Annotated in this window: 53 protein-coding genes (1 of these 53 only partly in view); 31 read left to right on the plus strand and 22 right to left on the minus strand. The window is 59.0% G+C overall.

Annotated features, from left to right (window positions below; translation table 11 throughout):
• Both KEHDKFFH_RS14610 and KEHDKFFH_RS14615 read right to left on the minus strand, forming a co-directional pair.
• A protein-coding gene (locus KEHDKFFH_RS14610) for a peptidylprolyl isomerase (protein WP_104322580.1) crosses the window boundary here: on the minus strand, positions 1–942 show its 5' portion. Its footprint begins 399 nt before the window's first position; 942 of the gene's 1341 nt are visible here — the first part of the coding sequence; its start codon is at positions 940–942; its stop codon lies beyond the left edge, outside the window.
• A gap of 63 nt (positions 943–1005) precedes the next feature.
• Positions 1006–3300: an LPS-assembly protein LptD gene (locus KEHDKFFH_RS14615; RefSeq protein WP_104322629.1), complete on the minus strand. Its 2295-nt coding sequence runs from the start codon at positions 3298–3300 to the stop codon at positions 1006–1008.
• A 271-nt stretch (positions 3301–3571) separates the two neighbouring features.
• On the opposite strand from KEHDKFFH_RS14615, the gene KEHDKFFH_RS14620 reads away from it, so the two are divergent.
• The 3 genes from KEHDKFFH_RS14620 to KEHDKFFH_RS14630 are packed head-to-tail and all read left to right on the plus strand — an operon-like array spanning position 3572 to position 6070.
• A complete protein-coding gene (locus KEHDKFFH_RS14620; RefSeq protein ID WP_104322581.1) occupies positions 3572–4630 on the plus strand; it encodes an aminoglycoside phosphotransferase family protein in 1059 nt (352 codons plus the stop codon).
• Positions 4627–5325 carry an N-acetylmuramate alpha-1-phosphate uridylyltransferase MurU gene (gene murU, locus KEHDKFFH_RS14625; RefSeq protein ID WP_104322582.1) on the plus strand — a complete coding sequence of 233 codons (699 nt, stop codon included), beginning with the start codon at positions 4627–4629 and terminating at the stop codon, positions 5323–5325. The genes KEHDKFFH_RS14620 and murU overlap by 4 nt, the downstream gene beginning before the upstream one ends.
• Positions 5312–6070 carry a DnaJ domain-containing protein gene (locus KEHDKFFH_RS14630; RefSeq protein WP_104322583.1) on the plus strand — a complete coding sequence of 253 codons (759 nt, stop codon included), beginning with the start codon at positions 5312–5314 and terminating at the stop codon, positions 6068–6070. The genes murU and KEHDKFFH_RS14630 overlap by 14 nt, the downstream gene beginning before the upstream one ends.
• Here the strand turns inward: KEHDKFFH_RS14630 and KEHDKFFH_RS14635 are convergent.
• On the minus strand, positions 6067–7026 hold the full coding sequence (locus KEHDKFFH_RS14635; RefSeq protein WP_104322584.1) for a DUF3530 family protein: 960 nt from the start codon (positions 7024–7026) through the stop codon (positions 6067–6069). The genes KEHDKFFH_RS14630 and KEHDKFFH_RS14635 overlap by 4 nt on opposite strands.
• Positions 7027–7143: 117 nt before the next feature.
• Here KEHDKFFH_RS14635 and rpe point away from each other — a divergent pair, with 117 nt between their 5' ends.
• From rpe to trpC, 6 genes are all read left to right on the plus strand, one after another.
• A complete protein-coding gene (gene rpe / locus KEHDKFFH_RS14640) occupies positions 7144–7830 on the plus strand; it encodes a ribulose-phosphate 3-epimerase (protein ID WP_104322585.1) in 687 nt (228 codons plus the stop codon).
• Positions 7827–8516 (plus strand): phosphoglycolate phosphatase, encoded by a 690-nt coding sequence (locus KEHDKFFH_RS14645; RefSeq protein WP_104322586.1) that lies wholly within the window; start codon positions 7827–7829, stop codon positions 8514–8516. Before rpe ends, KEHDKFFH_RS14645 begins: the two co-directional genes overlap by 4 nt.
• Positions 8517–8547: 31 nt before the next feature.
• Complete coding sequence (trpE, locus tag KEHDKFFH_RS14650) at positions 8548–10035, plus strand: anthranilate synthase component I (protein WP_104322587.1); 1488 nt, start codon at positions 8548–8550, stop codon at positions 10033–10035.
• Positions 10036–10051: 16 nt separating this feature from the next.
• The gene (locus tag KEHDKFFH_RS14655; protein ID WP_064229825.1) at positions 10052–10633 is read left to right on the plus strand and encodes an aminodeoxychorismate/anthranilate synthase component II; all 582 of its coding nucleotides are present in this window, start codon (positions 10052–10054) and stop codon (positions 10631–10633) included.
• 11 nt (positions 10634–10644) lie between these two features.
• Positions 10645–11673, plus strand: coding sequence for an anthranilate phosphoribosyltransferase (gene trpD / locus KEHDKFFH_RS14660; protein WP_104322588.1), 1029 nt, complete (start codon positions 10645–10647; stop codon positions 11671–11673).
• A gap of 167 nt (positions 11674–11840) precedes the next feature.
• Positions 11841–12662, plus strand: a complete 822-nt coding sequence (gene trpC / locus KEHDKFFH_RS14665; RefSeq protein WP_104322589.1) for an indole-3-glycerol phosphate synthase TrpC — start codon at positions 11841–11843, stop codon at positions 12660–12662.
• 153 nt (positions 12663–12815) lie between these two features.
• Here the strand turns inward: trpC and KEHDKFFH_RS14670 are convergent, their stop codons facing one another.
• The 4 genes from KEHDKFFH_RS14670 to KEHDKFFH_RS14685 form a co-directional block, all read right to left on the minus strand.
• The gene (locus tag KEHDKFFH_RS14670; protein WP_104322590.1) at positions 12816–13427 is read right to left on the minus strand and encodes a DUF4202 domain-containing protein; all 612 of its coding nucleotides are present in this window, start codon (positions 13425–13427) and stop codon (positions 12816–12818) included.
• Positions 13428–13463: 36 nt separating this feature from the next.
• Entirely contained in the window at positions 13464–14081 is a 618-nt protein-coding gene (locus tag KEHDKFFH_RS14675) for a glutathione S-transferase family protein (RefSeq protein WP_104322591.1), read from the minus strand.
• 91 nt (positions 14082–14172) lie between these two features.
• Positions 14173–14907, minus strand: coding sequence for an alpha/beta fold hydrolase (locus KEHDKFFH_RS14680; protein WP_104322592.1), 735 nt, complete (start codon positions 14905–14907; stop codon positions 14173–14175).
• A gap of 40 nt (positions 14908–14947) precedes the next feature.
• Complete coding sequence (locus KEHDKFFH_RS14685) at positions 14948–16048, minus strand: M14 family zinc carboxypeptidase (protein ID WP_104322593.1); 1101 nt, start codon at positions 16046–16048, stop codon at positions 14948–14950.
• Between the two features lie 300 nt (positions 16049–16348).
• Between KEHDKFFH_RS14685 and KEHDKFFH_RS14690 the strand changes: the two genes are divergently transcribed.
• The 4 genes from KEHDKFFH_RS14690 to KEHDKFFH_RS14705 all read left to right on the plus strand — a co-directional run bounded on the left by KEHDKFFH_RS14690 (position 16349) and on the right by KEHDKFFH_RS14705 (position 20441).
• The gene (locus KEHDKFFH_RS14690) at positions 16349–17314 is read left to right on the plus strand and encodes an ABC transporter substrate-binding protein (protein WP_104322594.1); all 966 of its coding nucleotides are present in this window, start codon (positions 16349–16351) and stop codon (positions 17312–17314) included.
• Positions 17315–17411: 97 nt separating this feature from the next.
• The gene (locus KEHDKFFH_RS14695; protein WP_104322595.1) at positions 17412–18446 is read left to right on the plus strand and encodes an ABC transporter permease; all 1035 of its coding nucleotides are present in this window, start codon (positions 17412–17414) and stop codon (positions 18444–18446) included.
• A 10-nt stretch (positions 18447–18456) separates the two neighbouring features.
• A complete protein-coding gene (locus KEHDKFFH_RS14700) occupies positions 18457–19515 on the plus strand; it encodes a quaternary amine ABC transporter ATP-binding protein (protein WP_064229805.1) in 1059 nt (352 codons plus the stop codon).
• Between the two features lie 296 nt (positions 19516–19811).
• Positions 19812–20441, plus strand: a complete 630-nt coding sequence (locus KEHDKFFH_RS14705; protein ID WP_241956524.1) for a substrate-binding periplasmic protein — start codon at positions 19812–19814, stop codon at positions 20439–20441.
• On the opposite strand, the gene KEHDKFFH_RS14710 is transcribed toward KEHDKFFH_RS14705, so the two are convergent.
• On the minus strand, positions 20417–21391 hold the full coding sequence (locus KEHDKFFH_RS14710; RefSeq protein ID WP_241956525.1) for an META domain-containing protein: 975 nt from the start codon (positions 21389–21391) through the stop codon (positions 20417–20419). The two genes, KEHDKFFH_RS14705 and KEHDKFFH_RS14710, sit on opposite strands and share 25 nt — an antisense overlap.
• Before the next feature lie 139 nt (positions 21392–21530).
• On the opposite strand from KEHDKFFH_RS14710, the gene KEHDKFFH_RS14715 reads away from it, so the two are divergent.
• The 6 genes from KEHDKFFH_RS14715 to modC all read left to right on the plus strand — a co-directional run bounded on the left by KEHDKFFH_RS14715 (position 21531) and on the right by modC (position 26865).
• Positions 21531–22277 carry a glutathione S-transferase family protein gene (locus tag KEHDKFFH_RS14715; RefSeq protein ID WP_104322598.1) on the plus strand — a complete coding sequence of 249 codons (747 nt, stop codon included), beginning with the start codon at positions 21531–21533 and terminating at the stop codon, positions 22275–22277.
• Between the two features lie 108 nt (positions 22278–22385).
• Positions 22386–23372, plus strand: coding sequence for a sterol desaturase family protein (locus KEHDKFFH_RS14720; RefSeq protein ID WP_104322599.1), 987 nt, complete (start codon positions 22386–22388; stop codon positions 23370–23372).
• Positions 23338–24300, plus strand: a complete 963-nt coding sequence (locus KEHDKFFH_RS14725) for an alpha/beta hydrolase (RefSeq protein ID WP_104322600.1) — start codon at positions 23338–23340, stop codon at positions 24298–24300. The genes KEHDKFFH_RS14720 and KEHDKFFH_RS14725 overlap by 35 nt, the downstream gene beginning before the upstream one ends.
• Before the next feature lie 17 nt (positions 24301–24317).
• Positions 24318–25106 carry a molybdate ABC transporter substrate-binding protein gene (gene modA / locus KEHDKFFH_RS14730; RefSeq protein ID WP_104322601.1) on the plus strand — a complete coding sequence of 263 codons (789 nt, stop codon included), beginning with the start codon at positions 24318–24320 and terminating at the stop codon, positions 25104–25106.
• Complete coding sequence (gene modB / locus KEHDKFFH_RS14735) at positions 25106–25786, plus strand: molybdate ABC transporter permease subunit (protein WP_104322602.1); 681 nt, start codon at positions 25106–25108, stop codon at positions 25784–25786. Before modA ends, modB begins: the two co-directional genes overlap by 1 nt.
• Positions 25783–26865, plus strand: coding sequence for a molybdenum ABC transporter ATP-binding protein (gene modC, locus KEHDKFFH_RS14740; protein WP_104322603.1), 1083 nt, complete (start codon positions 25783–25785; stop codon positions 26863–26865). The genes modB and modC overlap by 4 nt, the downstream gene beginning before the upstream one ends.
• Positions 26866–26954: 89 nt before the next feature.
• Here the strand turns inward: modC and crp are convergent, their stop codons facing one another.
• Complete coding sequence (crp, locus tag KEHDKFFH_RS14745; protein WP_007153756.1) at positions 26955–27596, minus strand: cAMP-activated global transcriptional regulator CRP; 642 nt, start codon at positions 27594–27596, stop codon at positions 26955–26957.
• A gap of 265 nt (positions 27597–27861) precedes the next feature.
• Between crp and KEHDKFFH_RS14750 the strand changes: the two genes are divergently transcribed.
• The 3 genes from KEHDKFFH_RS14750 to KEHDKFFH_RS14760 all read left to right on the plus strand — a co-directional run bounded on the left by KEHDKFFH_RS14750 (position 27862) and on the right by KEHDKFFH_RS14760 (position 30311).
• Positions 27862–28284 (plus strand): OsmC family protein, encoded by a 423-nt coding sequence (locus KEHDKFFH_RS14750; RefSeq protein WP_104322604.1) that lies wholly within the window; start codon positions 27862–27864, stop codon positions 28282–28284.
• Positions 28285–28532: 248 nt separating this feature from the next.
• A complete protein-coding gene (gene speD, locus KEHDKFFH_RS14755; RefSeq protein ID WP_104322605.1) occupies positions 28533–29327 on the plus strand; it encodes an adenosylmethionine decarboxylase in 795 nt (264 codons plus the stop codon).
• 135 nt (positions 29328–29462) lie between these two features.
• Positions 29463–30311, plus strand: coding sequence for a pirin family protein (locus KEHDKFFH_RS14760; protein ID WP_104322606.1), 849 nt, complete (start codon positions 29463–29465; stop codon positions 30309–30311).
• A 4-nt stretch (positions 30312–30315) separates the two neighbouring features.
• On the opposite strand, the gene KEHDKFFH_RS14765 is transcribed toward KEHDKFFH_RS14760, so the two are convergent.
• Positions 30316–31182 carry a phosphoribulokinase gene (locus KEHDKFFH_RS14765; protein ID WP_104322607.1) on the minus strand — a complete coding sequence of 289 codons (867 nt, stop codon included), beginning with the start codon at positions 31180–31182 and terminating at the stop codon, positions 30316–30318.
• Between the two features lie 18 nt (positions 31183–31200).
• Positions 31201–34968 carry a DUF1631 family protein gene (locus KEHDKFFH_RS14770; protein ID WP_104322608.1) on the minus strand — a complete coding sequence of 1256 codons (3768 nt, stop codon included), beginning with the start codon at positions 34966–34968 and terminating at the stop codon, positions 31201–31203.
• Positions 34969–35139: 171 nt separating this feature from the next.
• Here KEHDKFFH_RS14770 and KEHDKFFH_RS14775 point away from each other — a divergent pair, with 171 nt between their 5' ends.
• Complete coding sequence (locus KEHDKFFH_RS14775) at positions 35140–36210, plus strand: aminopeptidase (protein WP_104322609.1); 1071 nt, start codon at positions 35140–35142, stop codon at positions 36208–36210.
• Here the strand turns inward: KEHDKFFH_RS14775 and argA are convergent.
• The 7 genes from argA to coaBC all read right to left on the minus strand — a co-directional run bounded on the left by argA (position 36184) and on the right by coaBC (position 45549).
• Positions 36184–37491: an amino-acid N-acetyltransferase gene (gene argA, locus KEHDKFFH_RS14780; protein WP_104322610.1), complete on the minus strand. Its 1308-nt coding sequence runs from the start codon at positions 37489–37491 to the stop codon at positions 36184–36186. The genes KEHDKFFH_RS14775 and argA overlap by 27 nt on opposite strands.
• Before the next feature lie 188 nt (positions 37492–37679).
• Positions 37680–38849 carry an acetylornithine deacetylase gene (argE, locus tag KEHDKFFH_RS14785; protein WP_104322611.1) on the minus strand — a complete coding sequence of 390 codons (1170 nt, stop codon included), beginning with the start codon at positions 38847–38849 and terminating at the stop codon, positions 37680–37682.
• A gap of 26 nt (positions 38850–38875) precedes the next feature.
• On the minus strand, positions 38876–40126 hold the full coding sequence (locus KEHDKFFH_RS14790; protein ID WP_104322612.1) for an acetylornithine deacetylase: 1251 nt from the start codon (positions 40124–40126) through the stop codon (positions 38876–38878).
• Between the two features lie 24 nt (positions 40127–40150).
• Complete coding sequence (argB, locus tag KEHDKFFH_RS14795; protein WP_064229789.1) at positions 40151–41047, minus strand: acetylglutamate kinase; 897 nt, start codon at positions 41045–41047, stop codon at positions 40151–40153.
• Between the two features lie 60 nt (positions 41048–41107).
• A complete protein-coding gene (locus KEHDKFFH_RS20500; protein WP_104322613.1) occupies positions 41108–43750 on the minus strand; it encodes a phosphomannomutase/phosphoglucomutase in 2643 nt (880 codons plus the stop codon).
• Positions 43751–43845: 95 nt separating this feature from the next.
• On the minus strand, positions 43846–44307 hold the full coding sequence (dut, locus tag KEHDKFFH_RS14805) for a dUTP diphosphatase (RefSeq protein WP_064229788.1): 462 nt from the start codon (positions 44305–44307) through the stop codon (positions 43846–43848).
• Positions 44308–44349: 42 nt separating this feature from the next.
• Positions 44350–45549 carry a bifunctional phosphopantothenoylcysteine decarboxylase/phosphopantothenate--cysteine ligase CoaBC gene (gene coaBC / locus KEHDKFFH_RS14810; protein WP_104322614.1) on the minus strand — a complete coding sequence of 400 codons (1200 nt, stop codon included), beginning with the start codon at positions 45547–45549 and terminating at the stop codon, positions 44350–44352.
• A 185-nt stretch (positions 45550–45734) separates the two neighbouring features.
• On the opposite strand from coaBC, the gene radC reads away from it, so the two are divergent.
• From radC to rpmG, 3 genes are all read left to right on the plus strand, one after another.
• Positions 45735–46409, plus strand: a complete 675-nt coding sequence (radC, locus tag KEHDKFFH_RS14815; protein WP_104322615.1) for a RadC family protein — start codon at positions 45735–45737, stop codon at positions 46407–46409.
• A 228-nt stretch (positions 46410–46637) separates the two neighbouring features.
• Positions 46638–46874, plus strand: a complete 237-nt coding sequence (rpmB, locus tag KEHDKFFH_RS14820; protein WP_008173462.1) for a 50S ribosomal protein L28 — start codon at positions 46638–46640, stop codon at positions 46872–46874.
• An 11-nt stretch (positions 46875–46885) separates the two neighbouring features.
• Positions 46886–47041: a 50S ribosomal protein L33 gene (rpmG, locus tag KEHDKFFH_RS14825; protein ID WP_008173465.1), complete on the plus strand. Its 156-nt coding sequence runs from the start codon at positions 46886–46888 to the stop codon at positions 47039–47041.
• A gap of 66 nt (positions 47042–47107) precedes the next feature.
• Here rpmG and KEHDKFFH_RS14830 read toward each other — a convergent pair whose 3' ends face one another.
• From KEHDKFFH_RS14830 to KEHDKFFH_RS14840, 3 genes are all read right to left on the minus strand, one after another.
• On the minus strand, positions 47108–47968 hold the full coding sequence (locus KEHDKFFH_RS14830; protein ID WP_104322616.1) for an endonuclease/exonuclease/phosphatase family protein: 861 nt from the start codon (positions 47966–47968) through the stop codon (positions 47108–47110).
• 60 nt (positions 47969–48028) lie between these two features.
• Positions 48029–48664, minus strand: a complete 636-nt coding sequence (locus KEHDKFFH_RS14835) for a thiol:disulfide interchange protein DsbA/DsbL (RefSeq protein ID WP_104322617.1) — start codon at positions 48662–48664, stop codon at positions 48029–48031.
• 146 nt (positions 48665–48810) lie between these two features.
• The gene (locus tag KEHDKFFH_RS14840; protein WP_104322618.1) at positions 48811–49419 is read right to left on the minus strand and encodes a c-type cytochrome; all 609 of its coding nucleotides are present in this window, start codon (positions 49417–49419) and stop codon (positions 48811–48813) included.
• A gap of 176 nt (positions 49420–49595) precedes the next feature.
• On the opposite strand from KEHDKFFH_RS14840, the gene yihA reads away from it, so the two are divergent.
• The gene (gene yihA / locus KEHDKFFH_RS14845; RefSeq protein WP_104322619.1) at positions 49596–50243 is read left to right on the plus strand and encodes a ribosome biogenesis GTP-binding protein YihA/YsxC; all 648 of its coding nucleotides are present in this window, start codon (positions 49596–49598) and stop codon (positions 50241–50243) included.
• 184 nt (positions 50244–50427) lie between these two features.
• Here the strand turns inward: yihA and KEHDKFFH_RS14850 are convergent, their stop codons facing one another.
• Positions 50428–51108, minus strand: coding sequence for a TetR/AcrR family transcriptional regulator (locus KEHDKFFH_RS14850; protein WP_104322620.1), 681 nt, complete (start codon positions 51106–51108; stop codon positions 50428–50430).
• Positions 51109–51301: 193 nt separating this feature from the next.
• Between KEHDKFFH_RS14850 and KEHDKFFH_RS14855 the strand changes: the two genes are divergently transcribed.
• The 4 genes from KEHDKFFH_RS14855 to coaD all read left to right on the plus strand — a co-directional run bounded on the left by KEHDKFFH_RS14855 (position 51302) and on the right by coaD (position 55993).
• Positions 51302–52747 carry a coniferyl aldehyde dehydrogenase gene (locus KEHDKFFH_RS14855; protein WP_104322621.1) on the plus strand — a complete coding sequence of 482 codons (1446 nt, stop codon included), beginning with the start codon at positions 51302–51304 and terminating at the stop codon, positions 52745–52747.
• 176 nt (positions 52748–52923) lie between these two features.
• Complete coding sequence (locus tag KEHDKFFH_RS14860; RefSeq protein ID WP_104322622.1) at positions 52924–53562, plus strand: hypothetical protein; 639 nt, start codon at positions 52924–52926, stop codon at positions 53560–53562.
• Between the two features lie 27 nt (positions 53563–53589).
• Positions 53590–55179 carry a GMC family oxidoreductase gene (locus KEHDKFFH_RS14865; RefSeq protein ID WP_104322623.1) on the plus strand — a complete coding sequence of 530 codons (1590 nt, stop codon included), beginning with the start codon at positions 53590–53592 and terminating at the stop codon, positions 55177–55179.
• 337 nt (positions 55180–55516) lie between these two features.
• The gene (coaD, locus tag KEHDKFFH_RS14870) at positions 55517–55993 is read left to right on the plus strand and encodes a pantetheine-phosphate adenylyltransferase (protein ID WP_008173494.1); all 477 of its coding nucleotides are present in this window, start codon (positions 55517–55519) and stop codon (positions 55991–55993) included.
• Positions 55994–56159: the final 166 nt, after the last annotated feature.

Here is a 56159-nt window from a genome sequence, read left to right on the forward strand (position 1 = left end):
GCGGATCATGGTTTCGGCCTGATTGTCGGTCCTTGCCTCGGAAGGCCGAACCAGGATGTGACGGACACGATGCTGCTGGATCATCTGCTGTTGCTCGCCACCGCGTTTATCCATCACCATCACCAGGTGGAAGCCGCTGTTGTTTTCCAGAACTTCCGATGGTTCTCCCACTGGCAGCTCCGGCACAACCGGGGCTACCAGAGACGGCAGCTGGCCTTCGGCACGCCAGCCCATATCGCCACCTTCCAGAGCGTTACTGGCATCGGACTCGGCAACGGCCACCTCGCGAAAATCACGGCCACTGGCAATCTGATTGCGCAGACGCTGAGCTTTTTCCCGGGCCGCATCCACCTCTGCCTCGTTCGACGGATCGTCAACGCTGACAAAAATATACGCAAGCCGGTATTGGGCGTTATTGCCACCGCGGGCTTCCAGGCTTTCCAGGTAGTTTTCCACTTCCCGATCGGTTACCCGAACCCGGTTGCCTACCTGGCGCTGTTGAACGCGGCTGGTCAGCATCTCCCGGCGGATCTGCTCGCGAGCCTGGTTGTAGGCCACGCCTTCGGCAGCCAACTGGTTTTCAAACTGCGCCAGGGTCATGCCATTGCGCTCAGCGATGTTGGCCATGGTTTCGTTCAGCTCGTTATCGCTGATGCGCATGCCGGCACGATCTGCCATCTGCATCTGGATCGACTCGGTGATAAGCTGGTCAAGCACCCGCTCTTCCAGAACCTGGCGCGGCGGCAACGCCGTTCCCTGGGCATTGAGCCGGCTGGCGATGGTGCTGATTCGCGCCTCCAGCTCGGTCTGCAGGATGACATCCTCGTCGACAATGGCTACCACCTGATCCAGCAGCTTACGCTCGGCCTGAACAGACAGCGGAGCCAGAACGGCAAGAAGAATCAGTAACGCTTGTACACCATGGCGAAGGGTCGCCTTCATAATCACCTCTGCAAATAGAATTTGAGCTTTCTGGCGTTTTGGGGGCCTTAGTCAGGGATCCACTCAGGGAGTTCCAAAACGACGACGCTCCCTTTCATCGAAACCGTAAATGGCCTCGGAAATACTCGACGATGCACCACCGCTGCCACCAAGCCCCTTCAGCTGGACCTGAAACAGTATGCGGCTCTCAAGCTCCCGGTCGTCGGTCAGGTAGTTCTGGTGAACCATCTGAACACTCCAGCAGCAGTTATTGTATTCCAGCCCGGCGAGGGATCCGACCGTTCGGTCAAGGTCGGAATCATAGACCCAGCGGCCGATAAGACTAACACGGTCCGATACCGGGAAAACCGACGCAATATCGGACTGTTCCAGCTCGTCTCGGCTGTATGTATGCCCAACACTGGCCAGGTAACGGTAATCACTGGAGTGGAAGGTCAACTGGCTTCGTCCTTCCTCGGTATCCCCGGTATCAGGATCCCACAGCCCGGAAGAGCGGATTTCGAGGGTATCGAGTGGGTTAAGCACGACCTCGCCGGCCAGCGGTGAACGGCTCCGGGTACCGGCACCTTCACCAAACAGCGTCACCTCGCGATCCTCAAAATACTGGACCTGGCCAATACTGAACCGGGCACGCTCGGCCCCGGTGAGCAGGTCATTGAAACGGCTGGTCAGGGCAACGGTCAACTGGTTGGCATCGCCTACCCGGTCACCGCCGGTGAAGCGGTCCGGTCGAAACAGCTGTTCAAAACGAAAGGTCTGGAGGTCAGTGTCGAAATCCGGGATATCGTTCTGGTCCGGGTCGGCATCGGCCCAGGCGTAATAGAGCCGGGGCTCCAGAGTCTGGTTGTAAGGCACATCAAACAGGCTGCTCTGTCGGTCGAAATACAAGCCGTTATCCCATTCGGCAACCGGCACAGTGCGATCAAAGGTGCCATCGCCCAGTACGTAGTCATCCAGGTCATAGCGGGTGTAATCAAGGCTGACCGAAGGCCGGCTGAACCCCCACAATGCCCGCATCGGCAATGCCAACTCCGGCCGCGCCCGGAAACGCTGGCCGTTAGCCCGGTCGAGACCGCTCAGTGCTTCGTTATCCCGGTAAAACACCGTGTACTGGCTTTCCAGATTGGCCTCCACAATCCCCGCACCGGTCTCCCCTGCGTAGATAACTTCCGGCAACTGGGCATAGGGCTTATCCACATCAGCGATGCGTTCACTGATGGTCTGGTAATCGTTGAGGTAAGCATCGAAATACCGCTGATCGCTTCGGTAGGTCACCCCGCCCTTTCTCTGCAGGTGGGTCGCCTGGTTGATCTCCAGGCTCCGGTTCAGGTCGCTGAGATAGTCCTCGTCGCTTACCACGGAAAAATCCCCATAACCTCGCCAGCCACGGCCCAGGGCAGCGCGAGTGGTGGCATCGAGGGCCCAGCGCTCACCGGACTCACCGGGATTTTCCTCCCGGAACGCCGAATCATTGCCGATGTACCCAAGCTGCAAGGTGGTTTCCCCGAGGGAACTGAGGTACCGACCTTCGACTTCGTTGAACAGACCTCGGCCGTGAATGTACTGGGGCGTCAGTGTCGCGTCGTAATGCGGCGCCAGGTTGAAATAGTAGGGTACGGCGATAAAACCACCACTGCCGGCACTGGAGGAGCCGAACTGAGGGTACAGGAAACCGGACTTGCGGCGATCATCAATGGGAAAGCTGGCCCAGGGCCAGTAGAACACCGGCACATCGAGGACCTCCAGCCGCACATGTTTGGCGGTGCCAAAACCCTCGGCCCGATCCAGCCGGATATCCGAGGCAACGATGGCCCAGTCGTTCTGTCTGGGGCCGCAGGTAGTCAGAAATCCATCTTCAATGACAACCTGTTCCTCACTGATTCGTGACAGACTGCCGGCGCGACCGCGCATTTCGGGCCCGTGCAACAGAAATGTCGCGGTATTGATGTCAAGGCGACCGGTATCCACGTCATAGTTCGCGTTCTCACCGGTCAGGAGGAAGCCCTCACCTCGACTGACCAGTGGCCCCTGGACTGATACTGCGCCCTGCTGCTGACTGTAGCGAGCTTCTGAACCGGTTACCTGGAATCCTCCCTGTCGAATCCGGACATCGCCCTGGAGAAACAGCTCGCGGTCAATTTCATACCGGGCATTCAGGCCGCTGGCCTCCAGCGGTTGTTCGGCATTAGCGCCATTGGCAAACGCACTGCCGACGCCATTGCTTCTACCGGACGGCAAATAACCACCGTCACAGAACAGGGGCAACGAAGACCGCTCCTCGGCTGGCAATTCCGCCCTGGGCCTCCAGTCAATTTCCGCTGCGGATGGCGCTGTCTGAGCGTGACCTGCCGTCCCCATCAAACCCAAAAGCGTGGCCAGCAACCCGCGGCCATACCGGCTCTGCCACCGGCTTTCCGGCAATTGCAGTGGGCGTTCGGGACATGGCACGGTGGCTGGATCCTGTTCCGGGTGAATTGGAGGACGGGCAGTAATAACCGCCGCCTAGTTTACACGTGCCCTCCGGGGTTGTTAACGGAAACTCCGCTGCAAAACCGATTTACCCTCTTTATACTCGTCTGCTAACTTTCGCTGTCAGCGACAACTTATTTTCAGGATCGCAACCCGAGCTATGGATACCCGCCTGCAGTTGCTGACCAACTGGGTCAGACAGTTTCCCGGCTTTGAACAGAGCGAAGCCGAACCGGTTTCCGGCGATGCCAGTTTTCGCCGCTATTTCCGGGTCTGGCAGCACGCCGATAAGGCGCCAGCTCCCGGCGACGGCGCGCCGTTTATTGTTATGGATGCACCCCCGGAACACGAAGACTGCGAGCCCTTCGTGACCATCGCACGGCACTGGCACCACCAGGGCATTGCCGTGCCGGAAATCGTCCAGGCCGATCTGACGCAGGGCTTTCTGCTGCTGGAGGATTTTGGCGACCAGTTGATGCTTGGCCAGCTGAACGCCGATTCCGCAGACCAGCTTTACCGGAACGCCCTGGAGGAATTGACCCTCATTGCCCGCCAGCCCTCCCCAGAGGATTACCCGCTACCGCCCTACGACGCCACCCTGCTCGAGCGGGAAATGGCGCTGTTTCCGGACTGGCTGCTGGAGCAACACCTGGGCATGAGCCTGGAAAACAGTGAGCGGGCTCTGCTGGAGACCACCTTTTCCATGCTGCGGGAGAGCGCCCTGGCACAACCGGAAGTAACGGTTCACCGGGACTACCACTCCCGCAACCTGCTGGTCCGCCCCAATGAACCGCGCCCCGGTGTCATCGATTTCCAGGATGCAGTCACCGGGCCGGTCACCTACGACGTCGTATCCCTGCTTAAAGATTGCTACATCCAGTGGCCGGAGGAGCGCATCTGCGACTGGCTGGAGGTGTTTCGCCAGAGCAGCCGGGACGCAGGCCTGCATCGGGCTGATCCGGAAACCTTCCGCCAGTGGTTTGAACTGATGGGCATGCAGCGTCACCTGAAGGCCGCCGGGATTTTCGCCCGGCTGTCGATCCGCGATGGCAAGCACGGCTATCTCGATGACATTCCCCGAACCGTGCAGTACCTGATCGTTGCCAGCAGTCGGCAGCCGGCCCTGCGACACTTCCACGAATGGCTCAGCGACACGGTCATGCCGCAAATCGAGGCGAACATTGGCCCGGCCCCCGGTCAGGAGCGCCCGCAGCCGTGAAAGCCATGATTCTCGCCGCCGGCAAGGGTGAACGCATGCGGCCACTGACTCTGGCCACACCAAAGCCCCTGCTCCGGGCCGCCGGCAAGCCTCTGATCAGCTACCATCTGGACCACCTTCGCCAGGCGGGAATCCGGGAAGTGGTGATCAATCATGCCTGGCTGGGTGATCAGATTGAAGAGACCCTGGGCAATGGCGAGCAGTTCGGTCTGTCCATTCAATATTCCCGGGAAGGCGAACCCCTGGAAACCGCCGGCGGAATAGTGCGCGCCCTGCCCCTGCTTGCCGACGATAAGTCTGACTGGATTCTGGTGATCAATGGCGATATCTGGAGCGATTTCGACCTGTCCCGACTGACACCGCCGGCTGACTCGGATGCCTTGCTGGTTGTCACCGACAACCCGCCACACCATCCTGAAGGCGACTTTCACCTGACCGATCGGGGATGGCTCATTGGCGACGGACCGGACAAGTTGACGTTCTCCGGCATCAGCCTGTTGCACCGGCGGCTGTTCGAAGGCCTGACCGACCAGGCGGGAAAGCTGGGCCCGGTACTGCGCAAAGCCATGGCCGAAGGCCGCGTGAAAGGCCTCTATCATCCAGGACAATGGGTAGACGTGGGCACTCCGGAACGGCTGCAGGCACTGGACAGGAAACTGGGCAACAGGGAATCCGAAAGCCATGGCGGGCAGTAACAGACAACCGGTGCTGCCGGCCCGGATGGAAGCCGAGTTCTCCAGCCTGATGCGGGAACTTTCTGCCTGCGGCCATCAGGCCCCGGCTCTGATTGAGCGCGCCCATCTGCCGCGCTGGTGCAGGCGCCCGTTGTTCTTTTTCCTGGGTTACATCGCCAAGGCCGAGGGGCGGGTGACAGAGGCCGATATTGGCTATGCTGAATCCCTGATCAAGGCCATGAAACTGTCCAAACGTCAGCGACGGCGGGCCATTGGCTGGTTCCAGCAGGGCAAGTCGGCCAGGCAACTGCCCTTCATCCGCGGGCTGGCCATGCGCCTGTCCCGTCGCCTTTGGCCGGCTCCGGCCCTGAAAACGGCCATCTGCCTGTGCCACGCCAGCCAGCTTAACGGCCGGCCCGGCAAGCCCAGACGCTACCGCTGCGAAGATGCCATTGACCAGATTGGACTGCCGGTAAGTATCAGCGAGGACATCTTCGACAGCTATGCCAGCAAGGTCTGGACCCGGCATAGCGAAAATCTCTCCCGTCCCACCAGTTATCAGCAGGCCTGCGAGCTTTTAGGAGTTACCCGGAGGGATTCTCTGGAAGTGATCAAGCGGGCCTACCGCAAGAAGGTCTCCGAGTGCCACCCGGACAAGCTGGCCCAACAGCAGGTCAGCCCCCGCGATCAGAGCCTGGCCAAGGAACGATTGCTTCACTATCAGCAGGCCTGGGAACTGATCAAGCGCCACAACACCTCCCGCTAGTCCTGGCGGGACTCCAGCCAGGCGGCAACGCGACTGGCGATCCCATCGCCCAGGGTTCCGGGCGCGGGAGTGAGCCAGGGAACCGGTTGTCGCTCAAAGCCACTCATGCCGGCCCGACGTAACCTCATCCCAATACTCCATTTCGTTTGATCATCAGCGGCTCCGGAAGGATACAGCTCCAGCAATTCAGTACTCAGCGACTCCAGACGTTCGGGCAGATCTGGCCGGTCAACGGGGTAAAACTGTGGAGCCACCCAGACAAGCGCAGCGGCATCAGCCCCCTCCAGCACCTGGTTGGTCACGTGTATGCTGGCTCGCCCGATTCCCAGAACAGCCGGTGTTTCATAGCCGCGCTCAACCAGCAGGGCCAGCCCTGCTTGAAGCGTCTCGCCGATCCGGCTTCGGTAGCGGGCCTCGAGATCATCGGCACTCTCTGAAGCCATGACATCGATCATTACCGATTCCGGTGCTTCCTGCTCACCCGTATCCGTTTCCGCCGATGGTTCTTCTACCACGGGGCGCATCAGGACTTCTGTCAGAACCGTTGACGGCGACTCCAAACCAAGGGTGAGCACGGCCCAGCCCCTGGAAGCCAGCCCCGCAGCCAGAGCCCCGGTCACTCCGGAAGCGGCGGTTTCGCCCTCGTCCGACAGAACCAGCACCGCGCCGCGGGCCGGCAATCTGGCCTCCGGATAGAGCAGCCCCAGCGCCCGGTCGCCCTCCTCAAGCTCCAGCCATACCGCTGCCTCGGGAAAGGTCTGGTTCAGGGAGCGCTCGCCGGTGCCTGTCCAGATCAGGGACCGACTTGCAGACTCGGTAGCCGGCGCCACCGAATCTTCAGCCTCGCCGGCCTGCGTACCCTCTTCCTGGCCGAAGCTGGTGGACGGCATGGCTAACATCAGCACCAGGATAAAAAACCAGGACACGACCGGCCGGTAAATCTCGAATCTCTGCACAGATACTGATCCTTTGACTGCGAAAAAACGCGACTGAGCTGTTAGACTAGCAGCCATCCTGAATGTGCGGCAGGGACCGCTGACCACGCCATTATCCATTGTTGTGAGAGAGCCGTCATGAATCCTTACCTGATTGCCCCATCCATCCTGTCCGCCGATTTCGCCCGCCTTGGCGAGGAAGTCGACAACGTACTGGCCGCTGGCGCGGACGTCGTGCACTTCGATGTAATGGACAATCACTATGTACCCAATCTCACCATTGGTCCCATGGTCTGCGAGGCGCTGCGCAAGCATGGCGTGACCGCCCCGATTGACGTACACCTGATGGTATCGCCGGTGGACGACCTCATCCGTATGTTTATCGACGCCGGGGCCAGTTACATTACCTTCCACCCGGAAGCAACCAACCATATTGATCGCTCACTGCAGCTGATCCGCGACGGTGGCTGCCAGGCCGGCCTGGTGTTCAACCCGGCCACGCCGCTGCATTACATGGACCATGTGATGGACAAGCTGGACATGGTGTTGCTGATGTCGGTAAACCCCGGCTTCGGAGGCCAGAAGTTCATTCCTGGCACCCTCGACAAACTGCGGGAAGCCCGCAAACGCATTGATGCCAGCAACTACAACATCCGGCTTGAAATCGATGGTGGTGTGAAAACCGAGAACATCCGGGAAATCGCCGAGGCCGGTGCCGACACCTTCGTGGCGGGGTCTGCCATCTTCAACACCGATGACTACAAAACCACCATTGATGCCATGCGCGAAGAACTGGAGCAGGCCCGCAGGGTGATCAGCCAATGAGCCTGGCCGGTTTGTTCAATCCCCGCTGGCCGGGCGTTGCCCTGTTCGATCTCGACGGCACCCTGGTGGACAGTGCGCCGGATCTCGCGGCCGCGGTTGATCAGATGCTCGAACACCTTGGCCGCTCTCCGGCCGGCATTGACCGGATAAGAAACTGGGTAGGCAACGGCGCCAGCGTTCTGGTTCGCCGGGCGCTGGCCGGCCAGGTAGATTGGGAACCGGCCCGGCCAAAAGACGATGCCCTGTTCAAGGATGCCCTGGCGATTTTCTATCACGCCTACGGCACCATCAACGGGCAGCATTCAGTGGTCTATGCCGGTGTCGAGGCCTGCCTCACGCATCTGAAGAACCAGGGCTGCCGACTGGGCATCGTCACCAACAAACCGGAACAGTTTGTGGCACCGTTGCTTGAGCAGATGGGACTGGACCACTGGTTTGATCTGACCGTGGGTGGCGACACCCTCCCGGTCAAGAAACCCGATCCCGCGCCCCTGCTCCATGCCATGGAGGCTTTAGGAGGAACCCGGGGAACCACGGTGATGGTGGGCGACTCCGGGGCCGATATTAATGCCGCACTGGCAGCAGGCATTCCCTGCGTGGCGGTCCGTTACGGCTACAATTATGGGCCCGCCGTGGATACCCTCGGTGCCGATGCGGTTGTTGATTCGCTGGCCGAGCTTTTGTAAAGATGCAACTCCGATTTCAGGAAACCGCACCATGACACCCGAGCAATTCGCCGAGCTCGCCGACGCCGGCTTTAACCGCATCCCTGTATACCGCGAGGTTCTGGCCGACCTCGACACACCGCTGAGCACCTATCTGAAACTCGCCAGCGGGCCCTACTCCTATCTGTTCGAATCCGTCCAGGGCGGCGAGAAATGGGGCCGTTATTCGATCATTGGTTTGCCCAGCCACGAGGTGCTGAAGGTCTTTGACCACAAGGTCGAAATCAGTCGCGGCGGCGAGATTGTCGAGACGGAAGACGTGGACGACCCTCTGGCCTTCGTCGAGGCTTACCAGAAACGCTTCCATGCGCCGGACCTGGACGAGCTGCCCCGTTTCAACGGGGGCCTCGTGGGCTACTTCGGCTACGACACCGTGCGCTATATCGAAAAGCGGCTGCGCAAGAGCTGCCCGCCGGACAAGATCGGCACGCCGGATATCTTGCTGATGGTGTCCAACGAGATCGTGGTGTTCGACAACCTGCGTGGCAAGCTGCACCTGATCGTGCATGCCGATCCTGCCGTGGAAGGCGCCTTTGACAAGGCACAGAGCCGAATTGATGAACTGGAGAACCGTCTGCACCGGCAAACCGCCGACGCGCCACGCACCCCCGAACACCTTCGTGGCAAGACCGTGGACGAAAGCGACTTCATCTCCGGCTTTACCCAGGACAAATTCGAAGCCGCGGTGGACAAGATCAAGGGCTACGTGCTCGACGGCGATGTCATGCAGACGGTGATCTCCCAGCGCATGTCGATTCCCTTCGAGGCACCACCGCTGAACCTGTACCGGTCGCTGCGTGTACTGAACCCGTCCCCGTACATGTATTTCCTGGATCTGGAGGACTTCCAGATCGTGGGCTCCTCTCCGGAAATCCTGGCCAGGGTGGAAGACGAGGAAGTCACCGTGCGACCCATCGCCGGTACCCGCAAGCGCGGCGCCACCGATGCCGAGGACAAGGCGCTGGAGGCGGAACTGCTGGCCGATCCGAAAGAGATCGCCGAGCACCTGATGCTGATCGACCTGGGTCGCAACGATGCCGGCCGGGTGTCGGAAACCGGCACGGTTCGGCTCACCGACAAGATGATTGTCGAGCGCTACTCCCACGTGATGCACATTGTCTCCAACGTCACCGGCCGGCTGAAAGACAACACCAGCTGCCTGGACGTGCTGCGCGCCACCCTGCCCGCCGGCACCCTCAGTGGTGCGCCCAAGATCCGGGCCATGGAAATCATCGACGAGCTGGAGCCGGTCAAGCGCGGCGTCTATGGTGGCGCCGTGGGCTACCTGTCGTTCAACGGCAACATGGATACCGCCATCGCCATCCGTACCGCCGTGATCAAGGACAACACCCTGCACATCCAGGCCGGCGCCGGTGTGGTGGCTGATTCGGTGCCCCGCCTCGAGTGGAAGGAAACCATGAACAAGGGCCGCGCCATTTTCCGCGCGGTGGCCATGACCTACAACGATTTCGACCACTGAGGCGGAGGAACGGATTATGTTGCTGATGATCGATAACTACGATTCCTTCACCTACAACGTGGTGCAGTACCTGGCAGAACTGGGCGCCGATGTGCAGGTGTATCGCAACGATGAAATCACCATCGAACAGATTGAAGCGATGAACCCGGAACGGCTGGTGATATCCCCTGGCCCCTGCACCCCGAACGAGGCCGGTATCTCCATGGAGGCCATCCGGCATTTTGCCGGCAAGCTGCCAATCCTGGGCATCTGCCTGGGCCATCAGGCCATTGGCCAGGTCTACGGCGGTGACGTTATTCGCGCCGGCCGGGTCATGCACGGCAAGGTGTCCCCGGTATTCCACAAGGACACCGGCGTATTCCGTGGCCTGAGCAACCCGCTGCAGGCGACCCGTTATCACAGTCTGGTGATTGACAAGACCACCCTGCCCGACTGCCTGGAAGTGACCGCCTGGACCCGCAACGACGACGGCTCCATTGAGGAGATCATGGGGGTTCGCCACAAGACGCTGCCCATTGAGGGCGTGCAGTTCCATCCGGAGTCTATTATGACGGAACAGGGCCACGAACTGCTGCGCAACTTTCTGAGAACACAATAAGAGGCCGACACATGGACATGAAAGAAGCTCTCAACCGCATTGCCTCCAACCTGGACCTGTCCCGGGCGGAAATGAAGGACGTGATGCGCATCGTCATGAACGGCGAGGCCACGGACGCCCAGATCGGCGCGTTTCTCATGGGGTTGCGCCTGAAAAGCGAAACCATCGATGAAATCACCGGCGCCACCGAGGTCATGCGCGAGCTGGCCACCAAGGTAACGGTCAAGGCCGAGCCTCTGGTGGACATCGTCGGTACCGGCGGCGATGGCGCCAACCTGTTCAACGTGTCTTCCGCTGCCTCGTTCGTGGTGGCAGCGGCCGGCGGCTTCGTGGCCAAGCACGGCAACCGGGCCGTCTCGTCCAAGAGCGGCAGTGCCGACCTTCTGGAAAAGCTGGGTATCAACCTGAGCATGAAACCGGAGGAAGTGGCCCGCTGCGTCGAGGAAATCGGTGTCGGCTTCATGTTCGCCCCGGCCCATCACGGCGCCATGAAGCACGCCATTGGCCCCCGCAAGGAGCTGGGCTGCCGGACCATTTTCAACATCCTGGGCCCGATGACCAATCCCGCTGGCGTTAAGCGCCAACTGGTGGGCGTGTTCACCCGGGAACTGTGTCGCCCGATGGCGGAAGTGCTGCATCGCCTGGGGGCGGAGCACATCATGGTAGTCTGCTCGAAAGATGGCCTGGACGAGATCAGCCTGGCCAGCGCCACCCATGTGGCGGAGCTGAAGAACGGCGAAGTCACCGAATACGACATCACCCCGGAGGATCTGGGCATCAAGAGCCAGTCGCTGGTTGGCCTGACCGTCGATACCGCCGAAGATTCCCTGAGGCTGATCCGCGCCGCGTTTGGTCGAGGCCACGATGAAATGGCCGAGAAAGCCCGGGACCTGATTGCCCTGAACGCCGGCGCGGCAATCTACGTTGCGGGACTGGCAAGCAACGCCAAAGAAGGCGTCGATATGGCCCTGGACGCCATGGGCTCTGGCCTCGCCGCCGGCAAGATGTCGGAACTGGCTGATTTTTCTCAGTGCTTTTGATCGACTAAGACTGCCGGCTTTTCGGCAGGACGATCCGGTGGGGCAGGGCTTTCCAAAACACGCCCGTGAATACATCCCTGTAGGGCTTGGCTGCAGCCATCCATGGCTGCAGACAGTTTTGGAAAGCCCTGCCCCACCGGCTCTCGCTAACTATTTGCAGGCATGTAATGACTGACAGACATTTGGATAAGACACCTACGATTCTTCGGAAAATTGTTGATCGTAAGTGGGAAGAAATCGACGACCGGAAACTGAAGGTTTCGGTCGCTGACCTGAAGGCAATGGCGGGCGACCAAGAACCCGCACGTGGTTTTGCCAACGCACTTCGGCAGCGAATCGAGCAACAGAAACCCGCTGTTATCGCCGAAATCAAGAAAGCCTCACCGAGCAAGGGCATCCTGCGCGATCCGTTCGAGCCGGCCGTTATTGCCGAAAGCTACGAAAACGGCGGAGCGGCCTGCCTTTCCGTGCTTACCGACCGCGACTTCTTTCAGGGCCATGAGGACTACCTGGTCGCCGCCCGCAATGCCTGCGGCCTGCCGGTGATCCGTAAGGACTTCATGGTCGCGCCCTACCAGGTCTATGAAAGCCGGGCCATCGGCGCCGACTGCATCCTCCTGATTGCTGCATGCCTGACCAAAGACCAGATGCAGGAGCTGGAGGGCATTGCCCATGAGATCGGTCTGGATGTGCTGGTGGAAGTCCACGATGGCGAGGAACTGGACGATGCGTTGACGCTGACGACTCCTCTGGTCGGCATCAACAATCGCAATCTTCACACTTTCGATGTATCGCTGGACACCACCTTCGATCTGCACGAGCGGATCTCAAGGGATCGGCTGACCATTACCGAGAGTGGCATCATGACGCGCAGCGACGTGGAAGCGATGACTGCTCGCGGGATTTACGGCTTTCTTGTAGGCGAATCTTTTATGCGGGCGGACCAGCCTGGCCAGAAACTCCAGGAGCTGTTCTTTCCAGAAGGCTAACTCACAGGCTTATACAGACTAGCGGGTACGACCTGCCAAAATCGTGCGGAGCCATGGATGGCGGAGCCGAGCGTACAGGGACGTATTCACAGCGTATTTTGGCAGGTCGTACCCGCTGGTCTGTGCACAAAAGTACGCAACAGGCAATTAAGACTAAGCCTCGGCCAAAGCCTCCTGTAGCAAGTCCAATAAATGCGCCGGCATGCCCTCCGCCAGCCTGAGTGCCGCCTCGTGCCCACGGGGAGACATCTTGCCCCAGGTCCGGCGCACGATGCGTAACCACTTCTCCCGATCGTAGTCCGCTTTTGCCTCGTAGAAATCAGCGAAATATCGTTCCAGAAAGACCATGCAGGCAACGTCTTCCAGGAGCTGCGTGTCGGCATCCTGCCTCAGTTCCCGCTTGGTCAGGATGGTCTCTACCCGCTCACACTCGGCCGGCGGATAACCACATTCTGCCATGATTTCCGCTGCCCGCCGGCCGTGCATCCGGCCACAGGCCTGACGCCACTGGTAATAGGCTTTGCGACCTTCCGGATAGTCCTTCCGAGGCATGGTCCAACGCTCTATGTGCTGGGCGCGGCAGGCGATCTGCATGCGTTCGGACGGTTCGGATGCAAGCTCGAACAGCCAGCGGGTCATGTGCAGGCTGTAGGCATACTCCTTTGGCAGGAGTTCATCGCCAACCCGCTCCTGGTTCGGGTCGGCCTTATTCGCCAGGTCAATCGCAGCCAACGCGCATAGGAGGCTCGAATCCGTTGTGGTCATTAACGTTTCTCTTCCAGTTCCAGGGTAGCCCGGGCCTCAGGCCTGGGCCGAAGGACGGGCCTTGATGCGGTCGTACCAGGCCTGCAGATTGGTCTGCTCCGGCTTGATACGGATACCTACCACACGGGCAAACGCCACCGTGGTGAAGGCATTGATGTCGGCGGCCGTGAACCGGTCGCAGCAGATATATTCCTTGCCCTCCAGCTGCTTGTCGAGGAAGTGCATGAACTTCTCCACATTCTTGCCGCACTCCTCGCCCCACTCCTTGATCGGGTTCATCCGGTCCTTGAAGTAACCCGTGGTGTGCTGGAAACACATGCCGGTGGGCATGAAAAAGTAATACTCGATCCAGCGCAGCCACTGTTCGAGTTGTGCTTTTTCCAGAGGGGTGTCGCCCAGCAGGCTCGGCGTATCCGGGTAGCTCTCTTCAAAGTAACGGCAGATCGCCATGGTCTCAGCAATGCAGGTGCCGTCATCCAGCTCCATGACCGGCACCTTTTTCATCGGATTCCGGGCGGTATATTCCGGGGTCAGGTTTTCACCCTTCTGCAGATCAATCTCGATGAACTCAGCCTTGTCCAGAAGACCTTTCTCGGCCATGAACATGCGCACGCGGCGGGGGTTGGGGGCGGTTTTGGTTTCGAAGATTTTCATTATTATCGGCTCCGTTCCTTTTCAATGACGGCTTTGGCGGTTCAAAACGAGAAGACTGACCGGAAAGAAGAGTTGCGTCAAGCAACCGGCGCTAGCGCGGCAACCAGTTGCGGAGCTGCTGGATAATCCACTCCGGGTCGTCGAGGGGGAGGTCATGCCCTGCATCCGGGTGCAGTTTCATGGTCCATTGCCAGCGTTCTTCCAGCGCCGCACTGCAGCGCCAATGAACAATACGGTCACCCCGGCTGGCCAGCACCAGGGCGTCTGGCAGCGGGCGCTTCTCGCCTGGCTTATAGCGGGCCGCTGCAGTCAGCTGGTTGAGGGCGTTTCGGGGGCTGACAGGGCGCTGCCGCTGGATACTGTACCACTGTTTTGCCAGTGATAAGGGGATCTCTCGATTGGAGGTAAGCCTCAGGATGTCCCGCTCGCGATCAAACAGCTCCCGGCGCCCCAACAGGCGCAGCACCCTTGGCCAGGCTCCCGGCCGCATGCGCTGCCAGGGTGGGCTGAAGCCGGAACTGGTGTTGATCAGAACCAGATTTTGAATCTGGCCCTCGGGGGCGTGCTGGGCCCAGTCCAGTGCCACCATACCACCCATCGAGAGCGCCAGAATGCTGAAGGGTCCGGGAATATGGCTGACTTGCCTGGAAACCTTCTCCCGGATAGCCGTCACGGTTGACGGGCTGTTTTCCCGATAGTGCACACCCGTGCCAGGCAGATCAACCGTATGGAACTGGTAGTCGGGAAACGCTTCCCGCAGGCAAGACGGAAAATCTCCCCAGTGCGCGTGTTCCCTAGTGAGCCCCCGCAACAGAATCCAGTGCATACAGAAGTTCCGATAAATGGTGCCCAGACCCACTGAATCGCTAGTGAGAATCGCGATACCAGTGCATGATCGCGGCTTCCCTCAGCATGGACTCCTCCTCCCGAACCGGCAACCAGTTTTCGTGGCTGGCGGCGGCGTTAACCAGAAAGTCCATCCAGGCCAGGTGGCTGCGCAAAACCCGCTTGTGGCGATGGGGAACCAGGGGATTGAAAAAGCCATCCAGTCTCAGCAGCTGACGCGGGCGCTTGCGGATCCACCGCCAGGAACCCATTTCCAGTGTCAGAGGCAGGAAAACACCGGCGTTTTCACGATTTACCTGCTTATAGAAGTAGTCCCACAAGTCACCGTGAGTCAGGTAATGTCGGGACTGGGGTTCAAAACGGTAATCGTGGTTGGGATAGGCCTGCTCCCAGATCAGTTTCAGCGCCATAACCGAAGCGATCCGGCGCATGGGCCGCCGCCGGTAGGCATACGGAAACCAGATTTGATCCTGCATACCGAAGCCGGAATGGCAGTCCAGCGCAACACTGAACGGTCGCCCTGGCAGCAATCCCTCGATCACCGCCTCCAGCGCCTGGTTTTCAGGCTCCATGCCCTGTTCGGGGTCTCCGGTGTACCAGGGTAAACGGGGGGAGATCCGCTGCCCGCCGAGCAGGAACGCGCTGCGATCCTGGGCGGTGATCGGCGCATTGCGCATCAGATCCACGCCATTGGGATTACTGCGCTGATTCAGGTACATGCCGCCCGGGTTGAGAATGGGCAAAAGGGTAATCCGCACCTTCTGCAACAAGCCCGCCAGATGTTCATCCCAGGTCACTCTGGCGAGCAGCGACTTCACCCAGGCCATCACCACCTGGCTGCCAATACGCTCCAGCCCATGCACACCACCAACAATCAATACCGCCGGCACATCCGGTCGGGATGAACCGATATCGACCCGGTAGATGGGCAGCAGCAGATCCTTCATGGCGATGCGCTCAACCACCTGTGTGGTTGCAAGTTCCGGCGCTTCTGCCAGCAGTCGCTCGAGCCCGACCAGTTCCGGGAGAAAGGTTCTCAACAACCGGCGCTGGCGACCATCACGGCTGGCCTGCTCCTGGGAAATCGACGTGTGGGGTGTCAGGTCGCGCAGCTCTGTCATGGCGTTCTCCGGTATCAGGTCCGCGGAGTGTAACCGTTGATTGCTACAACTTATTGACAGCTCTCCGAGAGCATAATGTGTCCCCTTTATAGATACATTTGGAATACGCCCTTGTAACTGAGCTGAGGTTCGTTATCCTTGTTGATAGGTATTAACCGAGATGTTTTGATTTGTTCGACCATAACAGCGACCATAAACCAGCTGTTTTCCCGATCCTTCCGGATCGCGGCCTCCTTGTATCGGCAATAACACCGACAACACCCTCCAAAAATCACAAACCCTGAAGAAGGAGAAGTGACTATGCGAAAGCTCAAGTCTACTGCACTGCTTTGCGCGCTATCCGTACCCGTCGCGGCCCAGGCCGATTGCGGCGAGGTATCCATCACGGAAATGAACTGGGCGTCCAACACGGTCGTCACCAACGTGGCCACCTTTATCATGGAGCAGGGCTACGGCTGTGACGTCACCATCGTTCCTTCCGATACTGTTCCGGCGGTCACCTCGGTTGCCGAGAACGGTGAGCCTGACATTGTGACCGAACTGTGGCTCAACTCCGCGGGCGAGGCCTACCTGCGCCTGGAAGAACAGGGCAAAGTCGAGCGACTGGGCAAAGTCCTTGATCCGGGTGGCGTTGAAGGCTGGTGGATTCCCACTTATCTCGCGGAAAAGCACCCTGAACTGAAAACCATCGAAGGTGTGATGGCCAATCCAGAGCTCGTCGGCGGTCGGTTCAATAACTGCCCGGACGGCTGGGGCTGCCGTGTTGTCAGTGACAACCTGATTCGCGCCCTGGATCTCGAAGAGTCCGGCATCAAGGTCTTTAACCACGGCTCTGGCGAAACCCTGGCGTCCTCCATGGCCTCCGCTGTCCAGAAAGAAGAGCCCTGGTTTGGCTACTACTGGGGCCCAACCGTCCCGCTCGGCAAGTACGACATGACCCGGGTTGACCTCGGTGAGATCAAGCCGGACGTGCACCAGAAGAACCAGACACCGGATGTTGATAACCCGGGTGTTTCCGACTTCCCCGCGGCCACTATCCTGACGTCGGTAACCACCGACTTCAAAGATCGCGAGCCGGAAGTGGCAGAGATGCTCAGCAAGCTGACATTCAAGACCGAGACCATGAGTAACATCCTGGCCTGGATGGACTCTAACAACGCGTCTGGCGAGGAAGCTGCGGTTTACTACCTCACCAATAACAGCGACGAGTGGTCAACCTGGCTGAACGACTCCGCAAGAGAGCGGCTGGCCAACGTTCTTAACTGATCGACCTGCCCCGCCCGGGACACTCCCTAGTGGTGTCCCGGGCCGTTTCCCGAAAACCGTTCTGATTTCAGACGCGCGCAGGAGAGACTGACCGCCCATGGCAACCTACGACTCGCTTTTTTCATCACTGGGCCTTGAGCAGTGGTGCTCGGAAGGCAAAAGCAGCGGCCCCATGTCGATGGCCGATTTGCTGAATAAAAACAAGGGAGAGAGCGCCGAACCGGCCTCACTATGGGAGCTCCCGTTTCCATCCATGGACGCCCTGAACGAATCCTGTGCCGCATTTCCCCAGTCCCGGGAGCTTACCAAGGGCCTGGAACAGGGATTTCTGGCAATAAAAGACAGCCTGAGCCTGGTTCTGGACCCATTAACCCAGCCGCTCAGCTGGTTCCTGGATGGGGCCCTCTACGCCATGCTGAACACACCCTGGTGGATCGTGATCCCACTGTTATTGGCGGTCGTTTACGTGGTTACCAAATCCTGGAAACTGATGCTGTTCGTAGGTGGCAGTATCGTGCTGCTGGCCTTCATCGACCATTATGATTACGCCATGCAAACCCTGGCGATCATCTTTGTGTGCGCCTTCCTGTGTGTGTTGCTGGGTGTACCCATAGGCATCGCCATGGCCCGGAGTAATTCGCTGCAGCGCATGATCATACCGGTTCTGGACATGCTGCAGACTCTGCCACCCTTTGTGTATCTGATCCCGCTCATCTTCCTGTTCAGTGTCACCGAATCAAAGCTGTACGGTATTGCCATCATCCTCTACGCCATTGTTCCGGTAATCCGGCTGACGAACCTGGGTATCCGGCTGGTGGACAAGGACGTGATTGAAGCCGCCGACGCCTTTGGCATGACGCCCAGACAGAAACTCTACAAGGTGCAGATTCCACTGGCACTGCCCAACATCATGGCCGGGGTTAACCAGACCATCATGATGAGCCTTGCCATGGTCGTAATCGCATCCCTGGTGTCCGCACCCGGGCTTGGCGTTCTGGTTCTTCGGGGTATCCGTAATCTGGAACTGGGTGTTGGCCTGGTATCCGGCCTTGGCATTGTGATCCTGGCGGTGATTCTCGACCGGGTAACCAAGGCGTCCCTGGCACGCATCAACGTCTCCCAGAAGCAGTGAGGTAAGCCCCATGGCAAAAGACATCAAGATTTCGATCCGGAACCTTTACAAGATCTTCGGCCCGACCCCGGATGTTGCCCTGGAGTATGTTCGCAAGGGCATGGGCAAAGCCGATCTGCTGGAACAACAGCGACACGTCCTCGGCCTGCGTGATATCAACGTGGATATGCACGATGGCGAGATTACCGTAATCATGGGCCTGTCCGGTTCCGGGAAATCCACCCTGATCCGGCATCTTAACCGGCTGATCGACCCTACAGCCGGTGAAATCCGCGTCGACGGCGAGGACATCATGAGCTACACCGAGGAGCAGCTGCGCAAGCTCCGCCGGGAACGTATGTCGATGGTGTTCCAGAAGTTTGCCCTGCTGCCTCACAAGACGGTGCTCGAGAACGCCGGCATGGCCAAGGACATTCGGGGCTACACAACCTCGGACTTTGAGGCCGATGCCCGTAAATGGCTTGCCCGGGTTGGACTGGAAGGCAACGAATACCAGTATCCGCATCAATTGTCCGGCGGCATGCAGCAGCGCGTGGGTATCGCCCGGGCCCTGGTGTCCGACGCCCCGATCATGCTGATGGACGAAGCCTTCTCGGCACTGGACCCGCTGATTCGCTCCGATATGCAGGACCTGTTACTGGAGCTGCAGGAAGAGCTCAAGAAAACCATCGTATTCATCACCCACGACCTGGATGAGGCCCTGAAGCTGGCCGATCACCTGGTCATTTTGAAAGACGGCGAAGTGGTGCAACAGGGGGATCCCCAGGAGATTCTGCTAAACCCGGGCGATCCCTACATTGTCGACTTCATCAGCGATATCAACCGGGCCCGGGTGCTCAGGGTACGATCTGTGATGAGCCCGCCGGACGATGGTGATTCCGAGTTTGCCGGGGATATTTCGGAAAAAGACAACCTGGAATCGGTACTTCTGAAATCCGAAGGCGACATGTCTTTGAATTTCCGGGTGGTCCGGGACGATCAGCATGTGGGCACTCTGCACATGAAAGATCTGGCCCGTGCACTGGTGCCGACAGCCGCGTCAGCCGACAGGAGCAAAACCGCGGCCTAGCACCATTTTGTTCATTACAAAACCGCCGCCAGGGTCTATGCTTCAGGTAAAGCCGACGGTTTCGGCATTCTGGTTTTATCGCCATGGCAAAACCCCTGGTTCTCTCGATTGCGCTCTTTCTTGCCGCCTGCTCGCAGCCAGAGGACCCGCCATCGCTGGTTCCTGAAACAGTAGCAAAGGCAACGAAGACAGCTCCCGCAGCGCCGGCTCCCACAGAGCCGCGTCAGAGCATAGTTATTGCCGCTGATCCCTGGTGCCCTCACAATTGTGAAGCCGGCTCCGGGCACGAAGGATATATGATAGATATCGCCAGGGAAGCGTTTGGCCTGGCAGGTATCAATGTGGAATACGTGAATATGAGTTGGGCTCGGGCACTCCAGCAAGCCAGGGACGGCTATGTGGATGCCGTTGTCGGAGCCCTTCCCGGAGATGCACCGGACTTTGTGTTTCCCAAGGCCGCCATTGGCTACTCCAAGATTGCGCTCTACACCCACCCTGACAACAATTGGCAGTTCAGTGGCGTCGATTCACTCAGCCAGTTCACCCTGCTGGCGATCAATGGCTATGCCTATTCACCGGAACTTGATAGCTATATCGCGAAGTATCAGGACGACCCGGAAAAGGTCTGGATACTCTCGGGCCCGGCGCCGCTCAGCCGCGCTATCGAACTCCTGCACCAACGCCGCTCTGACGTATTTCCGGAAGATCGCTACGTGATGCAGTGGCAACTGGAACAGGATGGCAGCGCTGAAAGTCTGAGAATGGCCACGGTGATCCATGAGTCACCGCTGTATGTTGCATTTTCCCCGGTCGGCAGTGACTCCCTCGAGCTCGCAGCGCTCCTGTCGGAGGGAGCCAAAGCCCTGCAGAGCACCGGCCGGGTAGCGGAGATACTGGCCCGTTACGGACTATCATGGTCGGACTGAAACGCCCGCATCGTCCCGCCGTCGGCTGTCGACAGGAGCAACTCGCCGTGTTGACCAATACGAACTGACGTCACCTGACCCAAAAGGGTGAGAAACCGATCCTCCTGATTCATCAGCGCTGGCGCGCAGGCCATCCGGGTTGATGCCAATGGACCGATGGCAACGCCTTCGCCCCTGAGCTGATAGCTGCCGGTATAGCGGTTGCACGAAGCCTGCCCCGCCATTCTGTTGTCCTCAAGAAACTCAATGGTGATCCGTGACCGGTCAATAATGCCTGTTCCTGCAAGATCCTCAACAACCCACACGGCGCCCCGCAAGAGGCGTTGACGATCCCCGCCACACCCGGTGAATTCGTCACTGCCAACTACCAGGCGCACCTGCGCCGGGTATTGCGCCCCGGACATACTGTCTTCGCAAAGTTGTCGGGCCACCGTGAGCCTGATGGGCAGATCATCCAGCGTCGCCACATACTCCCGACCGTGGCGGTTGGCTGTTTTCAGTTCAACCGAAACCCGGCGCGTGCCCTGCTCCTCGAATGGGCGTGTTAACAACAGCTCGCCTCCCTCAAGCGTCGCATGCCAGAAGGGCTCATTGCCACGGGCCTCAAAAGGCATTTCCAGGTCACCCGGCTGTAAACATTCCGGGTACGTTTGCCCCCGTATCGTCAGGGTCGCTTTTTCACCCTTGCTCCAGAAACGAGTCTGGTCATCGCCCGGGGCAACATACAGGGCTCCCGAGGCGCTTTCCTCCGGCTTGAGCAGAACCCGCCGGTCCAGATAATCGACACTGATCAGATCGCTGTCCTCATTACCGGATACGGCTATATCAAGTTGCCCGCACGCATAGCTGCCGGAAACCGGCTGACTGGTATTGGGCAGAGAGGAGCAGGCGGAGACAGCAAGGCCCGCCGCCGTGACGACGGACAACATCAGAACTCGTCGTGAGTGCATGGTCAGTTCCCTTGTAGGCATGTTTTCGACCTACATTTTAGAAGCCAACGACGGACGAGGCCACCATGAGTGTTCGACGAGACTTCTTATACCGCCTCACCGGCAGTATGCTAGAACGCTGAACCGAGGAGACGACCCCATGGCGCTGAAACTTCACCAATTTGCCATTTCCCACTATTGCGAAAAAGTCCGATGGGCCCTGGATTACAAGGGACTCAACTATGAAACGGTCAATCTGCTGCCCGGGCAGCATGTAAAAACCATCCGGAAACTGACTGGCCAGGCCTCGTCAGTACCGGTCCTGGAGCATGATGGCCAGGTGGTTCAGGGCTCAGCGGCCATCCTGGATTACCTGGATCAGACCTTTCCCGAGCACTCCCTGACTCCGAACGATCCGGAATTGCGCGAGCAGGCGCTGGCCTGGGAACGGCGGCTGGACGAGGAAGCCGGCCCCGCCATACGCTGCTACTCCTACCACCACTTCCTTCAGCGCCCCAAAATCGTGGTACCGATGCTGGCTGCCGGTACGCCATTCTATAACCGGATAATCCTCAGCCTGGCGTTCAGTCGGGTTGATGAAGTCATGCGCCAGTGGATGAAGATCAACGAGAAGACCTCGGAAAAATCCCGGCAGGTAATGGAAGATCTTCTTACCGAGCTGGCAGGCATCTATGCCGGGCGCCCTTTCCTGGTTGGCGACCAGTTCACCCGTGCCGACCTGACGGCCGCGGCCCTGTTTGCGCCCATGTTCCAGCCCGCGCAATACCCGGTGCCCTGGCCAAAACCTGCCCGGATTCCCAGGGACATCAAGACCTGGCTGGACCAGTGGCAACAGCAGATCCTTCCCCTGGAGAAAATCTACAGTGAAAACCGCCAGCCCAACTGAGTCCGCCGGTGTCGGAATTCGTCAGCCAATCTGGCGTGAACCGACATTCCACTGCCCGGGTTACATGCCAGAATAAGCCTGTAGGAACTGGAACCCGGCGGGAACTCTATGGCTTTGACCGACATGATGCTGGCCGTACTGGAAGAAAGCGGTCTGCTTGCCCTCTGGAAGGTGGCGTCGCCCTGGCTGGCGCTGGATGAACGGCAACTGATTTTTGTGGTTGCCACCCCCGTCTTTGTGGCCGTTACGCTTTGGGAATACCTGAAGATTCGCCACGATCCGAGGCTGATGGATACTCGTGAAGCGGTCAGGAACTTTGCCCTTGGCGCCGGCTACCAGGTGACCGAGCTGCTCTTCGCCGGCCTGATTGCATTTCCTGTTTACGCCCTCTGTTACCACTACCGCCTGTTCGATCTGGAATTTAATGCATTCACTGCCTTGCTGACCTTTCTGGGCGTGGATTTCTGCTTCTACTGGATGCACCGGGCCAGTCACAGGGTACGGTGGTTCTGGGCCGCGCACGTGGTGCACCATTCTTCCGAACGGATGAACTTTTCCACCGCCATGCGACAGAACGCCACCAACATTTTCAACGGCATGTGGGCGTTCTATCTACCCCTGGCACTGCTGGGACTGAACCCCGTCTGGATCGGCGTGGCTTACGCACTGTCACTGGTTTACCAGTTCTTTATTCACACCACACTGATTGGAAAACTGCCCCGATGGGTTGAACTTGTTTTCAACACCCCGAGCCATCACCGGGTTCATCATGGCCGCAATCCCGGTTATATCGACCGTAATTACGGCGGCACGCTGATAGTATGGGATCGCGTGTTCGGCACGTTTGTCGACGAAAATGCCCAGGATCCGCCCGAATACGGAATCACCCGGCCCATCCGCTCCAACAACCTGATTGTGCTATGGACCCACGAATACGTGGACCTGTTCCGCGACATGGCGCAGCCAGGCGGACTATTGTCTCGCCTTACCCACCTATGGAAGCCGCCGGAGTGGCAACGCCCGGCCACAGTGAAAAACAACAAGGAAACGGGCCGTGACAATGAACGAACATCCCCTGATGCTGAACGCTGGTGATGGCCACACGATAACCGGGACGGTCTTCAACCCGGCGGCACCGACCGCCATTCTCATTATCAGCCATGGCATGGCCGAACACGGCGACCGTTACACACCACTGGCACGCTGGCTCGGCGAAAACGGCATAGCCGTTATCACCTATCATCACCGGGGCCATGGCCCGAGCTGCCCTTCGGAGAACCTGGGGTACTATGCCGACCAGCATGGCTGGACCAGTGTGGTTGACGACCTGCATCAAGTGGCTCAACACACCCGTGCCCGATTTCCCGGGCTGCCAGTCAACCTGCTGGGTCACAGTATGGGTTCCTTTATTGCCCAGGCCTACGCCCAGAGCCACGGCGACATGCTGGACTCTCTGATCCTCAGCGCCACCAACCGCATTGACCGGGGCCAGCTCCTGGCATCCCGGACCCTGATCGGTCTGATCCGACTGGTTCGCGGCAAGCGGCACCGCAGCCGCCTGGTGGCCCGAATGACCTTTGAGCAGTTCAACCGCAAGTTCCGCCCGAACCGAACCAATGCCGATTGGCTTAGCCGGGATCCGGACCAGGTGGATCGCTATATTGCCGACCCGCTGTGTGGTTTCGAATGCACGGTTGGCCTGTGGTGGGATTTCACTGGTGGTATGCTACGCCTTTCGCCGGCGACCTGGCGCAAAGATCTCCCGGTGCATCTGTTTTCAGGCACTGCAGATGCCGTCGGGGAAATGGGGCGTGGCGTCCGGAGGCACTTCCAGACCATTCGTGAGGCGGGTGTTGAAAACGTCACCCTGAGATTGTTCGAAGGCGGCCGCCATGAGATGCTCAACGAGACCAACCGGGACGACGTCCGGGATTACCTCCGGTCTCTGTGCCTGACCTCAGGTTCACCGTCAACGGTCGCGCATCCGGAAATGTCACCACAAACTCAAGCCATCATTGATTGAATCTGTAAGGACGTTGCATGGGTTATCCCCGAGGCCTCAGGCTGTCCCGTACCTTGAGACTGGCTCTGTGCCTGTCTGGCTTCACCATCACCGGGGCTGTTGCTGGCGAGGTCAGTCTCGGGGCCGCCGCCAATTTTACCGACACCACCCGGGAACTGGCGCAGCAGTTTGAAGCCGTAACCGGGCACACCGTGTCCGCAAGCTTCGGATCCACGGGTAAACTCTACGCCCAGATCAGAAATGGCGCGCCCTTCGACGTGTTCATGGCCGCCGACGTGCGACGGCCAGCGCTGATCGAACAGGAGCAGGCTGGCATTTCTGGCACCCGGTTCACCTATGCCCGGGGCAAACTGGCGCTCTGGAGTCCTGCCGCTGGAGCTTTTGAAGATGCCCGGAACTATCTGGCCAGCCAGCCCTTCGCGAGGCTGGCCATCGCCAACCCGAAGACGGCCCCGTACGGCCTCGCCGCGCAGCAGGTTCTGGAACACATGGGTCACTGGGATGCCCTGCAGCCAAAACTGGTTCGGGGGGATTCCATTGCCCAGACGTTCCAGTTCGTTGTCAGCCGCAATGCCCAGGCCGGCTTCGTAGCCTTGTCCCAGATACGATCCTGGAAAGATGATAAAGGCACTTTCTGGGCAGTTCCCCAGAGTTACTACCACCCCATTGATCAGCAGGTTATCCTGCTGAATCGCGGAGCCGGCAACGAGGCCGCCCTGGCCTGGATGGATTTTCTGAAATCAGACGCCGCCATTGCTATTATCCGGAGCTATGGATACGACACCGGAAATGACACGACCAACTGATGTTTGAAACCTACTGGGATCCGGTCTGGCTGACATTGAAGCTGGCCACGACGACCACCGTACTGCTGCTGTTGATCGGCACCCCCATCGCCTGGTGGCTGGCCCGGACCCGACACTGGCTTCGGCAACCGATAGCGGCCGTGGTTGCGCTGCCCCTGGTTCTGCCGCCGACCGTGCTGGGTTTCTATCTTCTGCTGGTCATGGGTCCGGAAGGCTGGGTGGGCCAGATGACGCAGTCCCTGGGTATCGGGCTGCTGCCATTTACCTTCGAAGGCCTGGTGGTGGCGTCGGTCATCTATTCCCTGCCCTTTACCGTTCAACCTCTACAGAACGCGTTCGAAGCCGTCGGTGAGGGTTTCATGGAAGTTGCTTCCACGCTCCGGGCAGCGCCCTGGGACCGGTTTCTGTTCGTCGCGGTCCCCCTGGCCCGGAACGGCTTCCTGACAGCCGCCGTACTGACTTTTGCCCATACCATTGGCGAGTTCGGCGTAATCCTGATGATCGGCGGCAACATCCCGGGTGAAACCAAGGTGCTTTCTGTCGCCATCTACGACCATGTGGAATCGCTGGAATACACCGAGGCCCACTGGCTGTCCGCCGGCATGGTGGTGTTCTCCTTTGTGGTTCTGGTGACTCTTTACGCGCTGAACGGCAAAGCCCGCTCTGGAGCCATCAGATGACCGCCTCCAACACCATCCGTGCCCGCTTCCAGTGTACCTTCCCCGGCTTCGGCCTCGACGTCGACCTGACTTTGCCAGGCACCGGCATTACCGGCCTGTTCGGACATTCAGGGTGTGGCAAAACCACTCTATTAAGGTGCATGGCAGGCCTGCAGGGTGCCTCGGGCACCATGACCGTTCTTGGCGAACCCTGGCAAACCGAGACGTTCATTCGACCAGTCCACAAGCGGCCCCTGGCCTATGTATTCCAGGAAACCCACCTGTTCCCTCACCTGAGCGTGCGCAAGAATCTGGAATTCGGGTATCGGCGCATTCCGGCCGGCAACCGACAAATCGGATTCGACGATGCCGTGCGATGGCTTGGCCTGGAATCACATCTGGACAGAATGCCTGTCGGCCTCTCTGGTGGTGAGCGCCAGCGGGTGGCCATTGCCAGGGCCCTGCTGACCAGTCCACGGCTGTTACTGATGGATGAGCCGCTGTCCGCTCTGGACCTTAACAGCAAGCAGGAAATCCTTCCCTATCTCGAACGGCTGCACGATACGCTGGCCATTCCGATCATCTACGTATCCCATTCAACCGAGGAAGTTGCCCGGTTGGCGGACCATATTGTGATGATGACGGAAGGTCGTGTGGTCGCGCAGGGGCCCCTGAGGGAAACCCTGGCCGGCATCGATAACCCTTTCCGCGTCCAGGACGACGCCGGTGCCTTGCTGGAAGGCCAGATCATCGATCTTGACGAGTACTGGCATCTGGCACTGTTCCGGTTCGATGGCGGCCAGCTCTGGCTAAGATGTGACCACCGGGTAAAACCGGGAGACCAGGTTCGGGTGAGGGTATTGGCCCGGGATGTCAGCCTGGCCCTGACCGAGCATTCCGACCAGAGCATCCAGAACTTGGTACCGGCAGTCATCGACCAGATTGATCCCGATGTGGCTCCGGGGATCAGCCTGGTGCGACTTCTGGCCGGAACGACCCCTCTACTGTCGAGACTGACCTCCCGTGCCGTCGCCCAGCTCGGTCTCGAGCCGGGCATGAACGTCTGGATGCAGGTCAAATCCGTGGCCCTGGTGGCCTAGCTCGGGCACAGCAACTGGCTACGCTGACTGCGTGACGCAAAAGGCCGCTGTTGAAAGCGGCCTTTTCAAAGCAGGGTGATCGGTAAGACTCAGCGGGTGCCGTAAACCACCATGGTCTTGCCCTTGACCCTGACCAGTCCCTGATCTTCCAGAGTTTTCAGTACCCGACCGACCATTTCCCGGGAACAGCCAACGATCCGCCCGATTTCCTGGCGCGTAATCTTGATCTGCATACCATCCGGGTGAGTCATGGCATCCGGCTCCTTGCACAGATCCAGAAGGGTACGGGCAACACGACCGGTGACATCCAGAAACGCGAGGTCGCCGACCTTGCGGGTGGTCTGGCGCAGGCGAGAGGCCATCTGCTCGCCGATGAAGTACAGAACCCGTGGATCCTGCTGGGCAATCTCCCGGAATTTGGTGTAGCTGATTTCAGCCACTTCGCATTCAGTCTTGGCCTTTACCCAGGCGCTGCGGGAATCCATGTTGTCGAACAGCCCCATCTCGCCGAAGAAATCGCCGGCGTTCAGATAGGCCATGATCATCTCACGACCATCGTCATCCTCAATAATGACGGTTACCGATCCCTTGACGATGTAGAACAGGGAATCGCTCTTGTCACCGGCATAGATAATTGTGCTCTTGGCTGGGTAACGGCGGCGATGGCACTGCGAAAGGAAATAGTCGAGATGCTTGGTTTTCTGCTCAACCGGCTTGACGATAGTGGCCATAATGCGAGTCGTGCCTCCTCAGATACTGGCGGGTCCCAATGTTTGTTATGCACCCGGCTTTCCATGCGGGTTCGTTCTTTTTTATTGCAAAACTCCGCAACTTATAACAAGAAGGTCTGTTGCGGGCAACCGGAAAGAGTATACAACATGTATCCGTGATCGGCCTGCCTGGCGAGGCCGGTTGTGCTAGCATCCCGACACAGGTCATCTTTGCCGGGGCTTTGACGCAAATTAATCCCGCGCAATTACAACGGAGAAGCATCCCATGAAAGCAACTGTAGACTGGACCGGCAATGCCAGTTTCAAAGCCACCAGCGGCAGCGGCCACAGTGTCCAGCTTGATGGCCCGCCGGACCACGGTGGCCAGAACCTGGGCCCGCGGCCGATGGAAATGCTGCTAATGGGGCTGGGAGGCTGCTCGGCGTTTGATGTCATGAGCATCCTGAAGAAAAGCCGCCAGGACGTAACCGCCTGCCACGCCGAACTTGAAGCCGAGCGGGCCGATGCAGTACCCGCAGTCTTCACCCGGATTCACCTGCATTTTGTAGTAACCGGGCACAACCTCAAGGAGAACCTGGTCAAGCGGGCCGTCAGCCTGTCGGCAGAGAAGTATTGTTCAGCATCCATCATGCTGGAACAGGCTGGCGTTAAGATCAGTCACACCTATGAGGTTTACGAGGCCGATTAGCAGGCCGGACAAACCGCTTCGGCGCCCCTCATGAGCCAAATCCCCGGGCCCGGGTGCAGCGGAAATCACGGATGCTAAAATGTCATTGCAAATACTATTCAACATCACTTGCGGTGTGCATAATACGCACCCTCTCCGCCGGTCTGCGCAAAAGGTGAACAACCCGGTCAGTAGTCGGTGGCGGCCTCGGCAGAGCGCAGCAATGCAGCTCTGCAGTCATTCATCTCCACGATCCGGAGGGGCTGAGCATGGAATCAAAACTCCAGCTGCATGGTTTCAACAACCTGACCAAATCCCTGAGCTTTAACATCTACGACATCTGTTATGCGCAGACCGAAGAACAACGCACGGCCTACATTGACTACATCGATGAGATGTACAACGCCGAGCGCCTGACCCAGATTCTGACCGACGTCGTCAAGATTATCGGTGCCAACGTCCTGAACATTGCGCGTCAGGATTACGAGCCCCATGGTGCCTCGGTCACCATGCTGATTGCCGAGCATGAACTGACCCACGGTGAGGAGCCGGACAACGAAGAATCCCCGGGCCCGCTGCCGGATGCCATTGTGGCGCATCTGGACAAGAGTCACGTAACCGTCCACACCTATCCGGAAAGCCATCCCCACGATGGTGTGAGCACTTTTCGGGCAGACATCGACGTATCCACCTGTGGTCTGATTTCACCACTGAAAGTGCTGAACTATCTGATCCACAGCTTTGATTCCGATGTCGTCACCGTGGATTACCGGGTTCGCGGATTTACCCGCGATGTGGACGGCACCAAGCACTACATTGATCACGACATCAACTCGATCCAGAACTATCTGACAGAGGATACCCAGAACGCCTATCAGATGATCGACGTGAACGTGTACCAGGAAAACCTGTTCCACACCAAGATGATGCTGAAGAACTTCAACCTCGACAACTATGTGTTCGGGGTGAACGCCGGCGATCTTGATCCCGCCGAAGCGCAGTCCATCGAGGACCGTCTGCGTCGGGAGATGCTGGAAATCTTCTATTCCCGCAACGTCGAATGATCGCCTCCTGTGGCGCCCCGCCCGGGGCGCCACAGGTCCTTCAGTTTTTTTGATGTCACCCGCCAGATTTCTGCGTTTTATTCTCTCCTCCTATCCCGTTTAAATAGAGTCACGAGCTAACGAGAGGAGGACACCATGACCCAGCGCTCCCTGAAACAGATTATTCCAGCCCTGGAAACGTCCGACGGGGCCGGCGTGCGCATCAAGCGCTCCATCGGTCAGCAACAGAACATACGTCTGGACCCGTTCCTGATGCTGGACGAATTCGGTTCCGCCGAAGCCGCCGACTATATCGCCGGTTTTCCATCGCACCCCCACCGGGGTTTCGAAACCGTGACCTACATGATCGAGGGGCACATGCTGCACGAAGATCATCTCGGTAACCGGGGCGACCTGCGCAACGGCGGTGTGCAATGGATGACCGCCGGTCGCGGCATTATTCATTCTGAAATGCCCCAGCAGGAAGAGGGCGTGATGCGTGGTTTTCAGCTATGGCTGAACCTGCCGGCGGCGGAAAAAATGACGGAAGCCGGCTATCGGGACATTCAGCCGGAAGAGATCCCCGAGATCAGCCTCGACGGCGGCAAAGTGAAGCTTATCGCCGGTTCCATGGCGATTGATGGCCAGCCCCGCGAGGGCACAGTGGCGGGCGGCAGTACTCAACCGATCTACGCTGACATTCACATGCCCCCCGGGGGACGTCTTACCCTGCCGGTTCCGGAAGGTCACAATGCCATGCTGTACCTGTACGAGGGCACAGCCAACCTGGGTGATCGCGCGCTGCAGCTCAGCGCCGCCAACATTCTGGCTGACAGCGGTGACCAGATTGCACTCAGTGCCGGAGACTCCGGGGCGCGCCTGCTACTGATTGCCGGCAAGCCCATAGGTGAGCCGGTGGTCCAGTACGGCCCCTTCGTGATGAACACGCGGGAGGAGATTGAGCAGACACTCCGGGATTACCGGGACGGCCGACTGACTGCCTGACCGATCAGGCGAACGGCTTTCTTGCCATCAGCCGCTGCACCATGGGCCTGACAATCAGGTCCATGGCCAGCGGCATTTTTGTGCCCGGAATCACGAGGGTATCGTGCCGTGACAGACTGCTGCCAGAAATCACCTGCAGCAGGTAGGGAAAGTCCACTTCCGACTGGTCCCGGAACCGGATCACCAGCATGCTCTCATCTTCAGTAGGCACATCCCGGACGACAAAGGGATTTGAGGTGTCCACCAGGGGGATACGCTGGAAATTGATGTGGGTATGGGAGAACTGGGGCACGATATCGTGAACATAGTCATCCATTCGGTTGATGATGGTTTCCACCACCGCTTCCTGACTGTAGCCCCGCTTGTGGGTGTCCCGATGGATCTTCTGGATCCATTCGAGGTTCACGATCGGTACCACACCGATCAGCAAGTCCACGTACTGGGCAATGTTGCAGGTCTCGCTGACCACGCCACCGTGCAACCCCTCATAGAAGAGCAGGTCCGTATCTGCAGGTAAGGGGCCCCAGGGGGTAAAGGTTCCGGGTTTGTGTCCGGCTTCAACCAGCCTGCGATCCTCATCATGGACATATTGCCGGTACCGGCCATTGCCGGTGTGGCCGTAATCGTAGAAAAGCGCTTCCAGCTTGTCGATGTGATTGGCAGCCAGGGCAAAATGGTTGCGCTCACCGAACTGACCTTTGGCCGCCAGCCTGGCCATTTGTTCACGATTGTAACGATGGAAACTGTCACCACTGACCATGGCGGCGTTCAGCCCTTCACTGGCGAACATCCGGCTGAAAATCTGGCCGGTGGTGGTGGTTCCCGCGCCGGATGAACCGGTAACCGCAATGATCGGATGGCGTTTTGACATAGGGGCAGACTGCCGGAATCAGGTGAGGCTGTCGAGTAAACGGGGCTTCTCGACCACGAAGCCCTGGGCGTAGTCCACACCCAGTTGCCGAAGCATGTCCAGAACGTCCCGGGACTCAACCTGGGAAGCAATCACTTCCCGGTGCATGTAATGGGCCATATCCACCATGGAGCGGACCATCGCACGATCGGTCTCGCTGGTTGCCAACTGGCCGGTAAAGGCACTGTCGATCTTGATCAGATCCACCGGCAACGAGCGCATGAATTCGAACGAACTGGGGCCGCTGCCGAAGTTGCCCAGACAGAACCGGCAGCCAAGTTCTTTCATCTCAACAATGAAATCCGCCACCGACTGAACGTCGTTGATCGCCGAAGCTTCGGTAAGCTCGAACCAAAGCCGCTCAATGGGTGCATCCTTCTCACTCAGCTTCTCATAGATGAATTCCAGCAGCGACTGGTCGTTCATCGAGTAGCCGGACAGGTTGATACAGACACCGCCGAAGTGCCTCGGGTCTGGCGCCTGTTCCCTGAGCCAGTCCAGCATGTGCCCGACCACCCAGCGATCTACTGCCTGCATACGGTCATAGCGCTCGGCCATGCGCACGAAGTCCCGGCCGGTAATCAGGGTGCCCTCATCATCGTACATGCTGATCAGCACCTCATACTGCGCCGCCATAGAGGCGTTCGCGTGCAGAGGTATGATTTTCTGGCAGCGCAGCAACATGCGCTCTTCGTTCAGGTCACTGAGGCTGGCAACCTTAGCGGCGATCTGCTCTTGGCGGGACTGATCCTCGGCATCCAGAGCATACTCCGACACCTTCCCATGCCCCTGTTGCCGGGACGCTGCCAACGCCTGTTCAGAGGCCCGTAACCAGCGTTCTGCGCTGACCAGTGCCGGCAAAGTGGGAACCACACCGGCGCTGGCCGAAAGCCGATAGGCCCGACCGCCAAAACTGAACTCGGCGGCCTCGACTGCCCTGATCAGATCCCTGGCCGCATCGCTGGCACTCTCGGAGGGCACCAGCATGGCAAATTCATTACCTGCCAGTCTGGCCACGGGCATTCCATCACCCACGTGGCTACGCAGAATATCCGCGACCCGTTTCAGGGTCTCATCGCCGGCCTGGTAGCCGGCAGTGTCATTCAGCAGGCGGAAGCGGCGAAGATCCAGGCGCACCAGGGAGCGCTCATCTTCCCGGCGGGCCAGTTGCTGATCCAGCATGCGCTCGAATTCCCGCCGCCCCAGAAGGCCGGTCAGTTCATCATGGGTTGAGGCCCAGGACAGCTGGTCGTAGACCTTGCGAACCATCCGGTCGATACTTTCATCCACCAGCGGCCGCTCATACTGGCTATCGGGAACGATAACCCCCTTTCGCATCTGACGGGCCAGAGCCTCAAGCTCCAGCTCCACCACCCGCATGCCCTGATGATTCACAAACACGAAACGGCTGAATCCACGGGCAATCCAGACCAGACGGATGTACTGGGGCTCGTTCGGATTTTCCTGGTCCCGGAGCCAGTCACCGGTACGCAGTTGCTGGGCCCGGTTGATCCAGCGCTGCAGGCTGCGCTGTTCCCGATCAGACAGTTTTTTCGTGTCTGCCTGCTCCGGCCTGGCCGGCGGCACCTCAACCAGCTCGGGGCTTTGTTCCGGGCTGCGGACCAGGAACTGCTTGAGCTCGTCCCGGATCTGCGAAGAGGGCATGTGGTTGCTGGAAATGGAAGCCAGGCCATCCTGAATGACCCGCAGCAATTCCGGCAGGTTGATCGAACTGTTGGGGTCGTCAGCGAAAGACAGCAAGGAGTCAATCACCGCCAGGTAATCCTGCCAGAGCTGGCTGTCCGGCCCCTGCCGGATCCAGGTCAGCGAAAGCAGGTCCCGCCAACCGCCGTCCAACAGACTGAGCACGGCCTTGGGCACCTTGCGCCCACCCAGTTTCTGATCCAGCACCTCGGCCACGGCCTTCTTGGATTCGGCCACCTTCTGGGCGCCTTCTGCCGCCGCTGTAACACGCTCCACGTTCCTGCGATACACGAGATTCTGACGGTCGATCAGGGTGTCCAGCTCCTGAACCGTGTGCTCAAATACTCCGGTGTCCTGCTCGAAATCCGTGGTAATCCGCTGTACCAGCTCATCAACCCGACGCTGAACCACCGGGTTGATACGGCCACCCTTGACGCCCAATTGGGCCAGGCGGTTCATCACCCCCCGAACCGGGCTGTCCTGATCATCAAAAAACGCGGGGTCGCGCATGACAACTTTCAGAACGGGCACTTCCAGCTGCCGCATACGCTGCTGTGCGTACTCACTGAGCTTCGGGCTTTCCACCACCGACTTGAAAAAGCGGTCGACCACATCGACCGTTTCCTGCTGCGCCTCATCCAGCCTGTTGTCACCGCTTGCCTTGACCTTCTCTACCACCCGGTCCTTCAAAGGCGCGAGCTCTTCACCCCCCTCAACGGTCTGTGACTGCAGCTGCTGAAGCTCCCGCTGGAGTTCTCCGGATGACAGTGGCCTGGCGTTTGGCTGAAACGGCATGGGCTCCGGATCGCCCCGGGCCACACGGCTCGCACTGAGGGTGTTGAGCAGATTGCGTACGGTTGCGAATGCAGTCTGGGCGGCCTGGGCATAGCCCCGGAATTCACCACCCAACATTCCGGGTTTCCGGCGTGGCTGGGCCTGTCTGGCAGCACCCTCATCCGCTTTTGGCTCGGACTTCGACTTCGCAGAGGCACTCTCCTCCGCAACGGGCTCTGGCTGAACCTGCTCCTTCTTTTCCTCCGGCTTCGCCTCGGCCTGCTCGCTCAGATATTTGCTCAGATCCAGGTCTGGCAGAACACCATGGCGAATCAGAATATCGTTCAATTCTTTATAAAGGGGACCCAGCTGTTGCAACACCGTCTGCTCAAACACCCGCAGGCAGACCTTCTCCACCTCCCGGGAAGCCTTGAGCTGGTTAAGGCCATGGTGGAACGCTTCGCAGACCAGAGAGGGTCCGAGGGGGTTGTGGTGGCCCGTGGCGTTGGCGATGCCAAGTTTGTCCAGCCGAAGCTTCAGCTGCAGCAGGTCACCGCGATACTGGGTATCTGCCTTGGTCACCATCACCCGGATGGTCAGCCAGTCCTCGAACTCGCCCTTGTCCACCACCGACAGCTCGGAGCCGGGAAACCCTTTGGGGGCGGGCTTCAACGGCGATTCCAGGCTTCGCGCCATCTGGTGCCAGATCACCCGTTGCCGGGCCTGGATCTGGCCGGAGGCGTCCATGTACTCATTGGCCTGTTGATCATTCGAGGCTTTCTGGGCTGCCTGCTTCAGGCCATCCACCATCTGAACGAAACAGGCGTCCATCAACGGCTCGATGAACTGGATCACTGCCTTGGCAGACTGGTGCAGGACAAACTGGACCCGGTCGCTGGGGGCCCGGAGCGAGGAGCGATCCTGACGGCGGGAGCCGCCACATTGCTGCAGCATGGCATCAACCGCTTGCGGGTTCGGGCGGCTGAAATTGACACCCATGGCGCCATCAATACGCCGGACAATGCTGACATGAAGTTCGTGGCGCCTGGCGCCATCAAGGCCACGAAAACGTATTACCAGTTCTGGCGGTGTTCCGGAAGCAAACGCCCTGTCCAGCTTCTTCGAGGTTTCACTCGAATAGCGAACGAAAAGGCCCTCCGCACAAAAGTCGGCAATCTGGCACGGCCAGGCCTCGCCGGTTCCCAGATCAATCTGAGCGGCAAGCTTGATAGGTTGGCGGGGGCTGCTACGACGTTCTCTCGGATCCATGAACTACCTGATATCTCGCAAAGCCGGACCAGTCACCGAACACACTGCCCGGTACCGACTCACGTCCCTGAAACGATGGCGGATGCCAACGGCTGCTACTATAGAGACCATGATTGTACTATAGCGGCCTGGCCCCCACAGGCAAACCAACCCACTATAACATCCTGACCCATGAAACAGCTTAGTCAGATCTATCTACTTTTGCTACTGGTAACAATGCTTAACGGCTGTTCGACCATTGGCTACTATTCGCAAGCTGTCAGTGGGCATATCGCCCTTATGATGTCCGGGGAACCGGTGGAAGAGGTCCTCTCAGACAACACAACACCGCAGGGGCTGCGGGAACAACTCGCTCTGGCACAACAGGCCCGGGAATTCGCCGCACAACGATTGGCCCTGCCGGTGGGAGGCGCCTTCAGCGACTACGTGCAACTTGAAAGACCCTGGGTGGTGGTAAACCTGGTGGCCGTACCGGAGTTCTCGCTGGAACCGCATCGCTGGTGCTACCCCGTTCTTGGCTGCCAGGCCTACCGGGGGTACTTCAGCCTGGACGATGCTCGCGCCGAGGAGGCGAATTTCCTTAACAACGGCTTCGATACGTTCATTGGTGGCGTAACGGCCTATTCCACCCTCGGCTGGTTTGATGACCCGCTGCACACTGGCTTTACCCGGCTGGCAGAGGACCGCATGGTCGCCCTGATGTTCCATGAACTGGCCCACAGGGTGGTCTACATTGCCGATGACACCGCATTTAACGAAAGCTTCGCCACCGCAGTGGAGCTGGAAGGGCTCAGACTCTGGTTATCGGAAGAGGGAAAGCCCGGACAGTTCCGGGAGGCTCTCGGCCGTTTGGCTCGCCGGAATCAGACCCTTGCCCTGGTGGAGGACTTCAGCGCCCGACTGGAAGTCCTGTACGCTCAAGCGGACAGCTTGCCAGACCAACATCTGCGAAACCGCAAGGCCGCCATCCTCGAAGACCTGGCTCTCGCCTACCAGGAACTTTCCGCAGGCTGGCCGGAACCCGGGCCGTTCGGGCCGGCACCGGTCAGCCTGAACAATGCCAACCTGGCGCTGTTTCGTCAGTACAACCAGCATGTACCCGCGTTCCGGCAGATGCTTCGGAACGCAGACTACGATTTCCCGGCTTTTTACCAGGCCGTGGAGGCGCTCTCCGAAAAACCCGAACCCCGAAGGTCCGAATACCTGGCTGCCCTGTCACAGCGGTTTGAAGAACACCTTTGAGTTCCTCTGGGTGTTATAGGAGGCCAGCTTGGGCCCCGGCAGGGCCTGGACGGTGGAAGGCTGAAAACCACGCTCTCGAAACCAGTGCTCGGTCTGGGTAGTCAGCACGAACAGCTTCTGAATGCCCTGCCCCCTGGCCAGCTTTTCGACCATCGCCAGAATCTCATCTCCCCGCCCGGCCCGGCGATAGTTCGGATCCACGGCAAAACAGGAAAGCTCGCCGGCACCCTCCTCGGGGTAACTGTAGAGTGCGGCACAACCCACGATGGTGCCGTCACGCTCTGCCACAACAAACCGGTCAATCTCGGTTTCCAGCATCTCCCGGGAACGACGAACCAGAACGCCCTGTTCCTCCAGTGGCTGGATCAGCTCCAGAATCCCGCCAATGTCCTCCACCCGGGCCTGACGAAACTGCTCGTAGTGATCGCCGCTGACCAGTGTGCCGGCACCGTCCCGGGTGAAAAGCTCCTTCAGCAACGCGCCATCGTCCACATAGCTGATGATGTGGGCGCGCCGTACACCCTTCACACAGGCATCACAGGCCGCCCTCAGGAGGTCGGCATCGTGACCGGTCACCGCACCGGAGGCCAGACGCTCAGACGCCTGGCGCGCCGACAGCTCCCTGATCAGGGCACCGTCCTCTTCCTGCAAACCGGGATCATCAATAAACACCATCAGCTTTTCGGCCTGAAGGGCCGCCGCCACCTGGCTGCCGACATCCTCATAGGAGAGGTTGAAGGTATCCCCGGTGGGCGAATAGCCCATGGGCGGCAACAAAACAATGTGACCAAGCTCCAGCAGTTTCTCGATGCCGGCCACATCGACCCGGCGCACCTTGCCGGTATGGCCAAAATCAATACCGTCCAGCACACCCACAGGCTTGGCGGCCACATAGTTGCCGCCACTCACCCGGATACGGGCATTGTGCATCGGCGAATTCACCAGACCCATGGAAAGGTGGCTCTCCAGGTAGGCTCTCAGGCCACCGACGGCCTCCATCACCATGCTGAGGTGCTCGTGCGGTGTAATCCGAAGACCTTTCGAAAACGACGATTCGATTCCGGCAGCATCCAGCCGCGTCTGGATTTGCGGGCGGGCACCAAAGGCAACGACCAGTCGCACGCCGAGACTGCTCAGCAGCGCGATGTCATGGATAATATTGATGAAATTCCCGTGCTCAATGGCATCCCCCGGAATGGTCAGCACAACCGTACGCCCGCGGTGGGCGTTGATGTAGGGGGATGAATGGCGGAATCCATGCAGCCAGTCGTTTGATTTCAATTCGAATACTCCAAGCTTTTTTCTTTACGCGGCCTGCAATTCAGTCTGACGAACACTGTCGGGAGCCCTCTCCAAAACCGTGGAGCGCCAGGGATGGCGCGACCGAGCCCTACAGGGACGTATTTACGGGCGTGTTTTGGAGAGGGCTCCCGACAGTGTTCAGCCCCCTATTTGACCCCGACTCCAGCCTAAAGGCAAAACTGTCGGATGAGGCCCTGCAGAATCTTCACGGTTGGTTCCAGTTGAGACAGCTCTATAAATTCATCGGGCTGGTGCGCCTGATCGATCGATCCGGGGCCCATGACCAGGGTTTCGAGGCCGAGCTTCTGCAACCAGGGCGCTTCCGTGGCGAAGGCAACGGCATGAGCGGTATGGCCAGTCAGTTTCTCACAGGCTTTCACCAGGGCCGCATCGGCCGGGGTTTCGAACGGTGGCACGCCGTCAAAGAGCGGCTCGAATTCAAGGGACAGTTCCCGGCGGTCCGCGATCGGCTGGACCTTGCTCAGGATGGTCTGGCGCAAGGTTTCCATGTTCATGCCAGGCAACGGGCGCAAGTCAAAGTGCAATTCGCACTGGGCGCAGATGCGGTTGGGATTGTCACCACCGTGGATGCAGCCAAGGTTCAGGGTTGGAAACTGCACTTCGAAGTTCGGGTTCCGGTACTTTTCCTGCCAGCCTGAACGGAGTGCCAGCAATTCGGTGAGCGCTTCGTGCATCCCTTCCATGGCGTTGCGGCCGAGGGCCGGGTTGGAGGAATGACCGGACTGACCCTCGAACTTCAGACGCTCCATCATGATGCCCTTGTGCATGCGCACCGGCTTCAGGCTGGTGGGTTCACCGATGACCGCGTAGCGGGCCTTGGGCTTGCCGGCTTCCGCCAGTGCCCGGGCGCCATCCATGGAACTCTCTTCGTCGGCGGTGGCCAGTATGATCAGGGGCTGCTTGAGATCTTCGTCGACAAAGGCCCTGGCCGCTTCGATGGCCAGCGGGAAAAATCCTTTCATGTCGCAGGTACCCAGCCCGTACCAGCGGTTGTCCCGCTCGGTCAGGGTAAAGGGGTCGCTCTGCCAGCGCTTGTCATCGAAAGGCACCGTGTCGGTGTGGCCGGACAAGACAAGGCCACCCGGGCCGCTGCCCAGGGTTCCGATCAGGTTGAACTTTCCAGGCATCCCGGGTACTTCCAGGATTTCCACGGCAAACCCGAGGGCTTCCAGCCACTCCGCCAGGGTTCGCACCACCGGCTCGTTGCTGTGATCCCACTTCGCCGACGCGCTGCTGATGGAGGGCAGCGATATCAGGCGGGCAAGCATGTCACGAATGCCCGGCACCACTGCGGATTTGCTATCGGACTGCGACATAGTTTCCTCTCAGATTCCCGATGGAATCATTGTGCACGGCCGCGCCGCCAGACTTCAAAGTTGACGATGGCCCGGATCAACATCGGATAGGCGACTTCACCACCAGCAACAACGCGAGCCACTTCCAGCTCCCGTTCGCTGACGCTCACCAGACGACCCTCGACAACATTGTCGTTTGAGAGGGTTACCCGGACCTGCCGGTCAATCCATTGTCCGGCGTTCTCGAGGTCCGCGGGATGCCAGCTTTCAGTCTCTGGATCTTCCCTTGGCACCACCGGCTCAACCGCCACCTCTGGCGTTTCCTGCATAACAGGCTCAGCCTCGGTCAGATAGACGTCTGGCACACCTGCACCATTGTAACGAACTTGCCAGCTCGGGCCCTCGCCATCGCTCTCGCCCGCTCTGACGGGAACACCGAACAGTGGCTGATCCGGCTGCAAGTTCATGGTGAGCTCGCCGCCTTCCAGTAGCCACTGTCGGTAGAGCGCTCTCAACTGGTCACTGGCCGCCAGGCCCCGGGCTTCAAGTCCGGCAGCCAGGGCCTCCACCGCACGGCCGGCCCATACGGTGGTTTCAATGCCGGCTTCGCGGGCACAATAGGCGGCAATGCGGCGCATCAGGCCGCCATCCCGAACGGTCAGGCTCATGGGTTCGGAACCACTGGCAACCGACACCTCCGAATCCTGTACGCGGATTCGGGCTTCGGGCCAGTCCAGTTCCAGGCTGCCGGTATTGATGGTGTTCAGCTCGGCGTGGAGTTTGCCCGGGTTCTGGCGGACGAAACCGTCTCCGGCAAGCGCTGTGACGCCCATCCGGATCAGATCCCCACTCCCCAGTTGCTGGCGGGGATCTGGCGCACAGGAAAGGACGAACAACGCCGGATCACCATCGCTGTTGGCACCCTCTGCGGTTACCCAGTTCCGGAGCATGGTCGGATCCAACGTCAGGCCCAGGCCATCGAGTCTCAGGGTCCACTGGGCCGGCAGAGTATTGGGATCGACTAGAGCAGACAGCAAGCTGACGGTGGAGCCGGTATCAAGCTCTGCCCGGGTAATGCCCAGCGGCTGGGTAAGCTCAAAATCCTGCCAGCTGGCGCCGTTCAGAACCAACCGACCCTCAACGCCGGAACTGATGCTGCCCCGATGCAGCACACCATAGGGTTCCAGCGTCTGTCTTGCTTCGGCCATGCGCTGGTCTGCCAGCCACCAGACACCCGCCTTGAACGCGGCGAAGCCGATCAGAACCAGTATTACCAGCGTCGCGAGCAGGCGCTTCATCCGGAGACTCCTTGTCGGGTGCCGTCAGTTACGGGAAATCAGGGTGCCGACACCCTCATCGGTGAAGATCTCCAGCAGACACGCGTGAGCGACCCTGCCGTCAATAATATGAGAGGTGCGGACGCCGTTCTCCACAGCACTCAGGGCACACCGGATCTTGGGCAGCATGCCGCCATGAATGGTGCCGTCCTCGATCAGATCGTTGACCTGTTTGGCCGTGAGCCCGGTCAGCACCTTGTCGTCCTTGCTCTTCAGCCCGGACACGTTGGTCAGCAAGATCAGCTTTTCGGCTTTCATGGCCTCAGCCACCTTGCCCGCCACCAGGTCGGCATTGATGTTGTAGGAAGCGCCGTCAGGTCCCACACCAATCGGTGCAATCACCGGGATAAGGTTGCTGCGGGTGAGCATGTCGATCACGTCCACATTTACACTGGCGACCTCGCCAACGTGGCCGATATCGATGATTTCCGGCCGCTCCAGCTCGGGTGAACGGTTGACCACCTCCAGCTTACGGGCCCGGATCAGGTTGGCATCTTTACCGGTAAGCCCCACCGCCATGCCGCCATGGGAATTGATCAGGGACACGATTTCCTTGTTGACCTGGCCACCCAACACCATCTCCACCACATCCATGGTTTCGGAATCGGTCACCCGCATACCGTTGACGAAGCGGGACTGGATGTTCAGCCGCTCCAGCAACTCGCCGATCTGGGGGCCACCGCCGTGGACAACAATCGGGTTGATGCCCACGAGTTTCATCAGCACCACATCGCGGGCAAAACTGCTCTTCAGGTCTTCATTTTCCATGGCGTTACCGCCGTATTTGATGACCACGGTCTTGCCGGTAAATCTTTGAATATAGGGCAGGCCCCGGCTCAGTACCGAAGCCACCTGCATTGCTGTTTCACGATCCAGCGCCATGTTTTCGCCTTGTTAATCCTGAGTTAATACGTGTCTGAAAATCGCCGATGGACTCACGGATCAGAAATCCGCCACCAGATCCGGCGCCGCCTTCTGCAGCTGGTCCCGGAACACAGACTTGATACGTTCCAGTGCCTCCTCGGTTTCCGCCTCAAAGCGCAGAACCAGCACTGGCGTGGTATTTGATGCCCGGCACAGCCCCCAGCCATCGGCGTAGTCCACACGAATGCCATCGATAGTGCTGATGTTGCCGTCACCGAAGTCGCCGGCCTCGCCGAGACGTTTAATGATGTCGAACTTGGAGCTTTCGGTCACTTCGACATTCAGCTCCGGCGTGCTGATATCGTCCGGGAAATCCTCGAAGACTTCATCGCTGTGCCGGTCTTCGATGCCCAGAATTTCAAGTAGGCGGGCCGCGGAATAGAGGCCATCATCAAAGCCATACCAGCGCTCGCCAAAGAAAATATGACCGCTCATTTCCCCGGCCAGAAGGGCGCCAGTCTCTTTCATTTTTGCTTTCATCAATGAATGACCGGTTTTCCACATGATGGGCCTGCCACCAGCTTCGGATATCACACCGGCCAGCCTGCGGCTGCACTTCACGTCGTACAGAACGTCAGCACCCGGATTCCGGGACACCACATCCCGGGCAAACAGCATCATCAGACGATCTGGCCAGATGATCTTGCCGGAATTGGTCACCACACCCAGTCGGTCGCCGTCGCCATCAAAGGCCAAACCGATGTCAGCCCCTTCGGATTCAACCCTCGCAATCAGATCGGCGAGATTCGCGGGCTTGCCGGGATCGGGGTGGTGATTCGGGAAGTCACCATCCACATCGCAGTACAATGGAATCACTTCACAGCCCAGCTCCTCGATCAGCATGGGCCCGAGTTCACCGGCAATGCCGTTGCCGGCATCGACCACTACCTTAAGTGGTGCAGCGACTGCTATGTCGCCAACAATCCGGTCCAGGTAGGCACGACGAACATCCTCGGTGCTCTGACTCCCCCGACCGCTGGCAAAATCCCCGGTCTGGATGCGCTGATACAATTTCTGGATGGCCTCGCCCGAAAGGGTTTCACCACCCAACATGATTTTCAGACCGTTGTAGTTGGCCGGGTTGTGGCTGCCGGTCACCATAACGCCGGAGCCGGTCTGGAGTTCGTGGGTGGCAAAATAGAGTACCGGCGTGGGCACGGCGCCCACATGAATCACGTTACACCCGGCGGCCATCACACCGCGTGCCAGGGCATCCGCGAGATCCGGGCTGGAGTGGCGGCCATCATAACCAATGCAGAGGCCGTCGACACCGCGCTCCAGGGCCTCGGAACCAATGGCCCGACCAATGACCTCTACGCCCTCGGTGGTCAGGGTCTCCCCGACAATGCCCCGAATGTCATAGGCCCGGAAAATATCCTGGGACAGCTCCACCTGGGGCAGGGCCACCTCTTCTACATCCGGGGTGTCACCCGCACCCAGGACGGTATCATCGCCGCTGCCAAACCCGAGCACATCCTCGTCGCCATCAAGCATATCGATGTCGGGCATGTCCTTGTCCTGGAACAGGGGCTCATCGCTGCCGCTGGCGGCACCTGCGCCAGACTTTCCGGAACCGGCCTGCCTGGGTTTTGCCGTCTCTGCGGCCTTGGCAACCCGCTTGTCGACAACCTGGGACAACCGGTACAGAACCTCACCGGTTGAGGCCACCATATCCCAGCGGAAAGTGGGCAGTTTCACCCGCTCTCCGCCGAACACCTTGTGGGCCCACTGGATCAGTGCGGTCACATCCTGGCGCAGACCTTTCTGGGCACCACCCAGCAGCACCCAGACGATGATGGCAGCGATCAGGGCGGGAACTCCGACCAGAATGGCGATCATCACCGTGTCCACCGGCGCTGCGGATGATCTGGCGGGGGTGTAGGTCACCGTCCAGTCAGGATTGCTGAGTCCCCGGGACTCAGCATTTCCCGAGCCACTGCCATTACTGACCACCGTCCGGGACGAGCCGGACACAGTCTGAACCAGAGCCAGCTGCCCCCCGAGACTCGAGTTGACCACTTGCAGCAACGGCTGGATCTGGCCGGAGTCAAAAATGATCAGCAGGCTTCCGATGACCGCATTGCTTGTCGGGTTACGTACCGGAGTCGCCATCTGGACAAACCATCGGTTATCCCGGGGAAAGGCATCGGGGAACAGTCTTTGCCCGGTTTCAGCGCGTCGGGCGAGTTCAAGGCCCGAGAAGCCCAGCAGTCCGTCACTGCTGGAAGTGCGCGGAATGTCACGGTAGGGAAACAGATGGACCGCCTCAATGCCTGGCAATGAATCCGCCAGCTGCACCTCGGTTGCCGGTATCTCGTTCCGGCTGTTGAGGGCCTGAATCACGTGCGGCTGGGTAGCCAAGCCATCAACGCTTTTCTGGACCTGGTCAAAATACTGGTTCAGACGAAGCGCTGCAGCATCCGCCTCCAGGACTTTCAATGATTCGAAGCGCTCCTTTGCCGAAGGCTGGACCACCAGAAAATGAAGCAACGCAACGGCAATCACGCCCGCCAGAACCACGACCAGTGACTGGTTTACCGCTACGGAGTTGAGCCGCTTGAGCTTGGGCCCCGAGGCACTGGCCTTTTCCTTTTTTGCCGCCTTCTTTGATGGCTTTTCATCAACGGACGCGTCGGCATCTTTCTTTTTACCCAGCTTCATAGTCCATCCTGCATTTGTAATTTTATCGTCCTGGACAAGCAGTTACCCGCAAAGTATAGACGCCGGCGCGCGGTTCTGCGTGGCCGGCCTCCAGGTCACCGCGTACCAGTGGAACCAAAGCCACCGTCACCACGGGCACTGGCGTCAAATTCCGAAACCACCTCAAAATCGGCCTGGACAACGGGTACCAGCACCAACTGGGCCAGGCGTTCGCCCACGTCCACGGTAAAGCTGGTGCGTCCCCGGTTCCAACAGGACACCATCAACTCGCCCTGGTAATCCGAATCGATCAACCCCACCAGATTGCCAAGTACAATGCCGTGCTTGTGGCCGAGCCCGCTTCTGGGCAGGATCATGGCCGCCAGTGACGGGTCTGCGATGTGGATCGACAACCCGGTGCGAATCAGTTGGGTATCACCCGGCTCCAGGGTCAGCGGTTCGTCCAGGCAGGCCCTCAGATCAAGACCGGCAGAGCCTTCGGTGGCATACTCGGGAAAGGGAATCTGGTTACCGATACGGTCATCCAGAATACGTACCTGAAGATTTTTCCTGCTCATGAGGGATCCTGTCGATTGTGGTATCGGGTACGCTTCGCTGAATCAGCGGGCGGCCTGACCAAGATGTTCACTTATCATTGCCACCAGCTCTCGGGCAATGTTCGTTTTGCTGTCCGGCCCGAGAGACGCCTGACCACCCGGCCAGAACACGGTTACCGCATTATTGTCACTGTTGAAACCCAAGCCCGGAGCCGACACATCGTTGGCCACGATCATGTTGAGCTTCTTGCGTTGCATTTTATCGGTGGCGTAGCTGGCCACGTCGGAAGTTTCTGCCGCGAAACCCACTGTAAACGGCGCATCATCACGCCCGGCAATGGTTGCCAGGGTGTCCGGGTTGCGCTTCAGCGAGAGCGCCATGGCCTCACTGGATTTCTTGATCTTATCGCCGGCACAGGTTTCCGGGCGGTAATCCGCCACCGCGGCCGTCGCAATAAACAGGTCGCAACCTTCATCCGCGGCAGCAGAGGCTTCCCGCAACATGTCCTCGGCCGTTAACACCTGCCGCACTTCGACACCGGCAGGCGGCGTCAGTGCCACCGGTCCGCTGACAAGAACCACCCGGGCGCCGGCCTTGCTCGCTGCGCTGGCGAGGGCATAACCCATTTTCCCGGAACTGTGATTGCTTATGTAGCGCACCGGGTCAATGGGTTCGCGGGTGGGGCCTGCCGTAATGACCACTGTCTTGCCGGAGAGTACTCCTGTGTGACCGCGATCAAGGAGACCGAAAATGGCCTCCGGCTCAAGCATTCTGCCGGGACCAGTATCGCCACAGGCCTGAGCCCCCTGATCGGGTCCCCATAACTCGATCTGGGGATCCTCTTCCAGAAGCCGGATATTTCTCTGGGTACGGCCGTTACTCCACATCGCCTGATTCATCGCAGGCACCACGGCAATAGGCGCTTCGGTTGCACAACAAACGGTGGTCAGCAGATCGTCCGCCATACCTTGAGCCAGACGGGCAATAAAGTCAGCCGACGCCGGCGCAATCACCACCCGGTCTGCCCATTTGGCCAACTCGATATGCCCCATGCCAGCTTCCGCCTCAGGGTCCAGCAAGGACGTCCGAACCGGTTCGCCACTCAGGGCCTGGAAGGTGAGTGGCGTCACGAAGGCTTCCGCTCCCCGGGTCATGACCACTCGCACCTCATGGCCAGCCTTCTTCAGCTGACGCACCAGTTCGGCGCTTTTATAGGCGGCAATACCACCGGTCACTCCCAGAAGGATTCGTCTGGCGGCCATAGGGGCTCCGTTTCCGCATAAAATGAAAGGCTTATAAGATAGCATGCTCAGGCCGGGGCGACAGCCTGCCAGGCCCTGCATACGTTTACCGATTGTTACTTTTTAAAGTAACCTTTGTAACCCTGAGATGCCCGTCGCGGTGCAGGAAGCACCCGGGCAGGACACGACAACGCAAGGAAGCCAAAATGACTGACTCCACCTGGCCCACGGACGAACGCCCGCGCGAGCGCCTGCTCGCGCACGGGGCGCAGACCCTCTCCGACGCCGAACTGCTCGCCATATTTCTACGCACCGGTACCACCGGCATGCCGGTTATGGCCCTGGCACGTTACCTGATTGAGGAATTTTCCGGGCTTCGGGGGCTGCTGACAGCCTCCCAACGCCAGTTCTGCAGCGTCAAAGGCCTGGGAACGGCAAAATATGCCCAGGTGCAGGCGGCCATGGAAATGGCCCGCCGGGTCATGGATGAACCACTGCGCCAGGGAGACCCCCTTCGCTCTCCCGAAGACACCCGCCGCTTCCTCACCAGTCGGCTCGGCACATACCCCCACGAGGTGTTTGCCGGCCTGTTCCTGGACAATCGCCATCGCGTTATCCAATACCGTGAGCTGTTCCGGGGCACCATCGACGGCGCGGCCGTCTATCCGCGAGAAGTGGTGCGACAGGCCCTGGAGGACAATGCAGCGGCGGTGATTTTCGCTCACAACCACCCCTCGGGCGTGGCAGAACCCAGCCAGGCCGACATTTCCCTGACCCGTCGACTTAAAGAGGCTCTGGGCCTGGTGGATATCAGGGTTCTTGACCATATGGTTATTGGTCATGGTGAGGTAATATCGCTCGCCGAACGGGGTCTGCTGTAAAGCCTGGTATGTAGCGATGCACGTCAATGCCGGAAAACTGGCCAAATTCCCAACAATTTTTTGCGTTGGGGGGCCAGTTCTGGTATAAAAGCGTCCCTTTCTGGCGGCGTCTGGCGAGCAGCGTTCAGTTTAGAGGCGCGAATGGGGGTGTAATAGCTCCTTAGCAACCAGAGACGCATTAAAAACGAATTCGTATTATTGAGACCATTGCTCAGGTCGGAGGCAAGTATGTCCAGAGTTTGTCAGGTTACCGGTAAGCGTCCGGTATCCGGTAACAACGTTTCCCACGCGATGAACCACACTCGTCGTCGTTTTCTGCCGAATCTGCAGAACCATCGTTTCTGGGTTGAGTCCGAGAAGCGTTTCGTGAAGCTGCGCGTGTCCACCAAGGGCATGCGCATCATCGATAAAAAAGGCATTGACGCTGTGCTGGCCGATCTTCGTGCCCGCGGCGAGAAATTTTAAGGAGCCGCATCATGCGCGAGAAAATCAAGCTGGTTTCATCAGCAGGTACTGGTCACTTCTACACGACCAAGAAGAACAAGCGTAACACTCCGGAAAAAATCGAGATCAAAAAGTACGATCCGGTTGTCCGCAAGCACGTTGCGTACAAGGAAGCCAAGATCAAGTAATTCCTGATCCGGCAGCCACAAAAAAGCCCGGCCAATGCGCCGGGCTTTTTTGTGGCTCGCCGCCGCTCAGAACTTCTCCAGATAGCCCTCGGGTAATGCCACATCCATGGCGATAGGCAGGTGATCCGACATTGGATAGCTCACTACCTCGGAGCGCCGGATCTCCAGTGAGGGGCTTACCAGAATATGATCAAGGGCCTTCTCTGGCCGCCAGCTGGGAAAACTGTGGGCGGTGTCTGGCAGGGGCACCAGATCAGTTTCCTTCAGGGGAGTCTGGGTAAGCAGCTGCTCGGCGTGGGCATTCATGTCCCCCATCAGGACAACATGTCGGTAGTCAGCAATCAACTCCCGGATATAGCCCAACTGACGTTGCTGGGCCGTCTTGCTCAGGGAAAGATGCATCAGCACCAGCACCAGCGGATCATGCTCGGTTCCATACCTTGCAATGATGGCGCCCCGCCCCGGGATCAGACCCGGCAATTTATGTTCAGTGACATCCAGGGGCCGGTACCGGCTTAACAGACCGTTACTGTGCTGGGCAATCTGCCCGAGATTCCGGTTCAACTGCTGGTACCAATAGGGAATACCTGCCGCTTCCGCCAGGTACTGCACCTGGTTGATATAGCCACTGCGCAGGCTGCCGCCGTCGCACTCCTGTAAAGCCACCACGTCGTACCCGCGCAGCAGGGATGCAATCCGGTCCAGATTTTCGATGCGATTACGGTGAGGCAGTATATGCTGCCAGCTTCGCGTCAGGTAATGGCGATAGGAGGAGGTGTTGATACCCACCTGGATGTTGAAGGTGAGCAGGCGGATGTGTCGCTGCGGCTCGAACTCGGGAACATGCTCGGTCCCGGAGCAGGCACCCCTGGGCCCGCCGGCCGGCTTCAGGATGCCATTCAACTGCTTTCTTATATGCTTGTACATAGTGGCGGTCTCAACCGGCCGGCTGCTTGTTGTTCTCGGCTCTGGCGTATTGGCGCGGCCTTACTCCACCTCGCCCCGCTCTTTGGCGACAAGGTAGTCCACCACGTCCAGAACGGCCTCGTGGCTGCCGGCCATGGATGCACTGACAGTGTACTTACCATTAACCAGCATAGTTGGAGTTCCGGTGATGCGCGCGCCGCGGATTTTCGACTGGGCCTTCTGCATGCGGGCATTCACACCAAAGCTTTTGTAGGTGCTGACAAATTCATCTGGATCCACGCCATAACCCGCGACGAAGTCGGCCAGGGCTTCCGGCGTATTCAGGGGGCGGCGCTCGCCAGCAAGCGCATCGAACAGGGCGTCGTGCACCTTGTCCAGCTCACCCATGGCTTCCAGGGCGTAAAAGGCGTAGGCGTGAGGCTCCCAGTTTCTGCCCAGTGCCGCAGGGATCTTCACGTAGTTGACGTAATCAGGCGCATTGGCCGCCCACTCCTCAACCAGGGGCTTGAAATTGTAACAATGGGGGCAGCCGTACCAGAAGACTTCCGCTACCTCCACACCGGAATCGCTGTCGGTTCTTACCGGGTTATCCAGCCGGTTGTAATGGGTACCTTCTTTCCACTCTGCGGCGTTGGCCAGGCCAGAAACAGACAGTGCCAACAGGAGCAGAAAAGCCGTTCTGAAGGATCGAAACATGAAAAATCTCCGGTTATCTGAATATCGTTTTGGGAGGATTATGACCCAGCGTACCTGAAAAGTTCCACTGGTCGGCAGTTACAGAAACGAAAGGCAACAAAAAACCCCGCACCAGGCGGGGTTTCTCGCTGCAAACCGGCGGCTTCTTAGTTCAGGCCGGAGATGTAGCTGGAGACCGCTTCGATCTCGGCATCGGTCAGCTTCGAGGCGACGTCCATCATGATCGATGCGTTGGCGCCAGAATCCCGAGCACCATCCCGGTAGGCATTCAACTGCTTGACCAGGTACTCTGCGTTTTGACCGCCGAGCGCCGGGTAGCCGGCGGGCTCGTTGCCAACGCCTTGCGGGTTGTGGCAGCCGGCACAGGCCGGGACGCCCGTTGCCATGTTGCCGCCACGGTAAAGTGCCGCACCCTGATCGACCAGATCCGGGTCAGCCTGACCAACCACCATGTCCTGGGCGTTGAAGTAGGCCGCCAGATCCTGCAGATCCTGGTCGTTCATATTATCCAGAATACCGGTCATTTCCGCGATATTCCGCTCTTTATCCTTGATCAACACCAGTTGGCGATACAGGTATTTCTCGCCCAGACCGGACAGCTTGGGATAGGCTCCCATAATGGGCTTGGCACCATTCTGGCCGTGACAACCGGCACATACCGCTGCGTTCTGTTCGCCTGCTTGAGGATCTCCCGCCCCGTGCGCCATCGCCGTGAGGCCAACACCGAGAACTACTCCTGCGATCAGTTTTTTCATGCTCGCTCCGCTTCTCTCATCTTTTAAGGGTATTCTTCGCTATGCAGCCGGTAGGCGCTGACCAGTCAGGCTCAAAACCGGGGCTGACAGCGGTCGCGCGCAGCGCGCCGCCCGGAATTGGTGTAGCATTATACATTAATCCCTGATAACTGAAATCCAAAGGAAAGCCAACCGCTGTGGACCCTGATCTGACTCAAAAAAGCCTCTCTTTTAACAGCGCCCGATTTCTCATCAGCGCTTCCCGCCTGGATGAGTGCCCGCCCGATTTCGGTGCCGAAGTCGCCTTCGCCGGCCGCTCCAACGCCGGAAAATCCAGCGCGCTTAATGCCATAACTGCCAACGGCAAGCTGGCCCGGACCAGTAAGACCCCCGGACGCACACGGCTGATCAACTTCTTCTCTCTCAACCGCGAGAATTGCCGAATGGTCGATTTGCCCGGGTACGGCTATGCCAAAGTATCCAGGGACATGAAAGACGACTGGCAACAGCACCTGGGCCACTACCTGAATGACCGGCGCTGCCTGCGTGGCCTGGTTCTGGTGATGGACATCCGCCACCCGCTGACCGATTTTGACCAAATGATGGTGGAATGGTGCGAGCATAACAACCTGCCGTTGATGATTCTGGCCACCAAGGCAGACAAACTGAAGTTCGGCCAGGCCAAAACCGCCATGCTGGGCATTGCCCGGGATCTGAAAGCGTATACCTGCGTGGAGCACCTGATCATGTTCTCCGCAACGTCAAAACGGGGCGTGGACGAATGCCGGGAGGCGTTGATCGAGTGGCTGGAGGGTGATGCTGGAGAAGCAGAGACCACGACCTGAAGGCATAAAAAAAACCGGCCTGCCAGATAGCAGACCGGTGAAACGTCAGGGTTTGCGACGTGCTAAAACCTGAGATCGCACTCAGGAGACGCGAGGAATGTCCGAATTCCCAACGTCACCTTTATGATTCGTGTTTTCGACGAAAGTTCCAGAGCAGATCATTTTTTGAACAGATTTTCGGGTTTCACTTACACGCCGCGGCACCGGGATCCTCTCTGTCGTGCAGTGCCGGGCGATATTTTTCTCTAAGGGCCATCACCCGTTCGCGATACGCCGGAGTCAGGTAGGGAATCTCGAGGGTCAGCACCTGGTAGATGCCCTGCTTCAGCTCCGTCAGAGTAAGGCAGGCGGACTCCTCGGCCGCATGGGCGGTTTTCAGGAACGCCATCCAGTTGGTAATCACCAGCCACACATTCAGCGACATGGCAGACCGCAGATCTTCTTCCTGAGGTTCAATAATGCCCGCTTCCGCCAGCTTCTCGAAGATGCGACTGATTGATGCCAGGCAGCGGTTGGTGAAATCACGATAGTCCTGCCGCAGCCTCTGGTCGCTGTCCAGAAGGTACTCGAGGTCCCGGTGGAAGAACCGGTAACTCCAGAGACCGTCAAAGACCGACTCCAGATAGAAGGTCATGTCGTCCAGGGTCATGGCCCGGTCTTCCGGAATATCCAGATAGAAATCTACCAGTTTTTCGTATTCCAGGAAGATCTCGTAAATGATGTCGGACTTGTTGCGGAAGTGGTAATAGAGGTTGCCCGGCGAAATGGCCAGGTGCGCCGCAATATGATTGGTGGTGACGTTGCGCTCGCCCCGCTCGTTGAACAGCTCCAGGCTCGAGAGCAGTATCTTGTCTCTTGTTTTCATAGACCCCGTCGGCGTTTGTTGTTGTACAGCTCACAGATGGCCTGATTCGCCACCCGCCTCCGCTTGACTCACTAGAGTATATACTCTAATAATACCCTCAGACGCAAATTGAACACTTTTTCGCCAGTCGTTCAATAACGGAAATAACAGGCCGCCGACGGACTCTGATCGGGGCTAAAGAGGAGAAAGCATCATGGGAGCCACTGTCGTCCAGCTCACCGAGAGCAAGAAGCAGATCCAGCACACCCACCGTGTGTTTGAGGACCAGAAAAAGGCGTTTCGCAACAATCCCATGCCCTCCCTGGCCGAGCGGCAGGAGAATCTGAAACGCCTCAAGCGGGTTCTGCTGGGCAACCAGGATCGGCTGCTGGAAGCCATTGATCGCGATTTCAGCTGCCGCTCGAAAGACGAATCCCTGATTGCCGAGGTCATGCCGTCGATCCAGGGCATCAACTACACCCTGAAAAACCTCAGCGGCTGGATGAAGCCATCTAAACGCCACGTATCGGTGCTGTTCCAGCCCGCCAGCAACAAGGTTCACTATCAGCCCAAAGGTGTGGTGGGTGTAATCGTGCCCTGGAACTACCCCTTGTATCTGGCGGTAGGCCCGCTGGTCGCATCCCTGGCCGCGGGCAACCGGACCATGATCAAGATGTCGGAGTACACACCCCATACCTCAGCCCTGTTCAAGGAACTGATCGAAGCTAGCTTCCCGGAAGATCTGGTCTCGGTGATCAATGGCGAGGCCGACGTGGCGGCAGACTTCTCTTCGCGGCCGTTTGATCACCTGCTGTTTACCGGCTCCACATCGGTGGGCAAGCTGGTCATGAAGGCGGCAGCGGAGAACCTGACACCGGTTACCCTGGAACTGGGCGGCAAGTCCCCGGCCGTGGTCTCGCCGGACGTGCCAATGGAAGACGCCGCCCAGCGCATTGCCTTCGGCAAGGCGTTCAACGCTGGCCAGACCTGCGTGGCGCCAGATTACGTGCTGTGCCCCGCCGACCGGGTACAGTCGTTTGTCGACGAAATCCGCGCCCGCTTTTCCGAGATGTATCCGAGCCTGCGGGACAACGACGATTTCACTGCCGTCATCAATGAGCGGCAATACGATCGACTGCAGGGTTACCTTGAGGACGCCCGGCAGAAAGGCGCCGAACTGGTGGAGATCAACCTGGCCCGGGAAAACCTCAAGGATGGCACCCGCAAGATCCCGCTGACGCTGGTCCTGAAAACCACGCCGGACATGAAGGTGATGCAGGATGAGATCTTTGGTCCAATTCTGCCGGTCGTGAGTTACGGCAGCCTTGACGAGGCCATCCATTACATCAACGATCGTCCGCGGCCCCTGGCCCTGTACTTCTTCGGTTACGACAAGACCCAGCAGCAGCATGTGGTGGATAACACCCATTCCGGTGGCATGTGCATCAACGATTCGCTGATGCACGTGGCCCAGGACGATCTGCCATTCGGTGGTATCGGCGATTCCGGCATGGGGCACTACCATGGCCGCGAAGGGTTCCTGACCTTCTCCCATCACCGGGCCATTTTTACCAAGCAGAAATTCAACAGCGGCAAGTTTGTCTATGCGCCCCACGGGACGACTGCGCACAAGCTGGTTTACAAGTTCTTTATCCGCTAGGACTCACAGTTGGTAGCCTGTCGAGCGCTGGCGCTGCCTTCCGAAACACGCCGTTAATACGTCCGTGTAGGCTTGAGCAAAACATCCCTGTTTTGCACAGTTTCGGAAGGCAGCACCAGCCCTCGACGATCTGACAGTTTCAGTGCCTTCAATACAATAAAAATGAGAATCCACCCATGAATCACCCTCTTCCTGACTCATCAGGACAACCCCAATTTACCGATCTCAACCGCCGAAGCTTTCTGAAAACCGGACTGAGCGGTGCCCTCTTCCTGGGTACTGTCAGTGTCACCGCCGGGCTGAGTGGTTGTGCCACCGAGCCGGCAGGTCGGCTGAGTGCCGTTGGCACCCGGATGGACGCCAGCTACCAGTTCCGGTTTTTGAACGAGGATGACATTGCGCTGTTCGAGGCTTTGCTGCCCGCCATGATTGGCCCGGGTTTGCCAGAGCAGTCCCAGGCTAGAAACATGGCAATTGCCGGGACCATTGAACGTATTGATGCCGGCATCCACAAGTTCGGGCCGGCCAACCAGAAGGAACTTCGGCAACTCTTTGATCTGCTGAACTTCGGGCTGACCCGGGTGACCGTTGCCCGGGTCTGGTCCAGCTGGCCGAACGTAACCACGGCGGAAGCGGATGCGTTTCTTGAGCGCTGGCGCACCAGCCGCATCGGGCTGTTCAACAATGGCTACATTGCCCTGACCAAGATCAGCAACGTGGCGTTCTATGGCTATCGGGATTTCTGGCATCTGTCCGGCTATCCCGGGCCGCCGCAATATGCGGTCGACGCATTGCCACAATTCCAAAATGCCTGATTGCCAGCTGATCTGACGGAGCCAAGCATGTCATTAACCGATCGTATTGCCCGGGGCCTGGAATCAGGCTGGAATGTTACCGATGGTGCCCACCTGACGGAACACCTGACCACGGAAGCCGACGTTGTTGTTATCGGAACCGGCGCCGGTGGCGGCACCACCGCCGAGATTCTGGCCCGCAGCGGATTGTCCGTAATTCTGGTTGAAGAGGGCCGGTTGTACTACCAGAAAGACTTCAAGATGGACGAGCAAACCTCCTATGCCAACCTCTATCAGGAAGGCATGAGCCGGGTCACCCGGGACGGGGCGATCGCCATCTTGCAGGGCCGCTGCGTTGGCGGCTCCACCACCGTGAACTGGACCAGCAGCTTCCGCACACCGGCGCCGACCCTGAATTACTGGGCCGACCAGTTCGGACTGGAAGAACTCCGGCCAGACGCCATGGCGCCCTGGTTCGATGGCCGGGAAGAACGGCATTCCATGTCACCCTGGCAGGCAGATCCCAACGTCAACAATGACATTTTGCGCCAGGGCTGCGAGAAACTGGGGTACAGCTGGCAGATCATTCCCCGCAACGTCAAAGGTTGCTGGAACTTGGGGTATTGCGGCGTCGGCTGCCCAACCAACGCCAAACAGGGCGCGCTGATGACGACGATCCCGGGGGCACTCGACAACAACGCCCGATTGTTCCACAGCCTGCGCGCCGACCGCCTGGTCATGAAACAGGACCAGATCGACCACCTGGAAGCCTCTGCGTTTGCCGATGACGGCGTCACCCCGACCGGAATCAAGGTCAACCTCAAAGCCAGACACTTCGTGGTCGCCGCCAGCGCCATCGGCAGCCCCGGCCTTCTGCTTCGCTCCGAGATTCCAGACCCGAACCAGCGTGTCGGCAAGCGGTCGTTCATCCACCCGGTCAACGCCACCGTCGCCCAGATGCCGCAACGGGTCGACCCATACTACGGCGCGCCACAATCGATCTACTCCGACGAATTCAACTTCCGCAACGGCGTTGACGGCCCGGTTGGCTACAAGCTGGAAGTGCCGCCTTTACACCCTGGCATGTCCAGCGGCGTGATCCCCGGCCACGGAGAGAACCAGATCAACAACATGGCCGGCCTGCCCCACATGCAGTCCACCATCGCCCTGCTCCGGGATGGCTTCCACCCCGACAGCCCCGGCGGCACCGTCTCCCTCCGCGACGACGGCAGCCCGGTACTGGACTACCCGGTCACCGACTACCTCTGGACCGGCATCCGAGAAGCCTTCCACACCATGGCCGAAATCCAGTTCGCCGCCGGCGCCGACAAAGTCCGCCTGATGCACCTGGATTCCGACTGGTACACCAACTGGACCGACGCCAAAGCCGCCATCAACCAACTACCCATGGCACCCCACCGGGTCCGCCTGTTCACCGCCCACCAGATGGGCGGCTGTGCCATGGGAAGCAACCCACAAAACTCGGTCGTCAACGGCTTTGGCGAACACCACCAGGTCAGCAACCTTAGCGTCCATGATGCCTCGATCTTCCCCACCAGCATTGGCGCAAATCCGCAGCTGTCGGTGTATGCTTTGGCAGCGAGAAACAGCGCCAGGCTTGCGCAGAGACTGTCTTGATCATCCGGCTAACGCTGCCCCTCGGGGAGACCTGCACGGGGATGACAGGGCCGGCTGGAAGGGCTGATCCGGGAATGTGAGAAGCCAGGGATGGCTTCGCTCAAGCGCACATGGGTGAGACAAGCGATTATGAAGCGAAGCTTCATGCGCAGGCGAACGACAGCAATCTGTGATTGCTGGCCGGACCCCGAAGGGGTGCTCGTAGCGTTTCCCGGATCAGCCCTTCCATCTGGCACCACCCGCATAGCAAACATGCGTTTACCAATGCCCTGGCCGCCAACTACAGGTGGCCAAAAAATGCTGCTATCCTAGGCTCTTGCAAAGAAAGGAGCTGTGCATGTCCAAAGTCATCTATCCGGGCACCTTCGATCCCATCACCAACGGCCACACCGACCTGATCGAACGGGCCGGCAGAATGTTTGATGAAATCGTCGTCGCCATCGCCTACAACCCCAAGAAGCAGCCACTTCTCGATCTTGAGGAACGCTGCGAACTGGTCCGCCAGGCGACCGCGCACCTCCCCAATGTCAGCGTCACCGGTTTCAGCAACCTGCTGGCCGATTTCGTCCGTGAACAGGGCGCCACCGTGATCCTTCGTGGCCTCCGGGCAGTGTCTGATTTCGAATATGAATTCCAACTGGCCGACATGAACCGCCGGCTTGCGCCGGAAGTGGAAAGCGTATTCCTGACACCAGCCAATCACCTCTCCTACATCTCCTCCACCCTGATCCGGGAAATTGCATCCCTGGGCGGCGATGTCTCGGAATTTGTCGATCCGGCGGTGGAAGCGGCCCTGAAAAAGAAATTCAGCTGAACCTGATGCCATGAAAAAGCCCCGATCAACGGGGCTTTTTTTGGGTTCATCGCAGGTTAGCGTGAAAAAGTAGGAGACGGCGGTAAAACCGGTTAGTTTTGAGTTCGCCAAAACAACAAAATTAACCAATCCACCGCCGTCCCTATGAATGCTAATCCTCTTGCCC

This window comes from Marinobacter maroccanus (genome assembly GCF_002933275.1).
In the GTDB taxonomy this organism is placed as follows: domain Bacteria; phylum Pseudomonadota; class Gammaproteobacteria; order Pseudomonadales; family Oleiphilaceae; genus Marinobacter; species Marinobacter maroccanus.

Bases quoted from the DNA above. Each gene is read 5' to 3' on its own strand.
- KEHDKFFH_RS14850 (WP_104322620.1), bottom strand. From the start codon at position 51,108: ATGAAAACAAGAGACAAGATACTGCTCTCGAGCCTGGAGCTGTTCAAC.
- KEHDKFFH_RS14765 (WP_104322607.1), bottom strand. From the start codon at position 31,182: ATGTCAAAACGCCATCCGATCATTGCGGTTACCGGTTCATCCGGCGCG.
- coaD (WP_008173494.1), top strand. From the start codon at position 55,517: ATGTCCAAAGTCATCTATCCGGGCACCTTCGATCCCATCACCAACGGC.
- KEHDKFFH_RS14865 (WP_104322623.1), top strand. From the start codon at position 53,590: ATGTCATTAACCGATCGTATTGCCCGGGGCCTGGAATCAGGCTGGAAT.
- rpmG (WP_008173465.1), top strand. From the start codon at position 46,886: ATGCGCGAGAAAATCAAGCTGGTTTCATCAGCAGGTACTGGTCACTTC.
- KEHDKFFH_RS14790 (WP_104322612.1), bottom strand. From the start codon at position 40,126: ATGAAGCGCCTGCTCGCGACGCTGGTAATACTGGTTCTGATCGGCTTC.
- KEHDKFFH_RS14690 (WP_104322594.1), top strand. From the start codon at position 16,349: ATGCGAAAGCTCAAGTCTACTGCACTGCTTTGCGCGCTATCCGTACCC.
- KEHDKFFH_RS14855 (WP_104322621.1), top strand. From the start codon at position 51,302: ATGGGAGCCACTGTCGTCCAGCTCACCGAGAGCAAGAAGCAGATCCAG.
- KEHDKFFH_RS14760 (WP_104322606.1), top strand. From the start codon at position 29,463: ATGACCCAGCGCTCCCTGAAACAGATTATTCCAGCCCTGGAAACGTCC.
- KEHDKFFH_RS20500 (WP_104322613.1), bottom strand. From the start codon at position 43,750: ATGAAGCTGGGTAAAAAGAAAGATGCCGACGCGTCCGTTGATGAAAAG.
- KEHDKFFH_RS14775 (WP_104322609.1), top strand. From the start codon at position 35,140: ATGAAACAGCTTAGTCAGATCTATCTACTTTTGCTACTGGTAACAATG.
- radC (WP_104322615.1), top strand. From the start codon at position 45,735: ATGACTGACTCCACCTGGCCCACGGACGAACGCCCGCGCGAGCGCCTG.
- KEHDKFFH_RS14720 (WP_104322599.1), top strand. From the start codon at position 22,386: ATGGCTTTGACCGACATGATGCTGGCCGTACTGGAAGAAAGCGGTCTG.
- dut (WP_064229788.1), bottom strand. From the start codon at position 44,307: ATGAGCAGGAAAAATCTTCAGGTACGTATTCTGGATGACCGTATCGGT.
- KEHDKFFH_RS14670 (WP_104322590.1), bottom strand. From the start codon at position 13,427: ATGACCACAACGGATTCGAGCCTCCTATGCGCGTTGGCTGCGATTGAC.
- modB (WP_104322602.1), top strand. From the start codon at position 25,106: ATGTTTGAAACCTACTGGGATCCGGTCTGGCTGACATTGAAGCTGGCC.
- KEHDKFFH_RS14770 (WP_104322608.1), bottom strand. From the start codon at position 34,968: ATGGATCCGAGAGAACGTCGTAGCAGCCCCCGCCAACCTATCAAGCTT.
- trpE (WP_104322587.1), top strand. From the start codon at position 8,548: ATGACACCCGAGCAATTCGCCGAGCTCGCCGACGCCGGCTTTAACCGC.
- KEHDKFFH_RS14840 (WP_104322618.1), bottom strand. From the start codon at position 49,419: ATGAAAAAACTGATCGCAGGAGTAGTTCTCGGTGTTGGCCTCACGGCG.
- KEHDKFFH_RS14860 (WP_104322622.1), top strand. From the start codon at position 52,924: ATGAATCACCCTCTTCCTGACTCATCAGGACAACCCCAATTTACCGAT.
- KEHDKFFH_RS14835 (WP_104322617.1), bottom strand. From the start codon at position 48,664: ATGTTTCGATCCTTCAGAACGGCTTTTCTGCTCCTGTTGGCACTGTCT.
- KEHDKFFH_RS14645 (WP_104322586.1), top strand. From the start codon at position 7,827: ATGAGCCTGGCCGGTTTGTTCAATCCCCGCTGGCCGGGCGTTGCCCTG.
- modC (WP_104322603.1), top strand. From the start codon at position 25,783: ATGACCGCCTCCAACACCATCCGTGCCCGCTTCCAGTGTACCTTCCCC.
- KEHDKFFH_RS14675 (WP_104322591.1), bottom strand. From the start codon at position 14,081: ATGAAAATCTTCGAAACCAAAACCGCCCCCAACCCCCGCCGCGTGCGC.
- trpD (WP_104322588.1), top strand. From the start codon at position 10,645: ATGGACATGAAAGAAGCTCTCAACCGCATTGCCTCCAACCTGGACCTG.
- KEHDKFFH_RS14620 (WP_104322581.1), top strand. From the start codon at position 3,572: ATGGATACCCGCCTGCAGTTGCTGACCAACTGGGTCAGACAGTTTCCC.
- KEHDKFFH_RS14710 (WP_241956525.1), bottom strand. From the start codon at position 21,391: ATGCACTCACGACGAGTTCTGATGTTGTCCGTCGTCACGGCGGCGGGC.
- trpC (WP_104322589.1), top strand. From the start codon at position 11,841: ATGACTGACAGACATTTGGATAAGACACCTACGATTCTTCGGAAAATT.
- argB (WP_064229789.1), bottom strand. From the start codon at position 41,047: ATGGCGCTGGATCGTGAAACAGCAATGCAGGTGGCTTCGGTACTGAGC.
- rpe (WP_104322585.1), top strand. From the start codon at position 7,144: ATGAATCCTTACCTGATTGCCCCATCCATCCTGTCCGCCGATTTCGCC.
- KEHDKFFH_RS14715 (WP_104322598.1), top strand. From the start codon at position 21,531: ATGGCGCTGAAACTTCACCAATTTGCCATTTCCCACTATTGCGAAAAA.
- KEHDKFFH_RS14725 (WP_104322600.1), top strand. From the start codon at position 23,338: ATGAACGAACATCCCCTGATGCTGAACGCTGGTGATGGCCACACGATA.
- KEHDKFFH_RS14830 (WP_104322616.1), bottom strand. From the start codon at position 47,968: ATGTACAAGCATATAAGAAAGCAGTTGAATGGCATCCTGAAGCCGGCC.
- KEHDKFFH_RS14750 (WP_104322604.1), top strand. From the start codon at position 27,862: ATGAAAGCAACTGTAGACTGGACCGGCAATGCCAGTTTCAAAGCCACC.
- speD (WP_104322605.1), top strand. From the start codon at position 28,533: ATGGAATCAAAACTCCAGCTGCATGGTTTCAACAACCTGACCAAATCC.
- KEHDKFFH_RS14685 (WP_104322593.1), bottom strand. From the start codon at position 16,048: ATGACAGAGCTGCGCGACCTGACACCCCACACGTCGATTTCCCAGGAG.
- KEHDKFFH_RS14695 (WP_104322595.1), top strand. From the start codon at position 17,412: ATGGCAACCTACGACTCGCTTTTTTCATCACTGGGCCTTGAGCAGTGG.
- KEHDKFFH_RS14655 (WP_064229825.1), top strand. From the start codon at position 10,052: ATGTTGCTGATGATCGATAACTACGATTCCTTCACCTACAACGTGGTG.
- rpmB (WP_008173462.1), top strand. From the start codon at position 46,638: ATGTCCAGAGTTTGTCAGGTTACCGGTAAGCGTCCGGTATCCGGTAAC.
- KEHDKFFH_RS14705 (WP_241956524.1), top strand. From the start codon at position 19,812: ATGATAGATATCGCCAGGGAAGCGTTTGGCCTGGCAGGTATCAATGTG.
- KEHDKFFH_RS14700 (WP_064229805.1), top strand. From the start codon at position 18,457: ATGGCAAAAGACATCAAGATTTCGATCCGGAACCTTTACAAGATCTTC.
- argE (WP_104322611.1), bottom strand. From the start codon at position 38,849: ATGTCGCAGTCCGATAGCAAATCCGCAGTGGTGCCGGGCATTCGTGAC.
- KEHDKFFH_RS14630 (WP_104322583.1), top strand. From the start codon at position 5,312: ATGGCGGGCAGTAACAGACAACCGGTGCTGCCGGCCCGGATGGAAGCC.
- crp (WP_007153756.1), bottom strand. From the start codon at position 27,596: ATGGCCACTATCGTCAAGCCGGTTGAGCAGAAAACCAAGCATCTCGAC.
- KEHDKFFH_RS14615 (WP_104322629.1), bottom strand. From the start codon at position 3,300: ATGGGGACGGCAGGTCACGCTCAGACAGCGCCATCCGCAGCGGAAATT.
- modA (WP_104322601.1), top strand. From the start codon at position 24,318: ATGGGTTATCCCCGAGGCCTCAGGCTGTCCCGTACCTTGAGACTGGCT.
- coaBC (WP_104322614.1), bottom strand. From the start codon at position 45,549: ATGGCCGCCAGACGAATCCTTCTGGGAGTGACCGGTGGTATTGCCGCC.
- KEHDKFFH_RS14680 (WP_104322592.1), bottom strand. From the start codon at position 14,907: ATGCACTGGATTCTGTTGCGGGGGCTCACTAGGGAACACGCGCACTGG.